Below are 57,671 nucleotides of genomic sequence, written 5' to 3'. Positions count from 1 at the left end.
GAACAGAAGTTTATAAACCATTAATAGAACATGATGCTCTGATTGATGCTTTACGGAATCGTGATTTTGATCAATTCTCAACAATTTTGGCAGAGCATCATCAAGATGTATTGCGTTTGTTAGAGAGAGGCGCAGAGAAGGTCTTTCTTTAAAATGATTAGAGAGGCTGCTTACGTAGCTAAGTAGCGATATATAGCCATAGAAAAGAAAGCCTAAGAGAAAGCCGAAGCGAAGAGAGAAAAGGGGGAGATTGCGAATCGGCAGCTCCCCCTTATGATTTTCTTAATATGCAACATCGAATGTTTTGTATCTGATATCGAATCGATATCTAGCCCAATTGCTTTCTAGTTTTTGTTAGCACGCTTTTATGGATTAAGTGGCTGATCTTCTCTTTGATCATCTTGCTTAGTATGAGAGTTTTTCTCTTTTTTATCACCCTGATCTTCTTGAGATGCATCTCCTTTCTCTTCCTCTTCTTCTTTCTCTTGGTGGATATGAAGACCATCATCATCAAAAGAGCAATCTTGGATCGTAGGCCATTCTACATTGAGCTTGATATTTTGTGCTTTAAGTTCCGTCTGCATTTGGCAGAGTGCTTTATCAAGTTTTTCAATATGGTTGAGCAGGAGATTGATCGCATTAGCTTCTGGATCTTCAATATCATGACTCATGCCATAGGCATTGAAGAGCTTATTCGCAATCTCTTTTTTGAGGTTGGGGCGATCCGGTTTTGAAAGGCGAGCAGGGATGCCGACAGCTGTTGTATTATCGGGAACAGCTTTAATAACGACGGAGTTAGCACCGACACTTGCATTATTTCCTAATGTAATAGGACCTAATATCTTTGCCCCCGCTCCTATCACAACATTATTACCTAAGGTTGGATGGCGCTTCCCTTTTTCAAGGCTTGTTCCGCCAAGAGTGACACCATGATAGAGCGTACAATCATCCCCAATTTCTGCCGTCTCACCAATGACAACCCCCATTCCATGATCGATAAAGAGGCGGTCACCAATTTTTGCGCCAGGATGGATCTCAATACCGGTTAAGAAGCGATTCCATGTGGAGATCCAGCGGGCTACTGTCTTAAAACGTCTACGCCAGAGGGCATGTGCAATCCGATGAATCCAGACAGCCCAAAGACCGGGATAAGCAAGTAGAATCTCTAGAGAGGTCCTTGCTGCCGGATCAAATTTTTTGATGTTGTTAATATCATCTTTTACTCTTTTTATCATAAATCTCTACTCCTCTTTTTCAGCTTCTTCGTCTGTTTTGGGATCTACTTTGGGGTCTACTTTTTTCGCTTGTTTCTCTAAAGCATTTAAGGTTCCACGTAAGATATTGATCTCTTCTTGCGTTAAAGCCGCCTTTTTATAGAGCTTTCGTACCTTGCGCATGAGATGCTTAGGATTATTGGAGTCAAGAAAGTCACTTTCGATCATCACTCGTTCTAGGTGGGAGAAGAGCCCTTCTAATGCTTCGTGAGTTGCAGGAAGTTCACCGGCATAGTGCGGGGCTTTAATGATCGCTTTTGCTTTCTCTTGTGAGAGTAGTCGGCGCAAATCATAAGCAACAATCTGGATTGCTTGAGAGATGTTGAGAGAATTGTAATTATTTTCTGTCGGGATATAGAAGAGTTTATCGCAGATATCGACCTCTTCATTAGTTAACCCCGTTCTCTCTGTACCAAAGAGGATTGCAATCTTTGCATCAGGAGTTTGTGAGAGAATTGAGCGGATCTCTTCAATACCCTCTTCAATAGGGAGCTCTGGCTTACCGATATGGCGACTTCTAGCGCTAGTGCCGAAGATATATTGACAATCGGCAACCGCCTCAGAGAGTGTCTCAGTGACTATGGCATTTTCTAAGACATCAAGAGCACCACTTGCTAGGGCAGTGGCCTCTTTACTTGGGAATTTGTGAGGATTCACTAACGTTAAGTTATATAATCCCATCACCCGCATCGCTCGTGCTGCCGCGCCGATATTTCCGGGATGTGTCGTATTAACCATAACAATTTTAATAGCTTGCAGTGGGGATTCATTGTGCATGAGTTGGCTCGCTTTTATGCTTTTAATGATATATTGACGCCCTAAGTAGGGAGTGGGGATCTAATCGCTGTTAAAATAGAGCGGAAACTCTCTTTATTCCCCTTCATTATTCCCCTTCAAGTTGCTCATTATATTTATTGGTTAAAAAGCATCAGTAAAGTATGCATCAGTAAAATAGAAAAGCAGAAGAGGGGGGGATCTTTGAAGGAGGTATTCGCTCTATTAAAATTATTTATTTTATTTATCCTACACTCTCTGATTTTAATGAAGAGAGCTAGAATGATCTAAGATCAATCTTCAATTCGAATCATGACTTCGAATCATGAACTCGATTAAACGCCGATTTCAAACGCCGATTGAATTTCGAACTCATTTTAATATGGGTTAGGATTATAGCAACTATTAACATAAGAGAGGACAAGATGCCTAAAAACTTTATACAAGATATCGCCGGACGCCTTCATGATGCGCTCCCTGATGGGGTAAAAAATGCCGGTGGCGAAGTGGAGAAATTAGTCAAAGAGGGGGTTGATTCAGCCTTGAGTAATTTTAAATTTGTTCGCTATGAAGAGTTTGAGATTCAAGAGAAGGTTCTATTGAAGACAAGAGAGAAAGTGGAGTTGTTGACGCAGCGCGTGGCAGAGCTAGAAGCGAAACTTGATCAGCTTTTGTTAGATAACGGGCTGGCTGAAAGTGATGATGCTTCTATCTTATTAGCGGACTCTTCAAGGGAATTGCCAGAAGATTAATCGGAGATCGATAAGGGGCAATAAGCGATTTCTCCATGGTGATAAATGGAGATGGGAAAAGTATTAAACGCGCGATGAAAGAGCGATTAATAGCTCATTGGTGAAGAATAAAGTAGAGGTTAAAAGCAGATTGAGCGAAGGAAGATAAAGCAGGATTTAGAAGCTGTGGTGCTATTCAATCGATGCTAAATGAAGTACTATATTCACAAATTTTGTTGAGTCTCAAATCTAATATAAAGGAAGTGTATAGTTATGAGTCAAGCCCCTAAATATAAGCGCATTTTATTGAAGCTCAGTGGCGAGGCATTAATGGGTGACGCCGATTATGGTATCGATCCAGTGACAATTGGACGTATTGCCGATGAGATCAAGGCATTAAACCGTATTGGTGTTGAGGTCGGAGTTGTAATCGGTGGTGGGAATATCTTTCGTGGGGCAGGATTAGCAGAAGCGGGGATGGATCGTGTTGCTGGTGATCATATGGGGATGTTGGCAACTGTGATGAACTCATTAGCGCTTCAAGATGCACTGGAATCTCGGGATGTTTACGTTCGTGTGATGAGCGCTATTCGTATCAATGAAGTGTGTGAAGATTATCTTCGTCGCCGTGCTGTTCGTCACCTTGAAAAAAAGAGAGTGACTATATTTGCCGCAGGTACCGGTAATCCGTTCTTTACAACAGACTCTGCCGCAGCACTTCGTGCGATTGAGATCAATGCTGAAATTATGTTGAAAGCGACAAAAGTAGATGGCGTCTATACTGCAGATCCGATGAAAGATCCTACCGCAACACGATATGACCACATTACTTTTACCGATGCACTCACTCAAAATTTAGGGGTTATGGATGCCACAGCCCTCGTGATGTGCCGTGAAAATAATCTCCCCATTAAGGTCTTTAATATCTTTAATGAAGGCGATCTAATGCGTATTGTAAAGGGTGAGCCGGTAGGAACTTTAGTATCAGAGACCGCTCCTGAATAGGAGTATGGTAAAATTATTCTAGTTTTTTAATAATCTTAAATAGTTTTAAAGTGTGAGATGCTCTGGCTCAGTAGCCCGTAGGCATCTCCTTTTTTAGAAAAATTGAACAACAGTTGAATAAAAATTGGAGAAAATTTAAATGACGCAAAATATCATCAAAGATGCAAAGACTCGTATGGATAAATCAGTTGATGCACTCGCTATTGCCCTTGGGAAGATTCGTACAGGACGTGCTCATATCTCAATTTTAGATCATATTGAAGTTGAATATTACGGCTCTATGGTGCCATTAAGTCAGGTTGCTAACTTAACAGTGCAAGACTCCCGAACTTTAGGTGTTGCACCATGGGAAAAACAGATGGTTGGCCCTATCGAAAAAGCGATTATCAATAGTGATTTAGGATTGAATCCTGCAACGACAGGTACTTTAATTAGAATCCCACTTCCACCATTAACAGAAGAGCGCCGTAAAGAGCTAGTGAAGTTAGTTGGTGGTGAAGCAGAACAAGCGAAAGTAGCAGTGCGTAATATTCGTCGTGATGCTAATAACCAGATCTCTGCTTTAGAGAAAGAGGGTGAGATTTCAGAAGATGTACAGCGCCGTACGGAAGATGAGATTCAGAAGTTAACTGACGCTACGATCAAAAAAATTGATGAAGTACTCGCAGCGAAAGAAGAAGAGTTAATGGAAATTTAAGCTAAGGGTTAAATGTGAGCGAAGGTAAAGAGCGCTGTCAACATGTTGCCATCATTATGGATGGCAATGGCCGTTGGGCTGAAAGAAATCGTTTAGCACGAGCATTAGGGCATCGAGCCGGTGTAAAAGCCGTTAAACGGAGCGTTGAGTGTGCAATTAAAAATGGTATTAAAGTCTTAACCGTTTATGCATTTTCAACGGAGAATTGGAAGAGACCCCAAGAGGAGGTCTCTTACTTAATGGATCTCTTTTACCAAACATTAGAGGGGCAACTCAAAGCACTTCATCGTGCGGGGGTTCGTCTCTCTTTTATTGGTGATCTCTCCCCGCTCTCTGTAAAGTTGCAGGAGAAGTTATTTGCTGCGGTAGAACTTACTCAAGAGAATGATGTGCTAGATTTTGTAGTTGCGATCAATTATGGCGGCCGGCAAGAGATCGTCAATGCTTGTAAGAATTTGGCTGAAGAGGTGGTTGCTGGAACGCTTGAGATCGATGAAATTACAGAGTCTCGATTTGAGAAAGCGCTAACAATGAGTGACCTTCCTCCTGTTGATCTCTTGATCCGTACAAGTGGAGAGCAGCGAATTAGCAACTTCTTAATTTGGCAGTTAGCTTATGCTGAACTCTACTTTATCGATTGCCATTGGCCCGATTTTGGTGAGAAAGAATTTGAGGCCGCCTTGGCTGAATTTTATCGTCGTGAACGACGATTTGGTGGGAGATAAATTATGAAGCAACGCATTATTACCGGCATTATTTTAGGGGTTGCGGCACTACTTGCTATCCTTTTTTTACCAACCTCTCTCTTCTCTCTCCTACTCTTTTTGATCTCGGTTATTGGGCTTTTTGAGTGGAGTAATCTCTTAAAGCTCTCAGGAATGCAGAAGGGAGTCTATATTGGTGTCGGTTCTATTACACTCCTACTTGTTGTTGGTGCGCTTTTATTGGGCAATCGCGAGACAGATCAGATTGTTGGTGGACTTGCGCTCTTTGTGCGCAGTAACCCACTCCTCTTTGGGCTTTTACTGCTGATGTCCCTCTTTTGGCTCATGATGCCTTTTATTCTCTCCATCTATGCGAGAAGGCCTCTCTCCTTTCTAACTAATAGAGAGTTTCTCTTCGTCGTCAGTATCCTTTCACTAGCTGCATTAATGATCACTTTAACGGTATTGCAGCAAGGGCTTATTCTGCTCCTCTACCTTATTTTATTGGTGATTATTGCCGATAGTGGTGCCTATTTTGTTGGACGGAAATTTGGTAAGAGAAAGTTGGCCGTCACCATTAGTCCAGGGAAGAGTGTTGAAGGTGCTATTGGCGGGATTGTTCTTGCAGGGCTCTTTTCTTTAGCGGCAATTCTCTACTTTACAAGTGATGAAACTGCGATCTTTATCGCTCAAGAACGAATGATGTTAATTCTTAATTTCGTCTCTTTGAGTCTTTTGGTAGTGATTATCTCTATCTCTGGCGATCTCTTTGAGAGTGTGGTGAAGCGTCATGCTGGAATGAAGGATAGTGGTAATATTTTGCCCGGCCATGGCGGGGTATTAGATCGTATTGATGCTTTAACGGCAGCAGCGCCGCTCTTCTTTGTAGGGTTAAGTTTTATATGAAAAAACAGATCTCTATTTTAGGTGCAACAGGTTCGATTGGTGATTCAACACTCAAGGTGATTCGCAACAATCGGGCGCTCTATCAAGTTCACTCTCTGGTTGCGAATCAGAGTGTTGATAAGATGATGCAATTCTGTCAGGAGTTTGAGCCTAAGTATGCAGTTTTAGAGAATGAATCTGCAGCTAACAGTCTTAAAAAATTGGTAGAATCCGCTAACTTACCAACGGTGGTGTTAGGGGGTGAGGCAGCTATTATTGAGCTTGTAACAGAGAGGGAAATAGATCTTGTTGTCGCGGCGATCGTGGGGGCAAAAGGGTTTCTCTCTAGTCTGTCAGCTGCTAGAGCAGGTAAGACCATTCTATTGGCGAATAAAGAGACGCTTGTTTTAGGGGGCGCACTCTTTATGGCGGAAGCGAAAGCCCATGGCGCGACGATTTTGCCAATTGATAGTGAGCATAATGCGCTCTTTCAATCCCTTCCTAAAAAAGGTGATGAGTTGAGTTATGAAGGCGTTAAACGTCTAATTCTAACTGCTTCCGGAGGGCCTTTCAGAGGTTATCAGCGACAAGATCTAGAGAAGGTAACATTAGAAGATGCTCTCAAGCACCCTAATTGGTCTATGGGGGCAAAGGTGACGATCGATTCGGCAACCTTGATGAATAAGGGGCTTGAATTGATCGAAGCACATTTTCTCTTCTCCATGCCGGTAGAGAAGTTGAGTGTTGTGGTTCATCCTCAAAGTATGATCCACTCATTGGTTGAGTATATAGATGGCTCTTTGATCTCTCAGATGGGTGCTGCTGATATGGCAATTCCTATCGCCCATGCATTAGCATATCCGCAACGAGTTGTATCGGGGGCATCCTACCTCGATTTAACAAAGATGTCGGCATTAACTTTTGAAGAGCCTGATCTTGTCACTTTTCCTGCACTTCGCCTTGCGCAGGAGTCTCTTATTGCCGGCACACCCTACTTAGTGGCACTCAATGCCGCTAATGAAATTTTTGTGTCGGCATTTTTAGCACAAAAAATCACCTTTGTTGAGATAGCGGATAAGGTGGCTGAAGTTTTAGATCGAGTGGTGATGTCAGCTAATGCATTACAGACAGAAGAGGCTCTTTTAGCGTATGATCAAGAGATTCGTCAGATGGCTAAGGCTCTCTGTTAAGTTGTAAAATTTTACTAAAAAGGCTGATCTTAAATGTCGATGTTGTTTAACTCTATCTTTGGTTTTTTAATTCTGATGGGTGTTTTGGTGACACTCCATGAGTTTGGCCATTTCTATGCAGCAAGAAAGTTAGGGTTTAAAGTCTTAACCTTTAGTATCGGTTTTGGGAAGAAAGTTTGGAGCCGCCGAGGCAAAGATGGTGTGGAGTATCGTATCGGCCTTATTCCGCTAGGTGGATATGTTGCGATGCTAGATGATCGCGTTCATAAAGTCGATCCGGTGGATCAGAGTAAGACTTTCAATGCGCAACCTATTTGGAAGCGTGCAGTTGTGATTGCTGCAGGCCCTCTAGTTAACCTTCTCTTTGCGATTATTCTTCTTTTTGGCCTCTATCTCTATGGAATGCCGGCATTTAAAGCAAAAATTGATACACCTCCGGTTCAATCTGTCTTTGCTGAGGCGGGATTTGAGCGAGGAGATGAGATTATTGCGGTTGAAGGCGCTTCCGTTAGAACCTTTGAAGAGATGATGATGCGTTTTGTAGAACATCTTAATGATGGTAAAGCAGATGTTGATGTTTTGCGAAATGGACGTCTAGAGCAGATAGAGATTAGAATGGATGAGCCCTTAAGGCTTAATGCGAATCAATATATCGATCAGCAATTAGGGATTAATCTCTACATGCCGAGAGTGCCGGCAAAAATTGGTGTTCTGACAGATGGTGGTGCAGGTAAGCTTGCAGGATTACAACTCGATGATGAGATTCTTAAAATCGGTAACCACCGTATCGATTCTTGGCAAGACCTTCTTTTAACAATGGCACAGTTAGAAGCTGCGTCAGATAATAAAGTTTTGCTACCGGTTGAGGTTTTGCGTAAAGGGCAGATTATTGAGGTGCCGGTTGAGTTGAACCGTAATGAGAGTGGTCGGTTTATGTTAGGAGTCGGTATTACGCAGCTCTCGCCGGAGGTTGCCGCTGAATTTGAGCAGATGCAGACATTGCAAAAGTATCCTCTTTTTGAGGCTTTTCAATATGCTATTGCTGATACTTATCAAAATTCCCTTATGATTTTTAAATTTATCGGTAGAATGATAACAGGTGATATTCACCCTAATGTGATGGCAGGCCCTGTAACGATTGCAGATGTTGCCGGCAAGAAACTTGATGCAGGCTGGGTTTACTTTATTCAATTGATGGCGCTCTTTAGCGTCAATCTCGGAATTTTAAACTTACTACCGATTCCGGTTCTAGATGGTGGGCGGTTAGTCGGTTTAGGAATTGAGGCGACGGTAGGTCGAGATAGAATCCCGCAAACACTCTCGATGCGAGTGATGCAGATCGGTGCTCTCTTCCTATTTCTATTTATGGCTTTTGTGATCTTTTATGATATTAGCAAGTGGTTCTAAATAGATAATTAATTGGAATTTTTGAAGTTATTCGGTATATTAACGCAGTTTATAGATGCATTTCTATGCCCTAATTATTAGAGAAAAATATAATGGCTATTGTCGATATAAAGAGAGTTTTTTTAGCTACGAGCTTAATGCTTGGGGCCGCAGCTTTTGCCCAAAAGTATGAAGTGAAAGATATTCGCGTAGAAGGATTAGAGCAGGTTAACCCGGGTGTTGTCTTTACCACTTTAGGTCTCAATCCAGATGCCCCAGTTCAGAAGGGGAATGTTAAAGATATCGTCGAGAAGCTTCATGCTACGGGACTTTTTAAAAATGTCACAGTGAAAACGCCCAATGGAAGAATTTTGGGGCGTACAAGGCCAAAATCGATCACAGTAGCAGTTCCGGTGCAAAAACAACCATCGACAGTGCGTGGTGCCGGCCCATTTGGCAATATCCGTACAGAGCCCGCTGAGCCTGAAATTGAATATATTTATGAAGAGATTCCCTGTACATTTGATGATCCCCGCTGTCAGCCAGTGGAATCCACTGTACGCTCTAATCTTATCGTTGAGGTAGAAGAGTATCCAGTTCTTTCTCGAGTCACCTTTAAAGGTAATCGTGATCTTAAAGATCCGCAGCTCAATCAGATTATTTCTGCAGCAAACCTTAAGGTAGGAGAGAGCCTTAAAGACTCTTCATTAGAAAATGCGAAAAACAATCTTCTTAAAGCTTATGAAACCCGTGGTAAATATGCGGTAAGAATTGAACCAAAGGTGATTGAATTGCCACGTAACCGAGCTGAGATTCAATTTGAGATCTCAGAAGGGCGAACAGGGCAGATTAAGAAAATTAATTTCACGGGTAATGAGAATGTCTCTGACAGTAAATTATTACGTCAGATGCGTGTTCGTGAATCGGGCTTTAGAACGATCTTCTCCTCCGGCGATCGTTACGACCCTTACACTATTCAAGATGAACTCGATCAAGTTCAACAATATTATCGTAATAATGGTTATCTCAAGGCTGAGGTCAACTACTCAAGTGCGACCATTAGCCCGAATCAGGATACGGTCTATCTTGATATCGATATTCATGAAGGGAAGCAATACCACTTTGGCGACTTCACCATTGTTGGAAACTATCCGAGCGTTGATAAAGAGGAGCTACTCTCCTTAATTGATATTAAACCGGGTTCACTCTATCGAGCTAAAACAGTTGAAGCAGCAGTTAAAACGTTGCAAGATCGATTAGGAAATGAGGGGTATGCTCAAGCGCGAGTCAACGCAATTCCTCGAATCAATGAAGAGACCGATACCGTTAGCTTCTCCTTTGCGATCGATCAAGGTGAACGTTACTACGTCAATCGTATCAATATTGAAGGTAATGAGCGAACGCAAGATGAGGTGTTCCGTAGAGAGTTACGACAAATGGAGGGTGGTCCATTTGTAACAAGTGATATCGAGCGCTCACGGGTTCGTATTCAGCGTCTTGCTCATGTGGAAGATGTTGAGGTCTTAACTGAGCCGGTCGAAGAGGGTGTGGTAGATCTTACCTACCGTGTTAAAGAACGTAGTGCCGGATCGATCACTTTCGGTTTAAGTTATGGTATGGATAGTAAGTTTGGTATTAATGCCGGCTTCAATCAACCAAACTTTATGGGAACAGGGCATGAGCTTAATGTTCAGGCTGAGACCAATAAGAGCGGTAGTTACTACGGCATCGATTATATGAATCCCTATTTTACGAAAGATGGATTAAGTGCAGGTGTCTCCTTAAGTTATAGTAAGCAGAAACATGACTATGACGATAGTGGTAACTATATTGCCGATGGACTCTCTCTAATGTTCAATTTCGGTTACCCGCTCTCTGAATATACTGCGATTCGTGCCGGAATTGGTTATGAGCAGTTAAAGCTTCGTACAACTCATGCGTCTCCGCATAAGATTGTTGAAGAGATTGCAAAACTAGATTGTGGAATGGCTTGTGCTAGTAGCCTTACTGAAGGGCGTCTCTATAAGGCCAAACTGAATCTCTATCGAGCGAATGTTGGAATCTATCGCGATACTCGAAATAGAACGATCTTCTCATCAGAGGGATCTCTCAATAGTGCAACGATTACGGGAACATTGCCGGGATCAGACTCTAAATTCTACAAATTACTCTTAAAACATCAGAGCTACTATCCATTGAGTGAGAATGAGGATTATGTATTCTCTCTCCGTGGCGATATCATGATGGGTTGGGGTTACGGGAATGATGGTGATACTTCACTTCCATTCTTTGAAAACTTCTATGCCGGTGGTTTAGGATCGGTTCGTGGTTATCGCGGAAGTTCAATCGGGCCAAAATATGAAAATGGCGACTCGATGGGAGGTTCATTGCGCTATAATGCGACAGCAGAATTGATTATGAAGGTTCCTGGATTCCAAGATAATAATGATGTTCGTTGGAGTCTCTTTGTAGATGCCGGGAATGTCACCTCAAAACCGAGTAAGCCAGAATTTGGAGATGTTAGTTATTCGGCGGGTGCGAGCTTTGTCTGGTTATCCCCACTTGGTCCACTTGCATTCTCCTATGCGAAACCATTTAAGACTCGTGAAGGTGATAGAGAGCAGAAATTTCAGTTCTCAATTGGTATCCCTTACTAAGTAGTGGTGAAAAGATAATGTTTAAAGGCATTTTAAGAAAGGGAGCAGCAGTACTATTAACTGCTGCTTTCATTGTTTTTACTCCTATCTCCTTAGCAAAAGAGCTGAAGATAGGCGTGGTTGATATTAATCTCTTATTAGAGAAATATATTGAACAGAAGGATATCTATTCACTTCTCAATGAGGAGTTCTTTGCAAGAGATCAATATCTTCTCAATAAGCGTGATCAGATTGAAAGTCTACGCCGGGAATTGATGAATGGTAATAATGAAGCCTCAGTTGCGCGTGAGTTAGAGCGCCATATTGTCAATCTTGAACGAGAGTTTGTCCGACTCAGTAATGATACGCGTCAGGAGTTCAATCTTCGTAAAAATGAGGAGCTCTATAAGCTACAAAGAGAGATCAATAACGCAATATTAGAATATGCGCAAGATCACGATTATGATCTGATTTTAGAGTCAGGATTACTCTTTTCTAAAGAGTCACTCTATTTAACAGAGCCGATCTTCCAAACATTAGTGAAGGAAGAGTCGCAAGAGAAAACGGAAGAGAAAAGCGAGAAGTAGATGACATTACAACAGATTTTTGATTACCTTATCTCAAAAGGTGAAGTGGTTGAGCTCCATGGTGATGGTGCAATTAATATTTTAGGACTCTCCACAATCCAACATGGAAAACCTAATACGCTCTCTTTTTTCCATAATCCCCGCTATCGTCAATATTTAGAGAGCACGGAAGCTTCTGCTATCTTAGTCGATGCTCGTAATTTTGAGCATGTTACTCAGCCGGCAATTATCTGTCAAAATACCCATGCCGCATGGGCCTATGTGACTCAGCTTTTTCAGGAAGATTATCGTAATTTTTCAGGAATCGATCCCACTGCGAGAATCGCGCCGACCGCAAAAATTGGTGAAAATGTGACGATCGGTGCTTACAGTGTGATTGGGGAGAATGTGATCATTGGCGATAATAGTTATATCGATGCCCACTGTATGATTGAGCGAGATGTGACGCTTGGTGAATCTTGCTACCTCTTTTCTAGCGTTACGGTCCGCTATGAGTGTCAATTAGGGGATCGAGTTGTTCTGCACCCTAATGCAGTGATCGGTGCTGAAGGTTTCGGTTTTGCCCGAACGAAAGCAGGTTATATTAAGGTTGCACAATTAGGGCGCGTGATCTTAGCGGATGATGTTGATATTGGTGCCGGCAGTTGTATCGATCGCGGTGCGATAGAAGATACGATTATTGGTAGAGGAACAAAGATCGATAACCATGTGCAGTTAGGGCATAACTGTATTGTTGGAGAGAATACTGTTATCGCGGGTTATACCGGTATTGCCGGTTCTACAGATATCGGAAACAATGTTGTTATTGGTGGCGGCGTTGGTATGAATGGTCATATGAAGATTGAGGATAATGTGGTTGTTACCGGTGGAACGCAGGTGAGTCAGCCACTTAAGTCAGGAAAGATCTACTCCTCCATTCCCCCTGTTTTGGAAAATCGCGAGTGGCGCTATAATAGTGCCCGCATTAAACGTTTGGGAGATCTCTTTGATCGGGTCAAAAAGCTAGAGGCTCAGTTAGGGCAGTTAGCAGCATTAGATCAGCCAAATAGAGAGAAGTAGAGAAGGTAAGCGGAGAGTAATAAGGAAGTAAAAAAGCGTTAGATTAAAAGCGTTAAAGTGTCACTAAAAAATTAGTGAATAGTTAGTGAAGAATCAGTGAAGAATTAGTGAAAACATTAAGTTAGATATCAGTTTAGATATTAGTTTAGATATTAAATAGAAGAGAATAGAGAATAATAATTATGAGCGATAACAAAGTAATCGATATCAATGAGATCATGACATATTTACCCCATCGATACCCTTTTTTAATGATTGATCGTGTACTTGACTTTACGCCAAATGAGACGTTACACGCTCGTAAAAATGTCACCTATAATGAGCCCTTCTTCCAAGGCCATTTTCCTGTTAAACCGATTATGCCTGGAGTGCTTATTTTAGAAGCATTAGCGCAAGCGACCGGCATATTGAGTTTTAAATCGGTTGAAGATTATGACTCTACTGATCAATCGATCTATTACTTTGTGGGTATTGATAAAGCTCGATTCCGTAGACCTGTTGAGCCGGGTGATGTATTAGATCTTAAAGTACAATTTCTTCGCGCAAAAAGAGGAATTTGGGCTTTTGAAGGGAAGGCATATGTTGATGGCAAATTAGTATGCCAAGCTGAATTGATGTGTACTCGCCGTGAGGCATTTGAATAATGAAAAAAGTATTAATACATCCAACCGCAGTGATCGATCCTTCTGCAAAATTGCATGAGAGTGTGGAAGTTGGACCTTATTGCGTTATTGGACCTGATGTAACGATTGGTAAAGATACGGTTTTGACTTCTCATGTTGTGATTCAAGGGCCTACAACGATTGGTGAGGGGAATACCTTCTATCAGTTCTGCTCGATTGGTGAAGTGCCACAGGATAAGAAGTTTAAAGCGGGAGATAAGGTCTTTCTAGAGATCGGTGATCGCAATACGATACGGGAATATGTCAGTATCAGTCGCGGAACGATCCAAGATAATGCTGTGACAAAGATCGGTGATGATAACTGGATTATGGCAACATGTCATATTGCTCATGATTGTATTGTGGGAAGTCGTACTATCTTTGCAAATGGCGCCTCTTTAGCAGGCCATGCCGTGATAGAAGATGATGTCATTCTCGGTGGCTATTCGATGATCTATCAACGCTGCCGTATTGGTGAAGGTGCAATTACAGGGTTCTCTTCCGGTATTCATCGGAATGTTCCTCCTTTTGTAACCGCCGCAGGATATCGTGCAGTTCCATCAGGAATTAACTCAGAAGGCTTGCGTCGAAGAGGGTTCTCACCTGAAGCGATTAAGGCAACGAAAGATGCTTATAAGGCGCTTTACCGCCAAGATCTCTCTCTTCAAGATGCGATCTTAAAGATTAAAGAGTTAGCAGTAGATGCCCCTCATCTTGAGAAGATGGTGAAGTTCTTAGAAGAGACGGAAGATCGCGGTATTATCCGTTAGTTGCTGACAAAAGATATCAGTTCAGAGAGTAGATTAAAAGGGGCTTAGTTCTCTTACTTTAATGACCTTTTGGGTACTTAATGAATGATGTTTAATATTTTATAATTAATAATGACACTTAATAGAGGAGAAGCGAAAGAGAGATCTTGTAGCTATTTCGATATCTATTAAGTGTTTTTCTTTTTTTCTTTTTTAATAAGATTGATAGCCGTAAATTTGATAGTTATAAATTTGATAGTGGTAAATAGGATTTTTAGCTATTGTAGATATTTTTAGAGTGTTTGAGGTTTGTAAGATATATCGAGCGTATCGAAGTTGTCGCATAAAATTGTGAAGTAGATAAAGTTGTAAACTATTGCAAGCTATAACGATGAGAATTAGTGATAAGGTATGCCTAAACTGAGAGAAGTAATGAGAGTCGGTAGAGAGATAAATCGAGGAGATAGAGATGAGTAGAGTAGATGATCATGAACCAGAGGTACTTGATCGAACTTCGATAGAAGTTAATTTAGAGGAGCAAACACCTCTGTTTATGCTCGTTGCCGGTGAACTATCAGGAGATCTCTTAGGCGGTGGACTGATAACATCACTCAAAGAGAGCTACCCTAATGCGCGTTTTTTCGGTATTGGGGGACCGATGATGATTGAAGCGGGCTTAGAATCGATCGCTCCTATAGAATCGCTTTCAATCATGGGACTGGTAGAGGTTCTCAAAGAGTTACCTAAACTCCTTAAGATTAAAGCGGAGTTGGTCACTGCGGCAAAAGAGCGTCAACCTCTCTGTTTTATCGGTATCGATGCTCCTGATTTTAATCTTCGTTTGGCAAAGTCTCTCAAAGCGCTTGATATTACTACATTTCAATATGTTTCACCTTCGGTTTGGGTTTGGCGAGAAGGGCGTGTTAAACAGATTCGGAAATATATCGATCGTGTATTAACCCTCTTTCCTTTTGAGGTGGACTTCTATCAAAAACATCAAGTGGATAGTATCTGTGTCGGTCATCGTCTAGGGGGGGAGATTCCTTTGGAGATCGATCGTGCTTCTGCAAAAGTAGCATTAGATCTTCCTCAAGAAAGGGAGTATTTAGCAATATTGCCGGGAAGCCGTCGAGGAGAGATTAATCGATTACTACCCCTCTTTTTAGAGAGTCTCCCCTTAATTTTGCAACGTTTCCCTACATTAGAGTTTCTAATACCGGCAGCTACTCCAAAAATTTATCAGATGATTCAGAGTGCCCTATGGGAGCTTCCCTTCGAATTGCGGGAGAAGGTGCATCTATTTCAGGGGCGTTCACGAGAGATTATGAGTGCTTCAAAGGGAGTTCTATTAGCTTCGGGAACCGCTGCTTTAGAGGCGATGTTGTTGAAGCGATTGATGGTTGTCTGTTATCGGTTTAATGCTATTACTGCATGGTTAGCACCTAAAATCGTAAAAATTTCCCATTTTTCACTTCCCAATATATTAGCAAAAGAGCCCCTTGTAACGGAGCTTTTCCAACAGGAGGTCACACCAGAGAGGATTGCTTTAGAAGTTGGAAAAATCTTGAAAGAGAGCCCTGAAAATAGTGAAAAATTAGCACAATTTAACGAGATGCATCTCTCATTACGCCTCGATTCTGATCAAGTGGCAAAAGAGGCTGTTATCTCCCTTTTAAAAGCGCGAGGGCTTCTCTTATGATAAAGTCAGAAGATCAGCAACTAGGACTCTTTCCGGAAGAGGATTTTGTAGGTTTAGTTGCCGGTGTTGATGAGGCGGGCAGAGGGCCACTCTGTGGTGATGTTTATGCTGCTGCAGTGATATTAGACCCTGATTGTCCTATTAAGGGGCTTGATGATTCTAAGAAGTTGAGTGAGAAGCGCCGGGCTATTTTAGCTTCCGAGATCAAAGAGAAAGCGTTAGCATGGGCCATTGCCAGTAGTTCCGTTGCTGAAATTGATGAGATCAATATTCTACAAGCAACACTATTAGCGATGCGTCGTGCTGTAGCTGCACTCTCTATTCAACCTCAGTTACTTCGAGTTGATGGGAATCAAGATCCGAAAAGTGATGTGCCGGCAATTACGATCATCAAGGGGGATGCTCTCTTTGCAGAGATTAGTGCGGCCTCTATTTTAGCAAAAGATGCGCGTGATCAATCGATGTATGAAGCGGATCAAGACTATCCTCAATATGGGTTTGGTCAACATAAAGGGTATGGGACAAAGGCGCACTTAGCAGCTTTAGCGCAATATGGGGTAACACCGCTCCATCGCACCTCTTTTGCCCCAATTAAACGCTTGATTGAGAAAGCGGAAGTTAGGGATTGATAAAAGACAACCCTTGGAAAACATAGTAGAATAGTGAAGAATTATTGAGATAAAGGTCAAAAATCAAAAATGAAAAACGCTAAATGGATCGATTTTGTGGTAGGACTATTTGTCATAAGTGGAATTGTGGCATTTGCTTGGCTTGCTTTTAATGCCAGTAATGCGACAACAGGGTTAAGAGGGGGTAAACCGATCTATGTTACTGCCTCATTTACCAATATTGGCTCATTAAAGGTGAAAGCACCGGTGATGATCTCAGGTGTTCGTGTGGGGCAGGTAAATGGAATTGCATTGGACCCTCACAATTATGAGGCGGTTGTCACTTTAGCATTAGATAGCTCAGTGCCCATTCCGCAAGATACCATAGCCGCAATTAATACTTCAGGCTTAGTCGGAGAGCAATATATTGCATTAGATCCGGGTGGTTCAGAGAAAGAGCTCACCAATGGTGATCGTATTCGCATGACCCAAGATGCATTTGTTATGGAGCGGTTAATCGGGCAGCTAATGGCCTCTTTTGGTGGAAGTAAAGGAGATGCTTCAGAGGTTACGCCGGAAGAGAGTTCTAATAGCAATAGTGGTAATAGTGGTGGTTTTAAGCCAGGTTCACTTTTAGATTAAGATCTTAAAAATGATTGAATGATTGGAAAGGGCGGGAAAATTATCCCGCCTTTATGCTGATAGTCCGTTGATTATCTACCTAAAAGTGGTGATTTGATCTCCCCATTTCAGTAGGCTTAATGGACTCAATGGACTCAATGGACTCAATAGAGGAAACTCAAGTGATCAAATGTTAGAGAGAAGAGAAGAGTTAGGCAGAACCTTAGCCGTTGTCCTCAATAAGCGCTCATTTAAAGAGTCTGGTTTTTTGGTGGATCTCTTTACCCTTGAGTATGGACGAATTACATTACTCACACGAGGAAGAGCGAATCCAAAGCGCCCTTTGCACCATTTAGAGCTCTTCTCTTATAGCGATTGGCATCTCAAAGAGGGGCGCGTTTTTCATTTTGCGCATGAGGTGGATCTTCTCTATACCTTCTCGTTGAAGGGGCGTGAAATCTGGACTGCTTACTATCTCAATGAGTTACTATTGCGATTGATGCCAAAGCATCAACCTGCGCCGGAGTTATTTCAGGTCTATCAAGAAGTTCTCGCTGCCTTAGCGGAGGATGTTGAGGAGATCTCCCCCTATCTACGCCATTTTGAGCGCTCTCTTTTAGCCTATTTAGGAATCCTCCCCGATCTCTTTTATGATGCTGCCGGCGATCCGATCAATTCTCAGAAAAGCTATTATCTCTCCCATGAGGAGGGGGTATTGCCTATTGAATTTCCTGGAACTTTTAAGATTTCAGGCGAGGTGATTCTGAAGATTGCAGAAGAGGAGGCGTTAGTCGGTGAGGAAGCTCTGATCTATCGTAATATGATGCGCTATCTTTTAGCGCCCCTCATTGGCGATAAGCCCCTGCAATCGCGAATTTGGATGCAGAGGCTCTATCGAAAGCGCTAACTAATATTAATGATTAATAACCCATGACTCATCGTTGTAGCTCATAGGGGCGCTATATTAGTATGAAAATTGATTATGAGAGTGCCTCTTTTGCCGCATTTTTCTCATCTTCTTCTCGCCGTTTAGTGAGATAGAGATTGATGAGTGTTACCAAAAATACAATGGTGGCAACGATGCCTATCATAAGAGTCGAGAGCGCATTAATATTGGGACTAACACCGAGGCGCGCTTTTGAATAGATCCAGATAGGAAGCGTTGTTCCGCCCGGACCTGTTGTAAAGGTAGCAATCACTAAATCATCGAGTGAGAGGGTAAAGGAGAGTAACCATCCCGATATAATTGCGGGAAAGATCATCGGCAGCGTGATATAGAAAAAGGTTCTAATACCATCTGCACCAAGATCCATAGCGGCCTCTTCAATGTGGCGATCAAATCCTGTTAGGCGAGATTGAACAACAACAACGACATAACACATTGTAAAGGTGATATGAGCAATCATCATTGTGAAAAAGCCGGTACTAAATTTAAGTGCGACAAAGGTTAATCCAAGAGAGCTACCCATAATAATTTCAGGCATCACCATAGGGGCATAGGTAATGCCGGAGAAGAGTGTTTTACCCTTAAAGCGTCTAAACTTAACGAGCGCAAAAGCCGCCATCGTTCCAAGTACCACCGCAAAAGTGGAGGTTGATATTGCTAATAATAGGCTCGTTTTAGTCGCGGACCAGATCCCTTCTTGCTCAAAGAGATCGCTATACCATTTTGTCGAAAATCCGGACCAGACGGTGACTAATTTCGATTCATTAAAGCTATAGACGATCACCAAAATAATGGGGGTATAGAGGAATATGAGCCCCAATATGAGTGCAGTCCAGTTCAGGGCAGTCATCTTTTTTCTCATAACAGCTCCTAATTAAATTGTTTCGCTTGAATGCGATTAAAGATATAGATGGGAATAATCACAATGAGTAGCAAAATAACAGAGATTGCAGAGACTAAGGGAAGATTCATCCCTTGGAGATAGGTATCATAAAGCACCTTTCCTATCATTGTGACATTTGAGCCGCCTAAGAGATCGGGAATGACAAACTCGCCGATTGCTGGAATAAAGACTAAGAAACAGCCGGCAAGAACCCCGGGAAGGGAGAGGCGGAAGGTGATCTGCCAAAACGTTTTGAGAGGGGGTGATCCTAGATCAAGCGCCGCCTCCACTAATGTATTATCAATTTTGATGAGTGTAGCAAAGAGTGGAAGAATCATAAAAGGGAGATAGCCATAGACAATTCCGATATAGACCGCTAAATCTGTGTGAAGAATATGGAGAGTCACTGGTGAAGCAGGATCGATAAGTCCAATCCCCATTCCAACCCAATTGATAAAATTATTGAGCACTCCCGTCGGTGATAAGATTGTGATCCAAGCGTAGATACGAATCAAAAAAGAGGTCCAAAAGGGGAGAATTACCAACATTACCAAGAAGAGCTGCCATTTTTTAGAAGCGCGAGACATCGCTAGCGCAATGGGGTAACCAATGAGCAATGTCAGAAGTGTTGAGAAAAAGGCGATCTTCACGCTATTGAGATAGGCGTGAATATAGATCTTATCTTCCCATAATTCGAGATAGTTTTGAAAATTGATGGTAATTTGCAACAAGCCATCATCAATCCACTCCATCAGATCTGAGAAGGGAGGGGAGGCGATCTCTGCTTCTGTAAAGCTGATTCGTAGAATAATCAGAAAGGGAATTAAGAAGAAGAGAATAAGCCATAAAAATGGCGTACCAATTAAGAATCGATGGCTATGACCTAAACCAACGATAAAGCGATAAGGGGGAAAGCGGAGCAAGCGGCGATGGGTAAAATTGAGCCGGGAGACGATCTCCGCCATGATGCCGGTAAAAGTTCCGACCTCTTGTTGACGATGGGGCATTGTCCAACCTCCATAAGTTAAAGATTAAGAGATGAGTACAATTCCTGAATCTTCAGTAAAACTCACATAGACACGATCTTCATGGGTAATTCTCTGTTCAATAATGCGCGTATCATTCATCTGTGAGACAGTGATCATCTTCTCATTATCGAGTTTGACATGATAGATTGAGACATTTCCCATATAACCAATATCCCATACCTCTCCTTGAAGACAGTTATAATGCGCCTTTTCTGGAGGTGTTAATGAGATATCGAGCTTTTCAGGACGAACAGCAACCCATGCTTGAGATCCTACCGTAGCACCCACCCCTTGCGCACAGATAAGCGGGGTTGGAGCTTCAAAGCTCTCAACAGTTGTTTCAGTCGATGAGATCTCTGAGATAACCCCTTCAAAGATATTGACATCCCCAATAAACTCCGCAACATAACGTGAGTTGGGGAATTCGTAGATCTCTGCCGGCGTTGCTACCTGTGCGAGTGATCCTGAGTCCATTACTGCAATACGGCTCGATACCGTCATCGCTTCCTCTTGGTCATGGGTCACTATAATAAAGGTCATTCCTAGCTCTTCCTGTATTGTCATGAGCTCAAACTGAGTCTGCTCTCGTAAGCGTTTATCTAAGGCGCCTAAAGGTTCATCTAAGAGTAGGAGTTTCGGTTTTTTAACGATACTACGAGCAAGTGCAACCCGTTGTCTCTGTCCGCCGGAAAGCTGATGAGGTTTCCGTTTAGCAAAGCGTTCCATCTGTACAAGTTCTAACATCTGTTGTACTCGCTTACGAATCTCGGGTTTTTTAACTTTATCCTGCTTTAAACCAAAAGCGATATTATCTTCCACCGTCATGTGTGGAAAGAGCGCGTAGCTTTGGAACATCATATTAACAGGGCGTTCATAAGGAGGAATTTTAGACATATCCTCGCCTTCTAAGAGAATCTTTCCTGATGTAGGCGTTTCAAAGCCGGCAAGCATCCTCAGAAGCGTTGTCTTCCCACAGCCAGATGGTCCCAATAGGGAGAAAAATTCCCCTTTATAGATATCGAGCGAAATATGATCAACGGCAAGGTGATCATCATAACGTTTAACGATATCGGTAATTTCAACATGGGGAACAGAGTTGGGATCACGCCAAGGTTCATTCTTGTGTAAACGGCTTTGTTGCATAAGCGCCTCCGGCATTTTATTAAAGAGAGATTCCCTTTAAAAATGGTGAATAGGAAAAGGACAATAAAGGCTTCTTATCTCGCGGGGAGCGAAGGCTGAATTCTAGAGCGTTTTATAGAGCGGATCAAGCCTTTTTAAAATTAAAGCGGTCGGAACATTCCGATTCTCTGCTGATCCTGCGCTCTAATCTGCTTAAAGGGATCATTTTAACATGCTTAACAGAGAGTTAGGGGATAAATCCTAAGGAGATGATCAAATTGTTTTTCTACCGCTATTTTCACCTCGATTTCTTCACTACTATCACTTCTATTGTTCTATCTCTATCTTTTACCTATCTACTATTTGTTTATTTTGTTTTTTGATCAGATGGTTTGTTGTTTTATAAAAAAATCTCCCCATTTGGGGAGATTAGTTATACGTAATTTAGTATGAGTTGTGATTTAAAATTTAGAGAATAGTAAATAACTCTTTGAAAGGGAGGCGAGATTTAGGAAGCTTGGCATTGAAATCATCTGGGCTGCGATATCCTAAGGAGGCGATCACGACACTTCTAAACCCTTTCTCTTTTAAGTTGAAGATCTCATCGAGCTTTTTCGGATCAAATCCCTCAATAGGCGTTGAGTCAATTTCGATTGCCGCCGCGGCAAAGAGTAGATTACCTAACGCAATATAGACCTGGCGATCTTGCCACTGATGGAGCATCTCGGCGCTATCACTATTTAAATCAACAAAGTATTGGCGCCCCTTATCATTAGCCTCTTTCATCCCCGCTTCAGGAAATCTCTGATCGCTCTCTTCTTGATCGACGATCTTAGTTAAGTAGTTTCGTGGCATCTCGTTGCGCGCAAGAAAGATCACAACATGAGAAGCATCTTTAACCCGAGGTTGGTTGAACTCAAAAATCGCAGGTAATGCACGCTCTTTCGCCTCATCAGATTCTAGGACTAGAAAGTGCCAAGGTTGGGAGTTAACTGATGAGGGGGAGTTACGAAGCACTGCGTAGAGATGCTCCATTGCCTCTTTAGGAATTTTTTTATGAGGATCGTAAGCTTTACAGGTATAGCGATTTTCAGAAATTTCTGCAACAAACTTCATTTTTGACTCCTTTTAAGTGATATCTGTTATTAAGACTGTCCCGGTGAAGAGGACAACTCAGTCGTAGTGGTAGCAGTGATGGTCACTCTATCTGATTATTGAGTATAGAGGGTACCGAAAAGGTCGTAAGTTGTCGCCTCATCGATTAAGACTTTTACTTTTTGTCCGACTAAATCACTTGAGGCATCATCAATATAGACATGTCCGTCAATCTCGGGAGCATCTGCTTTTGAACGAGCGATTGCGATTCCTTCTTCCTCATCAAAATCATCCACTAATACTTCTAGAACGGTTCCTACTTTCGCTGCCAATTTTTCGGCAGAGATCTCTGCTTGTAAGGCCATAAATCGCTCTAAACGCTCCTCTTGAATCTCAAGGGGAATAGGTTCTGCTATCTCATTAGCCGCGGCACCTTCAACCGGTGAGTAGATAAAGGCACCCACACGATCGAGTCGCGCTTCTCTGATAAAGTCGAGTAGTTCTTGAAATTCTTCTTCTGTTTCGCCGGGGAAGCCGACAATAAAGGTGGATCGGATCGTAATTTCAGGGCAAATTTCACGCCATTTCTGAATTCGTTTTAACATATTTTCGCTATTTGCCGGACGTTTCATCGCTTTGAGAATGCGAGGAGAGGCATGTTGCATCGGTACATCTAAGTAGGGAAGAATTTTTCCTTCCGCCATCAGGGGAATAAGATGATCAACATGGGGGTAGGGGTAGATATAGTGTAATCTTACCCAGACATCAAGTTTTCCTAGCTCTTCACAGAGATTTTGAATATGGCTACGAACCGGTTTTCCATCCCAGAAACCTGTTTGATATTTGACATCAACACCATAAGCGCTTGTATCTTGTGCGACAACTAAAAGTTCTTTAACCCCTGTTTCAACTAACTTTTTCGCTTGTGATAGCACATCACCGACAGGGTAAGATTGATGTTTTCCACGCATTGAGGGGATGATGCAGAATGTACAGCTATGATTACAGCCTTCAGCAATTTTAAGATAGGCGTAGTGACGTGGGGTTAACTTAATGCCGGCAGGAGGTACAAGATCGGTAAAAGGATCGTGAGGACGCGGAAGATGGTGGTGAATTGCGGCCATCACCTCTTGGAACGCATGGGGACCTGTGACACTTAAAACATTAGGATATTGCTCTAAGATCTTATCTGCATTCGCGCCTAAACAACCTGTAACGATCACTTTACCATTCTCATCAAGGGCTTCACCGATCGCATTAAGGCTCTCTTGAATCGCAGAGTCGATAAAGCCACAGGTATTAACTACAACAAGATCTGCTTCATCATATTGGGGGACAATTTCATACCCTTCGGTACGAAGTTGGGTCAAAATATATTCGGAGTCAACTAATGCCTTCGGGCAGCCAAGGGATACAAAACCAATTCTAGGAGTCACAATTTTACCTTCAAATATCTGTTAATAGTGGATCGTTGTGAGGCGATCATTTTCTGTCTTTTGTGAATATTGTAAAAACTTTATGAAGCGCTTGCAGAGATTTATGATTTTAATGCTTGCATAATCTCCTCATGAGCTGCTATATCACGACTATTTGCTCTAATAATGCGGCGACGATGGGAGGATGCTATAAGGTTTGGGGATGCTGGCATACTCTCTTTTTCAGCACCTGTATCTAAATCTTTGCTTGTCTTTAGTTGAGCGGTTTCATCAATACCCCTTTCATCACTCTTATCACGCTTGTCACTCTCTTCATCACTCTTTTGAGCACTCTTTTCTGCTTCAATTCGAACTTGTGGTGCTCGAATCACAGAGTTCACCGGTGGTGGCGGAGCTGTCTCTTCTTCGAGTAGATCGAAGAAGGATTTTTGTCCGCCTGTCATATTGAGATAGACTTGTGCTAAGAGCTCTGAGTCGAGTAATGCGCCATGTAGTTCACGACGGGAGTTATCCACGCCTAAGCGACGACAGAGAGCATCGAGTGTATTTCTTTGGGAGGGATATTTCTCCCGAGCCATTTGAAGGGTATCAATGACGCTAGAGCGTTCCGTGACTTTGGGAAGCCCCATTCGCTCTAGTTCAAAATTGAGGAAGGGAACGTCAAATCCTGCATTGTGGATAATAAGTTCCGCGCCATCAACATAGTCGAGAAAACGTTGACCAATCTCGGCAAAAACGGGTTGAGTTTTAAGAAAATCATCCCCTAATCCATGAACATTAAAGGCCTCAATAGGCATTGATCGCTCAGGATTGATATAGACATGGAAATGATTATCAGTGATCTCTCGGTCAATCAGCTCAATACAGCCGATCTCAACAATACGATCACCTTTTTTAAAGTCAAAACCTGTTGTTTCAGTATCTAATACTATCTGTCTACTCATAATGATTCTGTTGTCTCTTTCGCTTTTTTAATGGCATCGGTTGCTAATTTATCTGCGATCTCATTTTCACGATGGCCGGCATGACCTTTTACCCAGCACCAGTCGATAGAGAGATGGCGATCTCGCTCGATAAGTAGGAGGCGCCAGAGGTCTTGGTTGAGAACGGGTTTATTATTGGCGGTTTTCCAATCGCGCCGAATCCAGCCATCAATCCACTGTGTAACACCCTGTTGCACATAACGGGAATCGGTTGTTAACACAATATGGCAGGGGCGCTTTAGAGCTTGTAGTGCTTTAATTGCCGCAGTCAATTCCATACGGTTATTGGTTGTTTCTGCTTCATATCCGGAGAGCGTCTTCTCATGTCCACGGTAGGAGAGAAGAACTCCCCACCCGCCAGGACCTGGGTTGCCACTGCAGGCCCCATCGGTATAGGCATAGACAAGTTGCTCTTCTGAAGGCGGTGTCATATATGACCTCTCTCTTTTATGTTAGGTAAGCTTTTAAATAAGGCTTTTAAATAAAGTTTTTTAGATAAGACTTTGGTCAATATTTTTAACGTCGGTCTTCAATCCATTCGAGTTCAATTTTATTGTGCTTGGCTTGATACAACTGATACGATTTATGCAGTTTATACTGCGACCACTGCTCGAATCGTCGGATGTGATTGATAATCGATAATCTCAAAGTCATCAAAGTCAAAATCAAAGATACTTTCACGTTGATGACGAATCTTGAGCTGTGGCAATGGTAATGGATCACGGCTCAGTTGTAGATCGGTCTGTTCAAGATGATTGGCATAGAGATGACAATCTCCCCCTGTCCAGATAAAGTCCCCCACTTCTAATTGGCAAACATGAGCGATCATATGGGTTAAGAGTGCATAGCTGGCAATATTGAAGGGAACACCTAAAAAGATATCTGCTGATCTTTGATAGAGTTGGCATGAGAGTTTTCCGTCGCAGACATAAAATTGGAAGAGAAGGTGGCAGGGGGGGAGTGCCATTTTATCCAATTCGCCAACATTCCACGCGCTAACAATCAGGCGACGTGAATCGGGATTCTTTTTGATATCGTTAATAAGTTGGGAGATCTGATCAACCGTTGTGCCATCCTCTTTAGGCCAGCTACGCCACTGCGCCCCATAGACCGGTCCTAAATTCCCGTTTTCATCTGCCCACTCATTCCAGATGCGGACCCCATTTTCTTGAAGATAAGCAATATTGGTATCCCCTTTTAGGAACCAGAGTAATTCATAGATAATGGAACGAAGATGGAGTTTCTTAGTAGTAACAAGCGGAAATCCCTCTTGTAGATTGAAACGCATCTGATGACCAAAGATTGAGTAGGTTCCAGTGCCGGTACGATCTTCCTTAAAGTGACCCTCAGTACGAACCATTTTCATAAGATTGAGGTATTGCTGCATCTATTTGCTCCTACGGTAAGCTGAGATAAGAATAATAAGTCCAATAACGATCATTGGGATACAGAGAAGCATACCCTGCGTTAACCAACCTCCAGCGATATAGCCAAGATGGGCATCAGGCTCCCTAAAGAACTCCACAAAGAAACGAAAAGCCCCATATCCTAGAAGGAAAAGGCCAGATGCTGCCGCTCTTGGGCGTGGTTTAGATGTATAGATCCAGAGGATAATAAAGAGGAGTAATCCCTCGGTAAATGCTTCATAGAGTTGTGATGGATGGCGATAGATATAATCGATTGTGGATGGGGCATGTTGAAAGAGAAAACCCCAAGTCTGATCGGTATATCTGCCCCAAAGTTCACCATTGATAAAGTTACCTATTCGTCCAAAAAAGAGACCTAATGGAATTAAGGGGGCAATAAAATCGGTAAATTCCCAAAAGCTCTTCTTATAACGTTTTGCAACAAAATAGCTGGCGACTAAGACGCCGATCAATCCACCATGGAAGCTCATTCCAGCCCATTCTATGCTTGAACCTGTCCAGCCGATAATTGAGGCGGGATTTTGTATAAAATTCCCAAAATCATAAAAGAGTGTGTAACCAATTCTTCCCCCTAAAATCGCACCAATAAAGAGGTAGAAAGCCATGTCGCTCACTTGGGCAGGCGTCCATCCTGAATTGGGCTTTTTGGCGCGATAGCTACCGAGAAGAACGGCTAGCCCTAAAGCGATAATATACATCAAAGCATACCATCTTAAGGCGACAGGACCGACTGAGAAGATGATAGGATCGATCTGCGGTGAAAAGTAGAGTGACATTTATAAAGCTCCCAATAAGCGCTCGCTATAAGAGGATAGAAAAAAGGGCTACAACAAGTGTGCCCTTTTTAGTAATTAAAGGAGAGAAACAATTCTACTGTTCTTCTGGCTCACGTTCAAGATCATTCTCGGCATTCTCGGCGTTTGACGTTGCTGATGCTTTCTTGGCATCTCTCTCATCTCTTACTTTCTGTACAACCTCATCAATTGTGATAACTAATTTTTCGTAAGGATTTTGATTGCCCGGGCGATTAGCTGCTTCATTAGCGCTTAAGAGATAACGACCATCGATCACAACCGCAGGAGTGAAGGGGATCTTATATTGCTCATTGATTAAGTTTGCACCTCTGTTGAGTGCGCTCACAGTTGAAAAGCTATCCCATGTTTTGAGAAATTGATCCTTATCGATACCTTGTGTCGCCATAAAGTCTGCGATCTGCTCTTTATTGATGAAGCGTTTTCTCTCTTTATGAATCGCATCAAAGAAGGCTTGATGCCCTTTATCGAGGGCATTCATTGAGTCTAAGGTGTAAAAAGCATGAGCGTAAAGCGTCCAAACGCCTTGTCCCGGTGCTGCAAGAGGGATAACGGCAACATCTTCAACGCCTTCTTGCGCTTTTGCCCACTTGGAGAAGTAGGGTTCAAATGTACTACAAGCTGGACAGGCGTAAGAGAAGATCTCTACAACCTCGATCTCCTCTGGATTGTAGATTGCCGGAACAGCTGGAGTGATCTCAGAATAGTAATTTTCAGCTATGGCAAAGCCAAAAGTTGTTGCGAGTAGAAGTGTACTTGTTGCAATAATTTTATTTAACATAGGATAAATTCTCCTTGTGCGGAATGGTTGCCTTGAAATGAAAAAAGTGAGCATGAAGCTCACTTTTATTGAAAATCTTAACCTTATTAAGGTTGAAGACCTTGAATGTAAGAGGAGACCTCTTTGATCTCAGCTTCAGTCATGCGTTGTGCAATATCTCGCATGATTCGAGCTGGGTCATTTTTACGCTCTTCAGTCTTAAAGCGGTTCAATTGCTTTTCAGTATAGTAAGCATGTTGACCTGCTAATGCCGGATAGTTTGCAGCAGCATTACCTTGACCTGTTGGGCTATGGCATGCAGCACATGCAGGAATACCGCGTGCGATATCACCACCACGATAAATCTGCTCACCACGGATTGCTAACTTTTCATCAGCAACCGCATAGCTAGTCTTCTGCTTTGAGAGGTAAAGCGCTACATCAGCTATATCTTGATCACTCAATTTATCTGCTTCAACACTCATCTCCGAGTCAAAACGCAAACCATTATCTGGATCACTATATGAACGTTTCATTTCATAGAGCTGAGTGCGGATATATTTCTGATGCTGTCCTGCGAGTTTTGGATAGAGATCATTTGTACTGATACCATCCTTACCATGACAAGATGCACAGGTTTCAGCGATCGCCTTACCTGCTTCATAATTTGGTGTGATTTCTGTAGCATTAATGTTGGTTAACATCAATGAAACACCAATTCCAATTAGGGCTTTGTAATTAAAACGCACAGCAGTTTACTCTCCTAAATCTGGGTTGTTCTATTATTAGTTGATATGCTCAAGGTCAATAAGCGCTACCGATCTATCTCAGTTTCTGCCAATTTTGATAGTGCTATCGACTAACTCTTTTAAAATCCTTATGTAAATATTTCCTTATTCTATTCTATTTTGAAAAAAATATGTAGTAGAAGAGTGAAAGAAGTTTGCCTAAGTCAAACAACCACCCATTAATTGAACAGAATGGAGGGGACTTAATCCTGCAATAATTTATGATATAGGGGGAAAAGTTAGTCTATAATAGCTCATTTAGATCGATTATATGTTGTTTTTTGAAGGAGTGTAAAAGTCAATGCCCGTGATCACTTTGCCTGATGGCAGTAAAAGAGAGTACCAAGGTGCTGTTACTGGATTTGATATTGTTAATGATATTGGACCAGGGCTTGCTAAGGCAGCAGTCGGAATTGTAGTAGATGGAGAAGAGCGAGACCTTAGCTATACCATCACCAGAGATGTCGACTTTAAGGTGCTAACGATAAAGGATGAAGCTGGGCTTGATATTGCGCGACACACTCTTGCTGCGCAGGTTTTAGCTCGAGCAGTTAAAGATCTCTATCCTGATGCGCTATTAGCTATTGGTCCGACTATTCAAAATGGTTTCTACTATGATGTCGATTTTAAGACGGCAATCGACCCTGAAGCATTACCGGCTATTGATGCTAGAATGCGGGAGATTTTGAAAGAGAATCTCGATGTGACGCGTGAGATGTGGCCTCGTGATAAAGCGATCCAATATTTCTTAGATAAAGGGGAGATCTATAAGGCGGATATTATCAATCGTGCGCCGGAAGATCAGCAGGAGATCTCTCTCTATCGACAGGGTAATAATGGGGAAGATATCTTTATGGATCTCTGTCGCGGTCCTCACACGCCAACGACTAATCGTGGCAAGTTAGCATTTGCATTAACGAATATTGCCGGCGCTTATTGGCGTGGTGACTCCAACAATAAGATGTTAACTCGTATCTATGCTGTTGCCTTTCCAACAGAGAAGGAGTTGCAGGCCCATCTTGAGCGTGTGAAAGAGGCTGAAAAACGCGATCACCGTCGTATTGGGCGGGCGCAAAATCTCTTCCATCTTCAAGAGGAAGCGCCGGGAATGGTCTTCTGGCACCCTAAGGGTTGGACCATCTGGCAAGCTGTTGAGCAATATATGAGGAAGCGTCAGCAGGAAGAGGGATACCAAGAGATTCGTACTCCAATGGTGGTTGATCGTTCTCTTTGGGAGCGTTCAGGGCATTGGGAGAACTACAAAGAGAATATGTTCACAACTGCTTCTGAAAACCGTGATTATGCGGTCAAGCCGATGAACTGTCCTTGCCATATTGAAGTCTTTAATCATGGCTTACACTCTTATCGCGATCTGCCGATGCGTCTTGCAGAATTTGGCTCTTGCCATCGTAATGAGCCATCGGGTGCGCTACATGGCATTATGCGCGTTCGTGGATTTGTTCAAGATGATGCGCATATCTTCTGTCGTCCTGATCAAGTGATCTCAGAGGTAGAGCGATTCCATAAATTTGCAATGAGCGTTTATGATCATTTCGGTTTTAACGATGTCAGTGTGAAACTTTCGTTACGTCCCGATCAGCGTGCCGGCGATGATCATGTTTGGGATATGGCTGAATCGGGACTTCGCACTGCGCTTAATGCTGCAGGTATTGTTTGGGAAGAGCTCCCAGGCGAGGGTGCATTCTATGGTCCTAAAGTGGAATATCATATTAAGGATGCTATCGGTAGATCATGGCAGGTCGGAACAATTCAGTTAGACTTCGTTCTTCCTGAACGCTTAGGGGCTGAATATGTTGATGAGGATAATACGCGTAAGACACCTGTGATGTTGCACCGTGCCATTTTAGGTTCTTTTGAGCGCTTTATTGGGATCTTGATAGAGCATCATGCCGGTTCATTCCCACTTTGGTTGGCGCCAGAGCAGGTTGCGGTATTGACAATCACTGATCAGCAGAGCGAATATGCCGAAAAAGTAGTGCAGAGATTAAGAGCTCACGGAATTCGTACAACGGTAGATCAACGCAATGAGAAGATCGGTTATAAGATCCGTGAAGCGACCATTTCCCGTATCCCCTATATTCTTGTTTTAGGAAAACGAGAGATGGAGATGGGGCTAGTCGCAGTCCGAACTCGAGAAGGTGTTGATATGAGTGTAATGACGCTTGAAGATTTTGTTGAGCTTTTAAAGAAAGAGCTCTAATTGCTGGTACTGTTGCAGTTTAATCTTTTAAGTTTTAACTTTTTAAGTTTTTAACCATTTTTCGTTAAATGAATAAGAAGCTATTTAAGCTTAGATGAGTAACAGCACTAAAATTGGATGAATATCTGTTGCGCGATCTGTATAATAAGAGAGATAGCGCAACTTAAATTTGATTTTTAAATCTATTTTTAAATCTGATCTTTAAGGGAAAATAGAGAAGAATTAAATAGGAATTAAAGAAGAATGAAAGTGAAATTGTGACTCAGCACTTATGAGTCAACTCTTTTAAGAGTTGAATTAAGTGGTGATTAGCGGTTGCATTTTGGATAGAAGATTTATATAAAGAGTAATTAAATCATCATTAAACAAATCATCATTAAACGATCATCAATGTTATTCGTTTACTCGTCAATGTTATTAATCATTAAAACAATTAAAGCATTATTGATTGTGTGATTTAGATGAATAACGATTATTCAGTAAAACAACCCATAAGAAGATTGAATAGGTGGCAGTAAAAATAGTGAATATAGATAGCGAACTTAAATAGTAAGTTTAAAGAGATGCTATTTTGGAAATTATTTATATTTTTGCTAAATTATTTTTTGCTAAGTATTTTTGCGAGATATTGTGATAAATCAATATGGCCAATATGGTAATAGGCAATAAAGCAATAGTCACCTTTCAATACTATTTGACTAATTAACAGTAGGAGATATAACTATTAGTAATCAATATGAGCACCGAATAAATGAGAAGATCTCGGCGAAAGAAGTGCGATTAATTTTAGCGGATGGGGAGCAAAAAGGTGTTGTCCCTCTTGATGAAGCGTTAGAATTAGCATACAATGACTCGCTTGACTTAGTAGAAGTCTCGCCAACAGCTAAACCGCCAGTATGTCGTATCATGAATTACGGTAAATACCGTTATGAATTGCGTAAAAAAGCGGATGAAGCAAAAAAGAGACAGAAACAGGTTCAAGTAAAAGAGATCAAATTTCGTCCGGCAACGGATGAGGGGGATTATCAGGTAAAACTACGCAACCTGATACGTTTCCTTAAAGATGGAGATAAGGGCAAGGTCACACTTCGTTTTAGAGGTCGTGAAATGGCCCATCAAGATCTCGGTATGGATCTACTTCTTCGTGTAGAGCAGGATTTAAAAGAGTATGGTGTTGTCGAACAGCGTCCAAAGATGGAAGGCCGTCAAATGACGATGGTCGTAGCGCCACTTAAAACTGCAACTAAAGAGTAGATTATTTATTAATAAATCATTTAGAAATGCGAGTGGATTAAAATGCCAAAAATGAAAACCCATAGCGGCGCTAAAAAGCGTTTCCGCAAAAGTGCAAGTGGTAGCTTCAAGCGCCAATGTGCATTCCGTAGTCATATTCTTACTAAAAAATCTACTAAGCGTAAAAGACACTTACGTGGTGAGGCTGTGATCTCGAAAGCAGATCATAAGCAAGTAGCTCAATTGTTACCTTACGCATAAGTATATAGATTAGGAGAATTTAGAAATGGCAAGAGTTAAACGTGGGACGATTACAAAAGCGCGTCACAAAAAAATCTTAAAAAAAGCAAAAGGTTACTACGGTGCGCGTTCACGCTCAATCCGTACAGCAACCCAAGCAGTTTATAAAGCGGGTCAATACGCTTATCGTGACCGCCGTCAACGTAAGAGAGATTTCCGCTCTCTTTGGATCGTTCGTATCAACGCAGCTGCACGTGAGTTTGGTCTTTCTTATAGCCGTTTTATCAACGGTTTGAAAAAAGCTGAGATCCAAATTGACCGTAAAGTGCTAGCAGATATGGCAGTTCATGATATTAGTGCGTTTGGCGCATTAGCAGATCGTGCTAAATCAGCATTAGCATAAATATCTCTTAAATAAAAGAGTTTACACAAAAGGAAAAGCAGCTATCGATGCTCTTTTCCTTTTTTTATTTGATAATCAAAAGATATGTAGGTAGATGAACTAATGAGTCTAGAGACAATTCTTCAAACCGCTTTAGAAGCTATTTCTAAGGCTGATAATTTACAGGCTATCGATGATGTACGAGTTGCCTATTTTGGTAAGAAAGGTCAAATTAGTGGCCTAATGGCATCGCTTGGAAAGTTAGATCCTGAAGAGCGTAAAGCGCGAGGCGCGGAAATTAATCAGGTTCGTAGTGAAGTGATGAAGGCGCTTGAAGCAAAGAGAGAGGCGCTAGAGACAGCAGAACTTCATCGCCAATTGATGACTGAAACCGTTGATGTAACGCAACCAGGACGTAACAGCGATATCGGAACACTTCATCCGATTACGAGAACGATGATGCGTATTCATCAACTCTTTGCATCTTTAGGTTTTGATATTGTTGAAGGTCCTGAGATTGAGAGTGATTTTTATAACTTTGAGGCACTCAATATTCCAGAACATCATCCTGCTAGAGCAATGTTTGATACCTTCTATTTTGATGATCATATGTTATTGCGTACCCATACCTCAAATACACAGATCCATGTGATGCAGCAGGAAAAACCGCCGATTCAGATGATTGGTTACGGTCGTGTTTATCGAAGTGACTCTGATGTGACACATAGCCCTATGTTCCATCAAGTGGAAGGTTTAGTGGTCAATGAGAGTGTGACTTTTGCAGATCTGAAGGGAATCCTTACAGAGTTTATGCAAAAATTCTTTGAAAAAGATCTCAAACTTCGTTTCCGGCCTTCATTCTTCCCATTTACAGAGCCTTCCGCAGAGGTAGATATTGAGTGTGTGATCTGTGAAGGTGATGGTTGCCGCGTCTGTAAGAATACCGGTTGGTTAGAGGTTTTAGGCTGCGGAATGGTTCATCCAAATGTATTAAAAGCTGTCAATATTGATCCAGAGAAGTTTCAAGGATATGCGTTTGGAATGGGAGTAGAGCGTTTAGCGATGTTGCGTTACAGCGTCAACGATCTCCGCTTATTCTATGAAAATGATATGAATTTCTTAACGCAATTTAGATAAACAAATACTGGGTAAAAGTTATTATGAAAATTTCAGTTTCTTGGTTAAAAGAGTGGATTGAGAAGATCCCAAGCGATTTAGCAGATCGATTAACGATGGCAGGTCTTGAAGTAGAAGGTGTTGAGCTTGCAGCTCCTCACTTTACCAATGTTGTGGTAGGGGAGGTTGTAGAGCTGACTCCTCATCCTGATGCTGACCGTCTTCGTGTCGCACAGGTTAATGTTGGTGATGACAAATTATTACAGATAGTTTGTGGTGCGCCGAATGTTGCGGTGGGTATCAAAGTTCCTACAGCATTAGTGGGTGCGACATTGCCGGGTAATTTTAAGATTAAAGATGCGAAATTACGCGGTGTTGCTTCTTCGGGTATGCTCTGTTCTGCAAAAGAGTTGGGCGTGAATGAAGATGCATCAGGTTTGATGATTCTTGATCCTCAAACAGAAGTTGGTACTGATTTTAGAACGCTCTTTGATCTCGATGATGAGATTGTTGAGATCGATCTTACGCCTAATCGTGGTGATTGCTTAAGTATTTTAGGCGTTGCTCGTGATCTTGCTGCTATTACCGGTATCGATGCGAAGAGCTTTACTGCAGAGTCGGTCCCTATTCAGAGCAGTATGGTGAAAGGTGTTGAGATTGAAGAGAGCGCAGATTGTCCGAAATATCTCGGTCGCGTTATCTCTGGTGTTAATCCGAAAGCATCAACGCCACTTTGGATGGAGGAGCGTCTTCGTCGAAGCGGCATTCGTCCTCATGGAATTTTAGTCGATATTACAAACTATATCCTTTTAGAGGTTGGGCAGCCACTCCACGCTTTTGATTATGCAAAAGTGGCAGGAGATATTTTAGTCCGTAGAGCGAAAGAGGGAGAGAAGCTCACCCTTATTAATGGTGATACGGTGACTTTAAAGCCTGATACCTTAGTGATTGCAGATCAAGAGAAGGTCTTGGCAATGGCTGGTATTATGGGAGGTGAAGAGAGTGCTTGTGGGGATGATACAACAGATATCTTCTTAGAATCTGCTTGGTTCAATCCTATTACTATTGCAGGAAAAGCGCGAAACTATGGCCTACATACCGATTCTTCACATCGCTATGAGCGTGGTGTTGATTTTGAGTTGGCAGAGCGCGCGCTAGAGTATGCAACGCGTCTCATTTTACAATATGCCGGCGGAGAAGCGGGTGCGATTACAACAAAGGTTGCGCCAGAAAAATTGCCTGAAAGAAATGCTGTAAAAGTCAGATTTTGTAAAATAAATCAAATAATTGGACAAGAATTTACAAGTTGTGCTATAAAAGAGCTCATAGGCCGTATCGGTGATATTCAAGAGGTAAATGACGATTATCTAGTTGTGATCCCACCTTCATACCGTTTTGATCTACAGATTGAAGAAGACTTTATTGAGGAAGTTGTCAGATTAAATGGTTATGACGAAGTGCCTGTCTCCTTTGAAATGCTTTCAAAAGTCTCTATGCCGATAGTGGCAGAGTCTTATGTTTCACTCAATGATTTTAAATCTCTTCTAGTAGGTCGAGGCTATCATGAAGTGATTGAGATGAGCTTTGTTAGCCCAAAATGGCAGGAGATTTTAGATCCCACTAATGTTGCTATTAAGTTGAAGAATCCGTTATCAAGCGATCTTTCAGTAATGCGTACAACATTATTGCCGGGTGTTTTAGGGGCGATGGAGCATAATCTTAAACGTCAGCAGAGTCGTTTACGATTCTTTGAGTCAGGTCGAACCTACAATGGCACTTTAGAGAATGTGGCGCAAGTTCTTCATATTGCAGGTGCTATTTGTGGGACTGCAGAGCCTCTTCAATGGGGTGTTAAAGCACGTAATGTCGATTTTTACGATCTCAAAGGTGATGTTGAGGCGTTACTAAAGAGAACGGGACGTGATGATTTCCGCTTTGTTCCAACAGAGAGAGAGATCCTTCATCCTGGTCAAAGTGCTGATATCAAGCTCTTAAGTGGAGAAGTTATCGGTTACTTAGGTAAGTTGCATCCAACGGTATCGAAAGCATTAGACCTCAACCGTGATGTCTTTGTTTTTGAACTCAATTATGATCTTTTAGCGGGATCGATGACACCGAAATTTAAGGAGTTATCTAGATTCCCTTCATCAAAACGAGACTTAGCGCTAGTAGTTCCTGTTGAGGTGACTACTCAGCAGTTATTGGATGTGATGAAAGCTTCGGGTAAACGTCGTTATTTAACGAAAGTGAACCTCTTTGATATCTATGTTCCAGAAAGAGAGCAGAGTGAAACGGCTACAAAGAATATGGCATTTAGTCTAACTTTCCAAAATCCAGAAGAGAGTCTAAAGGATGTGGAAGTTGAGGCCATTGTAGAAGAGATCTTACAGGATTTAGCTGCCATTGATGTATCATTGCGTCAATAGTTAAAACTTTGTAGATCTAACTTTGCAATAATAATAGTTTAAATTGAGACAATACTAGGGAAAGGAGTTATAGATGTCTACTTTAACTAAAGCAGCGATTACGGAGAATCTGTATCACAGTACAAATATCTCACGTGAGGATACAAAACAATTTGTAGAAGACTTTTTTACAGAGATTAGTGATGCGTTAGCTACAGGTCGCGCGGTCAAGCTTTCAGGCTTTGGTAGTTTTGAATTGCGTGATAAAGCAGAGCGACCCGGAAGAAACCCTAAAACAGGGGAAGAGATTCCGATTAGTGCTCGCCGTGTCGTTACCTTCCGTATTGGTCAAAATTTACGCTTAAGCATGAATGAGCTCAGTGAGAAAGCAGAAGGATAAGTAGAGGGTTAAGTAGGGTCAAGATTAAATCTTGCTGTGATACTTAGCCTTGATACTTAAAGTGTCTTAATTAAACGTTTTAATAAACGTTTTAATAAACGCGTTTCATAAACATGTTTAATAGACGCTTTACTCGAGAGCTACAGTCAAAATCTATAATTGAAATCTATAATCGAGAACTTTGACTCGAATTAGAAAATAAACCCCATATAACTTGATGGTTGTATGGGGTTTTGTTTTATCTATTATTGGGTCGATTTTAGATGTTGAAAAGATGATATTTCCCCTGAGTGAAGAGATTTCAGTATAATTATCTATTCCTTAACAATAGGAGGTGTAGTTGTTGAATGCTATATGCCGATATTTATCGTATCGGTTATTTTGATTCTCTACTCTGTTTCCTATTTTATTACTCATGATTAATCAACCAATACCAACCGCTACCAACCATTAACCATCAATTATTAATCGATCTTAGGATATTATGAAATCATCGCTTTTCCGTTCACTCTTTACAGTAAGTGGATTTACCTTACTCTCAAGAATTATGGGGCTTTTGCGAGACATCGTCTTTGCAAGTTACTTCGGTGCAGGCGCAGCGATGGATGCATTTAGTGTCGCTTTTAGAATCCCTAATCTGTTTCGCCGTTTTTTTGGGGAAGGGGCTTTTAACCAAGCATTTGTGCCTGTTTTTAGTGAGATTCGTTTAGAGCGTAGTCGCGATGAGTTAAAGCGATTTTTAGCAGAAATTAGTGGCACATTAGGTCTTGTTCTGCTCTTAATCACCGTTGTAGGGGTTACTTTTTCATCAGAGATGGTCCTACTCTTTGCCGCTGGGTTTGTAGATGATGCCGGCAAGTTTCTTTTAACAGAAGAGTTACTACAACTGATGTTGCCTTACCTCTTTTTTATCTGTATGACAGCGATGTATAGCAGTGTGATGAATGCACTCAATAAGTTTGCGATTCCTGCTGCCGTGCCGATTCTACTCAATCTCTTTCTGATCGCCGGCGCAGTTATTAGTGTCTATCTTGAAGAGCCAATTAAAGCGTTGGGCTATGCGGTCTTCTTTGCCGGAATTTGTCAAATGATGATTCTATTTTGGGCCGTAAAACGGGAGGGATTAATCGCGAGTCCAACAGTGCAATTCCGCTCTCCTGAAGTTAAGCGGGTGATGTTTTTAATGGTGCCGGCATTGATTGGCTCATCAAGTAGTCAGATCAATATCTTAATTAATACACAATTAGCATCACGATTGGAGACCGGGAGTATTACCTGGCTCTACTATTCAGATCGTTTGGTTGAGTTTGCGATTGGGACATTTGCTGTCGCATTGGGAACGGTCATATTACCGAAATTATCAGAGCTTAATACGAAAGGGGATCGGGTCAATTTGGGTAAGACGATCGATTGGGGAATTGAGTTAGCGCTTATTATTGGTATCCCTTCGATGTTAGGATTGATCTTTTTGGCTGAACCTCTATTAGCGATTCTCTTTATGCGTGGTGAATTCTATGAATCGGATGTCATTATGGCGGCAAAGAGTTTGATGACTTATGCGCTCTCCATTCCAGCCTTTTTTATGATACGTATCTTGGCGCCGGTCTACTTTGCTCGGCAGAATACCAAAACGCCGATGTATTTTAGTCTGATCGCAATTGGCGTCAATATTGTCTTACAGTTTATCTTAGTCAAATATTATCAACATGCCGGACTTGCACTCTCCTCATCACTTGCTGCTTGGGTCAATGCATTACTTTTAGCTTTTGGGCTCATCTTTTTTGATATTCATCACTTTAATAATCTCTTTACTCGGCGGATCTTGGCGCTTGTGCCGGCCAATTTACTCTTAGTTGTCATTCTCTATTGGCTTCAAGGTTTTTCGCTCTTCTGGTTTGAAGGGGCTTTTATCTTCAAGTTCCCGGCAATATTAGCTGCGATTATAGGGGTAGTGATTCTCTATTTTATAACGCTTCATCTATCCGGCTTTTCACTTCGAAGAATGAAAGGTCCATTAGTGGCGATGGAAAATCGTGGAGAATGAGTATAGGCCTATGATCGACTGGTGATGGTATACGACTGTGGGGTGGAGATTGATCGAGCTTACCCTTTCGATTGATAGACTGTTTCTTTACTTATTCTCCTGCGATCTCTCTACTGAATTGTTGTAATCGTCTCTCTTCTGCTTCTTCATGACGTTTTTGTCCATTTTTAGCGCGATGAACTTCACTGCTAATATAGGTAATGACAGAGACCCAGACAATCGTAAAGCCGATGAGGCGAAGTGGTGGGAGTGTCTCATTGAAGAGAAAGAGCCCGGTTAAAAGTTGCAATGTGGGAGAGACATATTGCAATATTCCGACTAGAGAGAGAGGGATATATTTTGCCCCTTTGGCAAAGAGAAGTAGAGGAATCGTTGTTGCTGCTCCCGAGAGAATAAGAAGAGTCAGCGGTAAATTTTCTAATTCTAAGAAGATCAGATCCCCATTTTTATAAACCGCAACTAGGTAGATAATGGTAAAGGGCATCATGAAAAGGGTTTCGAGAAAGAGCCCGGGTAGTGGTGGCAGCGCCACGATTTTTTTCATAGCACTGTAAAAGCCAAAAGAGAAGGCGAGAAGAAGGGCGATGTAGGGGATGGTACCTGCTAATAGTGCAAGCCATAACACACCTATTGCGGCGAGAGTAATCGCAAGATATTGTACTTTTGTTAAAGCTTCTTTAAAGAAGACGCGCCCTAAAAAAATCGACACTAATGGATTGATATAGTAGCCGAGACTCGCTTCGAGTACCTGGTGAGAGGAGATTGCATAGAGATAGATCGACCAATTCATAAAGAGGAAGAAGGAGGATGCCATAAAGGTGACAATAATGCGCCGATTGAAGAAGGCATCTTTGAGGAGCAGTCGATCCTCTTTTCGGAAGCAGAGCAGAATCATAATGAAAGCGAGCGACCAGCCGATTCGTTGTGCCATCAGTTGCAAGGGATCTACGCCTGATAAGGGAAACCAGTAGATCGGAAAAAATCCCCAGATAATGTAGCAGGAGAGAGTAAGAAGCACGCCTTTTTTATAGTTGTTAGCGTAAGATTGTTCCATATGTGTCATCTCAAGTGGTGGGTCATCGATTGATAAGGCGATGAATAGTTGTGAGTCTGTCTTCTTTTAATGATCTTATTCAATGATCTTATTTAAATTTATAGTCTCAAGGTGCTAGATTGCCAGAAGCATCTGTCGAAAATTCTTTAGAGAATCTCTCTATATAAGGGTAGTGTAACAGCATTTTATTGAGAGCTTCCCCCTTTATTTTTGTAAAAAGAGAGTAAGCGTATTGTGGTAGAGGTATTGTGGTAGAGTCCGATCCCTTTTTGTTGAGAAGAGTTGAAAGAGTAAGTGTGAGTAAGCGTGGGTGGGAATTTACAGCAGCTTCTAGTTTAGGTAAAGAGATCAATACAAAGCAGCCTGATTCAGGTAAAATGAAGAGATAGAGTCGAACAAAATCGAGTCGAATAAAATCGAATAAAACAGATGAGATGAGGAAGTGTATTGTGATTAAAATTCAAGATATTGAAGTAGCTAATCGAAAGCCTTTTGTCCTCTTTGGAGGCATTAACGTTTTAGAGTCCCTAGACTCTACATTGAGAGCGTGTGAAGCTTATGTGAAGGCGACAGATCTTTTAGATATTCCACTGGTCTTCAAAGGCTCATTTGATAAGGCCAATCGATCCTCAATTCATTCCTATCGAGGTGTGGGGCTAGAGGAGGGGTTAAAGATCTTCTCTGCAGTGAAAAAAGAGTTTAATGTGCCGGTGATTACCGATATCCATGAGCCTTTTCAAGCAGAACCGGTTGCAGAGGTGGTGGATGTTTTACAGTTGCCGGCCTTTTTAGCAAGACAGACAGATCTTGTGGTCGCGATGGCAAAGACAGGTCGTCCCATCAATGTGAAAAAGCCACAATTTTTAAGCCCTTCACAGATGCTCAATATTGTGGAAAAGTTCCGAGAAGCAGGTAATGATCAGGTTATGCTTTGTGAGCGTGGTAGCTGCTTTGGGTACGACAATCTTGTGGTGGATCTATTAGGATTTGGGGTGATGAAGAAGGTCTGTGATGATGCCCCTATTATTTTTGATGTTACCCACTCTTTACAGCAGAGAAACCCATTGGAAAAAGCTTCAGGGGGACGTCGCGAGCAGGTGTTAGAGCTTGCTTTAGCGGGGATGGCAACGGGTATTGCCGGACTCTTTTTGGAATCGCATGAAGATCCCGATCAAGCAAAATGTGATGGACCAAGCGCCTTGCCACTAGCGCTTCTTAAACCCTTTTTAGAGCGTGTGAAAGCAGTGGATGATTTAGTGAAATCTTTTGAACCATTAGAGATTAAATAGGAGTTATCATGAGTGAAGTGATGACCTATACCGTCCCGGGGAAGAGTCGCTCTAAGTTAGGGTTTATTCTTTCAGCGCTTATTGTTTTAGGGAGTGCATTGGAGATCCTATTGACCAAAACAGCGCCGCTTGGGCTCTTTGTTCTCTTTGGTCTCTTCTTCTATTTTACTTCTATTTCGACAGCAACTTTGACAGATGATCAATTATCGGTAAAGCCGATTTTAGGTCGAGTGCGAACTTTTCCGCTTAAAACAGGGATCTTTACGCTTAAGAAGAGTGAGAGTTGGGCGACGAAGTTATCGACCTTGAAATCATCAGCTGATACTTTGATCTATACTCCTGCGGGAGGAGATCCTGTAATGGTGATCAATGGTCTCTATGATTCAGCCGATATAGAGAAGCTCTATCAAGAGATTGAGAATCGGCAGTCAGCACTGCTCTCTTAAGTTTTCCCTTTTAAGGTTATCTTTTTATTTTTGTTAAATCTTATGTAACCCTCCCTTAAGATCGGAGAGGGTGGGTTAAAGAAGAGAAAAGATAAAAGGAAAAAAGAGGAAAAGAGGAAAGAGAAAAAGGTCTAAGTTGATACTTAGACCTTTTTTATGATGTCAATTTGACTATCGCTGATAGTTTTACTTAAATCGCGGCGGTGCGTGCTTTTAACCACTCTAAAACAGCGGCATCTTCAATGCGAGGAGAGAGTTTTTCATAGACTGTCTTATGATATTGATTCACCCATTCAATCTCCTCAGTAGTGAGAAGTGTTGGCTCCATTAGGCGCGTATCGATAGGAAATAGCGTCAATGTCTCAAACAGCATAAAGTTGCCAAAATCTCGCTCTTTAGGATCTTTGACCGGTTGAGAGGTGACTAAGTTTTCGATACGAACACCCCATTTACCTTCTCGATAGATCCCTGGCTCAATAGAGGTTACCATTCCTTTTTTAACGCGCATTTGCGGATTAGGGGTTGCATGGTATGAGAGCACTTGCGGGCCTTCATGGACATTAAGGAAGTAGCCAACGCCATGACCTGTGCCATGCCCATAATCGAGTTGATGTTGCCAAAGAGGTTTTCGAGCAATGGCATCAAGCAGTGGCATCGCGATATTCTCAGGATAAATAGTACTACTCATCGCAATTAATGATTTAAGAACAAAGGTGAAATCCTGTTTTTGTGCTGTAGATGGCTGTCCAATGGGGATAACACGGGTAATATCGGTAGTACCATTTTTATATTGCGCTCCTGAATCGATAAGAAGTAGACCATCTCCTTCAATCACAGCATGATCTTCTTCAGTTGCGCGATAGTGGGGGAGTGCGCCATTAGGATTAAAACCAGCGATTGTATCGAAACTGAGATCGATAAAGTGGGGACGTTTAGCTCTTTCTGCAGCTAGACCATCGGCAACATCAAGCTCGGTTAATCTCTCACCTTTGGCGAGTTTTGCTTCAAATTGAGTATAGAAGTGTGCCATCGCAACACCATCTTCAATCATAGCTTCTTGGATATGGGAAAGATCATTATCACTCTTTTGCGCTTTAAAGAGAGTGCTTGGATTGGGGAGATAGAGAATCTCACACTCTTCATCAATTGCCTCTAATGCGGCATAAGTTGTTCGTTTCTCATCAAGCATGACGGTTTTATCTGCCGGAATATTTCCCAACTCATCGTAGAAAGCATCGTAAGGAAAGACTGTCACTTTATGTTCTGTGAGATACTTTTTCACTTCAGGTGTCAGTTTCTCTTCATCAATAAAGAGCGTGACTGATGAGGGAGTGATCATTATAAATGCTAAAAAGACCGGGTTATAGGTGACATCTTGACCACGGAGATTGGTGAGCCAAGCGATATCATCGAGTGTGGAGATAATATGAACATCAGCCGCTTCATCTTTCATTACTTGACGGATACGGCGTACCTTTTCACTCAATGATTCAGAGAGAAATTGTGCTTCATGAAGATAGAGTTTTTCCGCAGGAAGCGGTGCGCGATTCTTTATTAATCGATCAAAAGGATCATATTGTGTGGTGAGTGTGATATCAAAATCATCAAGTGCCTCATAGCTTTCAACAAAATTCTCTACTGACATTGTATCGGGGAGTATTGCCACTTCCGCGCCGGGCTTAAGTTGAGATTGAAGATATTGAATATAAGAGGGGGTATTGGGCGCACCAAGTTTCATCAGTTCAACAGTCGTTCCTTGTAACTCTTTCGCCGCCTGAACCCAGTATCGACTATCGGCCCAGATGTAGGCGCTCTTTTGCAGAACAACTAATGTTCCGGCAGAGCCGGTAAAGCCGGAGAACCACTCTCTCAACTTCCAGTGATCAGGAAGATATTCGGAAAGGTGGGGGTCAGCACTCAAAATAATCCAAGCATCGATCTTATCTTTGATCATCTGCTTCTGTAGAGCGGCAATACGTGCATTAATTTCGCTATTTTTACTCATATTTTATCCTTCAGAATGGTTCTATATTGGGAGGCTGATCATTTATTTGATCTCTGTTTCTCTTGTAGCATTCTACCCCTCTTTCAGCGCAATCTCTAAAGATTCTACACCTTCTGATGGGAAAGTTAGCAGTTAAAATCTATCAGTAGGAGAGATTTAGCGAAGGGGTGAGATCTGATTTTTGATGAGGGTGTTTAATATCGATTGGCAATAGAAAAAAGCTGTAGAGAAAACCGTAGAGAAAAGCAGTGGAGAAAAAGATGGAAAAATGAGCGAAAATAGGGGAAATTACCTAATGTTATTCCTAATGCCATCATTTTCTATATATTCTATAGGTCTCTACAGTTTTAGAGTTCTTATTGAGACTCATATAGAGACTCATATCGAGACTTATATAGGGACTTATATAGGGGAGTTTTAGAAAGTGGTTCTTATTCTAAGAGAAAAAGGCTCGGGGATCGGGTATTATTAAGAGAGTATTAACAACCATGTCCATTTCTTTTTTGTAGGCTTGATTAAATAATGAAATATGTGAGTACGCGAGGGGGAGATCTCCCAAAATCTTTTTGTGAGGTTGTATTAGAGGGGTTATGTCGAGATGGGGGTTTATCGATGCCGGAATCGATCCCTAAGGTTTCAAAAGAGACTTTAGATGCATGGCGAAAACTACCGAGATATAGTGATTTAGCGCTAGAAGTAATGTCTCTCTATGCAACAGATATTCCGAGGGAAGATCTCAAAAAGTTAGTAGAAGGCGCTTACAATAGCGATAATTTTGCCGTTGAATCAATTATCTCTGAGCGTACGATTAATGATCAGGTGAAGGTGCTAGGTCTCTCTGAAGGTCCTACTTACGCTTTTAAAGATATGGCGATGCAGTTTCTTGGCGAGCTCTTTCCTTACGTATTAGAGAAGCAGGATAAGAAGCTCAATATCGTCGGAGCAACATCGGGAGATACGGGATCGAGTGCTATTCATGCAATGAAGGGAAAACCTCGAATCAAGGTGGTGATGTTAAGTCCCCATAACCGTATGAGTGCTTTCCAGACAGCACAGATGTATTCGGTGCAAGATGATAATATTCACAATATCGCTATTGAAGGGGTTTTTGATGATTGCCAAGATCTCGTTAAAGCACTCAATAATGATATTGAATTTAAAGAGAAGCACCATCTTGGTGCTGTCAACTCCATTAACTTTGCGCGTATTTTGGCACAAGTCGTCTACTACTTTAAGGGTTACTTTATGACGACAGAGAGCAATGATGAAAAGATTGATGTCGTGATTCCCTCTGGTAACTTTGGGAATATTTTTGCCGGCATTATCGCCCGTGAGATGGGATTGCCTATTCATAAGTTGATCTTAGCAACGAATGAGAACAATGTACTTGATGAGTTCTTTAAAACAGGGATCTACCGTCCTCGTGCGTCAAAAGATGTTTATCTCACTTCTAGTCCTTCGATGGATATCGCTAAAGCGAGTAATTTTGAGCGCTTTATCTACCTCATTGCCGGCAGTGAGAAGACAAAAGCACTCTGGGAGCAGATTGAAGAGCAAGGATATTTTGATCTGACAGGTGATCCTCTCTGGAAAGAGCGAGCAAGTTGGAATATTGAATCTGGTGAAAGCTCTCATCAGAATCGATTAGAGACGATTGAGAAGGTCTACCGTGAGTCAGGGGAGTTGATCGACCCTCATACTGCTGATGGGGTCTTTGTGGGAAGCCAATATCTTGATGGCGATCTACAGCTCTGTTTAGAAACTGCCAAACCGATCAAATTCTATGAGACAATTAAGCAAGCGGTGAGTGACGCACCGTTTGATTTAACTGAGGTAGAGGCTATTGAGGCCTTACCACAGAAGAGAGAGGTGATGGCGAATGATGTCACCTTATTACGTCAATTTATTGAATCCGCTTTAAACTAAGGAACACTGTAATACCATGAAAAAAACATCATTTCCAAAAGATGAGATGAAAGTTCTCCTCCTAGAGGGTATTCATCAGGATGCGATCGATTACTTTAAACGTGCGGGCTATAACAATCTTGAGATCCATTCGACGGCTCTCGAGGGGGAAGCTCTTATTGAAGCTCTTAAGGATGCTCACATTGTGGGGATCCGCTCCCGTACGCAATTAACTGAAGAGGTATTGAGTCAAGCCTCGAGATTGATGGCAATTGGATGTTTCTGTATTGGGACAAATCAGGTTGATTTAGAAGCGGCAAAAGCGCGTGCAATCCCAGTCTTTAATGCACCTTATTCTAACACCCGATCGGTGGCAGAGTTGGTCATTGCCGAGATGATTATGCTAAAACGTGGTATCGCTTATAAAAACTATGTTTGTCATCAAGGTGGTTGGGTGAAGTCTGCTGCAGGCTCTTATGAGGTGAGAGGTAAGACTTTAGGAATTATCGGTTATGGTCATATCGGTACTCAAGTAGGTATCTTAGCTGAGAGTTTGGGGATGCGCGTTATCTTCTATGATATTGAAAATAAGCTTGTCTTAGGAAATGCGCAACAAGTTGAGACGATTGATGAGCTTTTAGCAGCATCTGATGTGGTAACACTCCATGTGCCGGAAGATGATTCTACAAAGAATCTTATGAGTCGCGAGCGTATTGAGTCGATGAAGCAGGGATCGGTCTTGATCAATGCTGCACGTGGAACAATTGTGGATCTCGATGCACTTGCGGATAATATTAAAAATGAACATCTTTTAGGTGCCGCAATTGATGTTTTCCCTGTAGAGCCAAAATCGAATAAAGAAGAGTTTAAATCGCCACTTCGTGAATTGCAGAATGTGATCTTAACTCCTCATATTGGTGGTTCAACGATGGAAGCGCAACAAAACATTGGGGTTGAGGTTGCTTCTAAATTGGTGCTCTATTCAGATAATGGTTCTACGATTTCTGCGGTTAACTTCCCAGAGGTGATGCTACCGAAGCAGCCAGGAAGTCATCGTATTCTCCATATTCATGAGAATACCCCGGGTATCTTACGTGCGGTGAATGAGATGGTTTCTGATCTAGATCTCAATATTAATGCGCAATATCTTCAAACTTTAGGGGATATCGGCTATGTAGTGCTTGATGTCTCTGGTAAAGAGGAGAATGCCGTTAAATTGCAACATGATATGAAAGAGATCAAAGGGACACTTAAGTGTCGTATTCTCTATTAAGCTCTATTGGCCTCTATTAATCTCAATTAACTTTAATAAACTTTAATTAATTGAGTGATAGAAGAGTGATCAATTATTAAATATAATGGACCTATGGGATAACCTATCGGTCCATTTTTTTAATTCTGCAGGATCATTTTGTCGGCATAATCCTGTATCATTAACCCTATATTAGTTTTTTATCAAATATTAAAAAAATATAAGAGAGAAAAAATGTCATTAAGAGATCAATTGGTCAAAGCGGGTTTAGTCTCAAAAGATCGTGCTAAGAAGGTACAAAAAGAGAAGGCTAAGAAGCTACATCAAGCGCATCGTGATAAGAATCTCAAGAGTGAGCTCGAAGCAGAAAAGTTACGTAAGGAAGCAGAGAGACGTGCTTTTGATGAAGCTAAGAAAGCGATGGATTTAGAGAAGAATCAGGAGATTATTGCGGCGCAAGAGAAGAATCGTGCCCGTAGTGAGATGCGAGATCTTATTGATCGTGAGAGAGTTAATAAAGAGAAGGGCGAGACCCGCTTTAACTTTAGTCATGATGGCAAAAAGATTCGTTCGGTATTTGTCACTGATAAGCAGCATAAAGATCTCAGTGATGGGAAGTTGATGATTTGTCGCAATGATCGTGATGGTTTTGATTACCCTATATTGCCGGTGACTTTTAAAGAGCGTATTCATCACTTAGAGGAGAAGTTAGGTGAGAAGATCTTCTACTATCTCTCTGAGGCGATGACAGAGGGGGATGCAGAGGATGAGTGGGCAGCTTGGGATGCCTATGAAGCATCGCTTAAAGCTGAGAAGAAGTCTGGTGGATCTCATAACTAGGAGATAAGTGGAATCTGGTGCTGATGAGTTGTTTATCAATAGAGGAATCGAGAGGTCTCGTTGATCGTGGCAAACTCTTATAAAAGAGTTGTAAGAGCAGTATAAAATAGTGAAAGAGCAGCAACAGAGTTGTGGCAGAGTCGCAGTAGAGTAGTAATAGAATGGTGAATGGTAAAAAAAGAGCCCTTGATAAAGGGCTCTTTTCTATTGATAGGTTGTAGTTGATATCGACTCTTTCATAATTATTTTAGAACGAGATGATGAGTCGTGTTGATGAGTAAATTACGCTTGTTTGTCTCTATTTTCTCTCTCTTCTTTCGCTTTCTTCATAAAGAACCATGTCAACCAACTTAGCATGATAATCATAAAAACAACACCAAACCCAACGATACCAACAAAATAGGGATCTGCGCCAAGTAACTTCATCATAGAACCTTCTCCTTAACAAGGTAGAAATTTAAATCTATTCAATAAGATCTATCTAATATGATCTATCTAATATATATAATGATACTATCCCACAAAAATGGGGAGGAATCCACGAACTGTAAAGAAGTATCAAGTTTGCTTGATAGATATCAATATTTGAGCTTATAGGGGCTATTTTGGCGCTTTAATGTAGATGAAATGTTGTGAGAGATAGGGCTAGAAGAGGAGAGTAATAGAAGGTTATAAGAGAGATGAATATTAGATGAAATGAGGGGGGAGGTGAAGGGCACTCTGTGTGAATAAGAAGCATAAAATAAGAAGCATAAAAAACCACTCAATTGATTGAGTGGTCTCTTAATATGGTGGCTCGAGGCAGAATCGAACTGCCGACACGCGGATTTTCAATCCGCTGCTCTACCAACTGAGCTATCAAGCCATGTCGTGCTAACGAAGTGACATTAAACAGGATTTCGATTCTTTCGTCAAGTATTAATTGAGATTAGCCTGAAAATAGCGCAGGTGTCGATTTTTTGGTTAATTTCGACGCTTTTCTCAGGTGAATTAGGGGTATAAAGGTAAAAGAATGGGAAAGGTAAGCCTACGGGAGAGGTTAGAGAAATTGAGAATTAGAAGAATTAATTAGAAGAGTTAATTAGAAGAGTTAAAATTAGAAGAGTTAATTAGAAGAGTTAATTAGAAGAGTTAAAATTAGAAGATTTAAAATTAGAAGATTTAAAATTAGAAGAGTTAAAATTAGAGGAATTAAAAAACCCTACTTCAAAAAGTAGGGTTTTAAAGATGGTGGCTCGAGGCAGAATCGAACTGCCGACACGCGGATTTTCAATCCGCTGCTCTACCAACTGAGCTATCAAGCCGTCTTGATAAGGTGGTATTAAACAGCATTCTCCCAAAAGAGTCAAGAAACTTTTCTGCTATATTATTGCTCATAATCTGTTGGGCTATGATATTGGCGGTAATATAACGAATCTTTCATCTATCTTTGGAGTACTTTTGGTAAATACTTTGAGTGAGTATGTATTAAGAGTTTATCACTCGAGCTTTACTGTTGAAGTGTAGAGAGAATAGCAGGTAATGAGTAATGAGTAATGAGTAGTAGACAGTGGGCAGTGGGCAGAGGATAAAGGATAATAGGTTTGGAAAGATCGAAATGGATAGGAGGCGGAGATGGGAAGCGTTACAGATCTTATTGAACAATCGTTAGAGAGAGGATTTCCCGGTGGGCAGCTTCTCGTTGAGTATCAAGGGGAGGTAATATATGACTTTGCCTTTGGATCAACCCTATTGCATCAAGTTATCCTCGATTCTGGTGAGATGAAAGTGACGCGTGGCGAAGCTGTGACTAAAAAGACCCTTTTTGATATCGCCTCATTAACAAAGATCTTTGCAACGACCTATCTTTTTCAATACTACTATCAACAGATGCCAGATCTCTTAGAGCGTCGAGTTGCGGATTTTTTTCCTTATTCCCAATCAGCTGCTTCAGAAATAACCTATCCTGCGCTTGTTGGTGAAATTCCGTTAAAGGCACTACTCTCACATCATGCCGGTTTTGAACCTAATCCTCTCTTCTATGATCCACGTTATAGTGAAACACTCTATTCTCAAGATCGTACTCAATTTGTGCAAAAGTTATTGCAAGCCCCTCTTGTGAATATGCCGGAGCAGCAGGGGCTCTATTCCGATGTTGATTTTATGTTACTCACCTTTATTTTAGAAAAAATAGGTGGGAAGTTGATCGATAAGCAGTTAGAGACACTTTTTTGGAATCCATTAGATCTTTCTTATATTGGATTTAACCCAAGAGAGAGGGGAGTATCACAAGCAGAGATTGCCGCGACAGAGCGTTATGGGAATAGCCGGGATCATACTATTGATTTTCCCAATATACGCCGTTATATGCTTCAAGGAGAGGTACAAGATGAGAAGGCATTTCATTGTATGGCAGGGGTTTCAGGTCATGCCGGGCTCTTTAGTAATAGTCATGATCTCTACCAACTCTTTCGATTGATGAGAGAAGATAATGAGGTTTTCAGTGCGGAAACACAGCAATATTTTTTAACGCCTCCCTATGAGGATGCTACCTTTGCTTTGGGGTATCGTTTAAATGGAGATGGGATGGATTATATGTTTAGTGATTATGCCGGGAAAACCTCGAAGCCAGCCTTTGGACATACAGGGTGGACAGGTGCGTTAGCCACCTATGATCCGATGCATGAAGTGATGATAATCTACCTTACGAATCGTAAAAATACACCTGTTATCGATCCTTTGCATAATCCTCATCGTTTTTACGGAGATCGATTGCCGGCAGGACGCTATCGCGATCTGATTGGTGCGATCTATAGCGATTTAGGAATAAGAGGATAGAAGTATGCGTCAAAATAGTCGCGTCGAAAAATAGGAAAACGATAGGAAAAGGATAGGGAAATGATAAGGAAACTAACGAATAAAAAGGTTAAGAGAATGAGTGATTCATTAGAGAAGGGCAGTGGTGGAGTATGGTAGATAATAGGCTTAAAAAAGAGTATAGAACCGCAAAGAGTAAACATTTTATGAGTAAGAGCGCACTCTATTTATGGGGTTCGATCATCATTGCGATTCTTTTAGGGAGCTTAATGCCTTTAAGTTTTTCCCCTTTTGGTTATGGCTTTTTAGCGCCTATTCTATTAGCTTTTTGGCTACTACTCATATTGCCGGGAAGTTGCAAGCGAGCTTTTTGGTTAAGTCTTCTCTTTGGCGTTTCATTTTTTACTATAGGTGTCTGGTGGATTCGTATTAGTCTATTGGAGTTTGGCGGGGCTCCTCTGTTACTAGGCGTTTTTTTAACGCTACTTTTAGCACTCTATTTAGGGCTCTATTATGCGCTATTAGGCTATTTTACATTGAAGACTCAGCTCTCACTGCCATTTCGATTAGGCATTCTCTTTCCTGTTATGGGGGTGCTTTTTGAATATATTCGCGCTCAACTCTTAACAGGTTTTCCTTGGCTCTCGCTGGGTTATACTTTGACTGATTATCCCTTAGCGCTCTGGCTTTTTCCTGAGATGGGTGCATTGATGGCAAGTTTTTGGGTCTATTTATCTGGAGGCGTAGGAGGGTTGTTACTCCTTCAGATCATCGCTTTGAGTGGCGGGAAGAGAAGAGTGAAAGAGTGTGATGCTTCTGATGCTCCTTCTTTAGTAGAGGTTGCTCAAAATCTGTCTCTAAAAAGTGTAAAAATCTATTTCCCCGCGCTCTTTATGGTAGGGATGGTGATATCGGTTGTTTTAGGGAGTAGCGCTTTGATGGCTGATAAGATCTCTCCTAAGGGTGAGCCGCTTAAAGTGGCCTTGATTCAGGGAAATATTGCACAGGAGTTAAAGTTTAGTGAGGCACAATATTACGAAATTTTAGCAACCTATTACCAATTGACTGCGCAAGTAGCTCCGAATGTTGATCTGATTATTTGGCCAGAGACGGCAATTCCTGCGCTCTATGAGCAGGAGGTTACACTGGGTGAGGCATTACGTAAGATCTCGCAAGAGGAGAGGGCGACGGTGATGACGGGGATCTTTTCAGGGCAAGGATCAGTGATACGAAATTCAGTCGTGGCTTATAGTGATCAGTTGAGAAGTCGTGATCAGCGTTACGATAAAGTTCATCTTGTTCCTTTTGGGGAGTTTCTGCCTTTTCGTTCTCTTTTAGATCTATTCAGTGGCATGATTGAGATCCCCTTTTCAGATCTTACCGCTGGTAGAGAGGAGCAAGCGCCTTTCCTTATCCATTATGAGGTAGATGGCGCACCTGCGATAACGCAACTCTCTACCTTTATCTGTTACGAGGCTGTTTTTGGTGATGAATTACGCTATCTAGGGAAGCAATCAGATTTTTTAGTGAATGTGAGTAATGATGCTTGGTTTGGAGATTCAATTGGACCTTGGCAACATTTTCAAATTACGCGAGCACGCGCGATTGAGCTACAAAGAGAGATGGTTCGCGCTACTAATAATGGGATTACAGCGCTTATCGATAGACGGGGAGAGGTAAAGGCGATCCTACCTCAATTTGAACAAGGTGTTCTAGAAGTTGAGGTCATGCCTTATGAAGGAACGACGACCTATAGCCGCGTAGGAGATCTCTCCTGGCTATTGTTCTTGTGGGTTGTTGCTGGGCTTGGAGCGCTCTTTTTTAGAAAGGAATTAAAGAAGTAAGTAGAAAGGCGTGAGTAGAAAGAAGCGAGTAGACTCTGCCGGCATTTTTGGCCATCTCTACTCACCTCTACTTAATGTTCAATGCTTGCTATTTCTACTCTTTTGTCCTTTTTTATGCTGCTTCAGGATACTAGTTCAGGTTCTTTTCGGGGTGATTTTTATTCTCTGAAAGGGAGCGGACTATAGCGAGCGTAGAGAATTGTGCTGACAAAGAGAATAATGGTTAAAAGAAAATAGATACTGCCAATGCCGGGATATCCTGATACCCAAATATCGGTTGCAGCGATCAGATAGAAGAGGGAGAGGAAACTTGTCCAGGCATGTGTAAATCGCTTTGCACGAAGCAATCCTCGCGCAGGGAACACGAGGGGCATTAGAAGTCCGATAATCAGAAATATTCTCGGTTGTTCTGGGTAGATTGCATTGGTCACAATACAGAAGATAGTAAAGAAGAAGAGTGCCAGATAGGAAGCAAGTGTACTGATTCTTGAAATTGAGACAATCGGACGCATATTGAGATAGAGCTCCTTTTTTAATTGAGCAGAAGAAAGTGATCAAGCCGAAATAGCGCGATAAACTTATCGAAGTTTAGATAAGCTCAATATTCATGCTATAAAAATGGAGTCTATTTTATCATGAAACAGAAGAGTTAAAAGTATATGCCTGAATTACCAGAAGTTGAGACCGTCCGTGCAGGAATAGCGCCCCATATTGAAGGAGCAACAATTCGTGGTGTTGAGGTCTACCATCGCCAGTTACGTTATCCGATTCCTGAGGCGATTGAGACACTCTACAATGCAACAATTGAGAAGGTGGAGAGGCGAGCGAAGTATCTGATCCTGACCACGACTCATGGGAGAGTTTTAATCCATTTAGGAATGTCCGGCGCCATTCGAATTTTGCCTGATGATTTTGAGCATAAAAAGCATGATCATTTTGTCTTACGGCTCTCAGGTAATCAGGCGTTGATCTACAATGACCCTCGCCGTTTTGGCTTTATTCTCCTCTATGGTAAGGATGAAGCGATCCCCTTCTTAGAGAAATTAGCACCAGAACCACTCACGGATCAATTTACGGCAGCCTATCTCCATCCTAAGTTGAAAGGAAGAACGCGGCCGATTAAATCGATCTTAATGGATCAAGCCTTTGTTGTAGGTGCCGGCAATATCTATGCGAATGAGTCACTCTTTATGGCGGGGATAGATCCGCAGCGCCCGGCGAATAATCTCTCATTGAAAGAGGTTGAACGCCTTGTTCAGGAGGTTAAGAAAGTATTAGCGCGAGCAATCGAGCAGGGTGGAACGACCCTAAAAGATTTTACGACACCCGATGGTAGTCCCGGCTATTTTGCCCAAGAGCTCTTAGTGTATGGACAAAAAGGTCAACCTTGTCCTCTTTGTGGGCAAGAGATCGAGCGTATTGTCATAGGGAATCGGGCAACTTACTTCTGTCCTCAATGTCAGAAATAGCGATAAAAGTCACTTTTCTCTATTTTTTAGTTCACTTTTCTGCTTTTTGCTATCGCTTCTTGAGGAAAAATGGTAGTGTGAAAGTATGTCAATAAGAATCAATAAAGTTTCAATAAATTTTCAACAAAGCTTCAATAAAGCTTCAATAAAAGCTTGGAAATAGCGATAAATAACGATGAGTAGCGATGATAGGTATCTAGATCTGTGTCTAAATCTAGTGTTGAAATAGCTCTATAAAATTATTTTTTTAATGACTCACCACTTTAGTATCTACATTTAGTATCTATAATTTAGTATCGATAAAGAAGGAGATAAGTATGAATCTTAATTTAACAGGTCAAGGCTTAGAGTTAACAGATGGACTTCGTAGCAGAGTAGAAGAGAAATTCTCACGTTTAGATCGTTATAGTGAGCATATTACAAGTGCGCATGTGGTATTAACCATTAAAGATAAGCGCCAAATTGCCGAGATCACTGTGACTGTTGCAAAGGGAAAAGATCTTCATGCAGAAGCCACCACAGAAGATATGTACCTCTCGATTGATGAGTTGTCTGGAAAAATTGAGCGTCAACTTCTCAAGCAGAAAGATAAAGCGATAACCGCAGAGCGAAAACAAGGACATGAGATTCGCCATGAAGAGGGAAAAGAGTAATATTCCCTATAGATGTTCGATATTGATGATATTTTTTTAGAAAGGCCCCGTTTAAGCGGGGCTTTTTCTTTGCTCAACTATTTTTTATCTAAGGTAGAAAGCGTATGATAGGGGAGAAATTATCGTGAAATTGTCATGATATTAAAGGATCGCTTTATCACTAGTTTTTAGATCTTTTAGATCATTCTTTTTAGATAAATTAAAAGAGCCGATTGCGCTATAATCAATTGTTATTATTTGCTGTCATTTGTCGTTTTTTGTTATGAGGGGTGGTTTTGTTGATCTTTTTTGACATAGCTTGCTCTCCGCACCTTCAATCTTGACTTCAGGTAGTGGTAAATAGTGCCTTACGGATATTGATGCTTATTTCAGAGCTTATTTTTTGATAGTTAGAAGGTTTTCTCCATGTTTGCAACAGACTCAAAGCACTTAATTGTCGGTTTTGGTATTACAGGGCTCTCCATTGCAAAAGCCCTTACTCGTTTAGGGGTGGAGAAGATCTGCGCTATCGATTCGAGGGATAAGCCACCGCATGAAGCGGAGATGGCGCAACTTTGTCAAAAGGTGGCAATCGGTAGCTTTAAAGATAGCACTACAAGTGATCTATTAGAGAGTTGTGATTATCTCTGGATCAGCCCCGGAGTTCCCCTTGCAACGCCAGAGTTGGCGCCTACTATTGCACGATTGCCGGCAGAGCATGTTGGGGGAGATATCGAGCTCTTTGCCCGCCTAGTTAAAGAGAATATTATTGCTATCACCGGCACAAATGGGAAGAGTACTGTCACGACCCTTTTAGGTTCGATTTTTGCTCAACTGCCTTATGATCTCTATGTCGGCGGTAATTTAGGGCAGCCAGCTTTAGAGCTTTGGTTAGCTTCAGAGGATCGAAAAGAGAAGGTGCAAGAGCCCCTTTTTATCCTTGAACTCTCCAGTTTTCAGTTAGAGACCACCTACTCATTACAGGCTGATATTGGGGCGTTACTCAATCTTTCGCGAGATCATCTCGATCGATATCGAGATTATGAGCATTATGTTGCGGCGAAATTAGCACTGATTAAACAATCATCTGAGATTATTATTCCCGCAGATGAACCGCTGATAGAGACCTTTTTAGCAGCGGAACTTCCGCGTCGTGGCGAGCAGGAGATTGTGCGTTTCTCTCTCTTTGATAATGCGAAGACTGATTATTATGCCTCATTAGAGCGACAAGAGGTGGTAAGTCGTACCGGGGAGCAGGTCAGTTATGCAAAGACACTCTTAAGAGGACAGCATAATCTTCTCAATATTGTTGCAGCTGTAGCAATTGCAGAACGATTTGGTGTTTCATTAAGAGCGATAGAGGCGGGCATTGCTAATTATCAGCCATTATCACATCGTTCTGTCAAGGTCCGGGAAATTGATGGAGTGACCTACTATAACGACTCAAAGGCGACAAATCTCTCTTCAACAGAAGCGGCTATTTTGGGTTTCCCCGAGCGAAAATGGTTGATTTTAGGGGGCGTTACTAAAGAGCAAGATTTTTCACCGCTTAGAGAACTTCTACAAAAAAATATCGCAGGAGTTGCGCTGATTGGAAAGGATTATTCCGCGATACTGCCTCACATTCCAGAGAGCATTCCCTATTTTGAGTGTGGGACTCTTGAAACCGCATTGGTTCAATTAAAAGCGTTAGCTTTGCCAGGGGAGATTGTTCTTTTTTCTCCTGCTTGTGCAAGTTTTGATCAATTTAAGGGGTTTGAAGAGCGAGGTCGTATCTTTGAGACATTAGTTCATGCGCTATAAGCGTGATTGAATGCTCAATATTGAGCCTGTTTGTGGTACAATTTTTTCTCTTTAACGAATAGATTAGGTGTAATTTGAAGAATATGTCTAAACGCATTCCTCGTGGTGTTCATCTTGATCCTTGGTTGCTGATCACTTCTTCGCTCTTTCTACTGATTGGGCTCTTGATGGTGACCACGGCATCGGGATATGTTGCAGAGTATTATGGTCTCTCTCCTTACCACTATGGGATTAGACAAGGACTCTATATTGCTATCGGGCTCACTTTTGCCATATTTGCTTTTAAGATTAAACTTAATATCTGGTATAAGCTGACACCGATATTGATGCTCTTCTCTTTTGTTGCACTTGTATTGGTGTTGATTCCCGGCATCGGTCGAGAAGTTAATGGTGCTTTGCGTTGGATCCCCATCTCATTTTTTAACTTTCAGCCAGCCGAGATGGCAAAGTTTGCGGCACTAACCTATATCGCCTCCTATCTCCATCGACAGAAAGATCGGATTGGGTCTAAGATTTCAGCACTGATTATTCCGCTCTTTGTGATGGGTGTTTTAGGTGTTCTGCTCCTTTTAGAGCCTGATTTTGGTTCTACGGCTATCATCTTTGTGGTTGGTTTGGGGTTGCTCTTTATTGCCGGCGTCTGTCTTTGGCGCTTTGCGATTGTGCTGGCGCCGACGTTAATTGTAATGGCCGTTATCCTCTATACTTCCCCCTATCGTCGTGCCCGGTTATCAGGCTTTTTACGCCCATGGGAAGATGCTTATAATCAGGGGTATCAGCTAGTTAACTCCCTGATCGCAATTGGTCGAGGGAAGCTCTCTGGGGTTGGAATTGGTGAGAGTATGTCCAAGCTAGGTTATCTGCCTGAGGCGCATACCGACTTTATTTTTGCGATCTATGCGGAAGAGTTTGGCTTTTTTGGTGTGATTTTCCTCGTTCTCATCTATATGATCTTCCTCTATCGTACTTTCAATATTGGAAGAAGAGCAGAACAGCTCGATCTCAATTTTGCAGCTTATATCTCTTATGGCATCGGTTTATGGTTAGGAACGCAAGCATTGATTCATATGTGTGTTGCTTCAGGGTTATTGCCAACAAAGGGCTTAACATTACCACTGATGAGTTATGGGGGATCGAGTATTATCACGATGATGGTGGGCTTAGGGCTGCTCTTTCGGGTTGATCGAGTTGTGCAGTTACGAGAGTTGCAAAACTATCAAGATGAGCAAGAGCTAGCTGCTCAGCGGGAGATTGCAGAGAGCAAGATAAGGGTGGCGATGAAATGAGTAGCATGCGTGGAACGATTGTTATTATGGCCGGCGGTACGGGAGGGCATATCTTCCCCGGGATTGCTGTTGCCGAGGCGCTGCAAGAGCAGGGTTATAAAATTGAGTGGCTAGGTGCCAATGGGTTGGAACTTAAACTTGTACCGCAGCATGGCTTTCCCCTCTATTCATTAGAGATTGCCGGCATTCGAGGTAATGGCTTGAAGGGGTGGTTAAGGCTTCCGTGGCGTTTAACAAAAGCGGTCTTAGATGCGCGTCGCTTCTTTAAGAGAGTCTCACCTCTTTGTGTTGTGGGATTTGGAGGCTTCGCTGCAGGTCCTGGAGGATTAGCTGCCAAATCGTTAGGGATTCCTATTATTATTCATGAGCAAAATGCCGTGCCCGGTTTGGTTAATAGAGTCTTATCGCGACTCAGTCGTGTTAATTTAGCGGCATTTAATGCCGAGTTACCTCATGCGAAAG

53 protein-coding genes, 2 tRNA genes and 1 pseudogene (2 of these 56 cut by a window edge) are annotated in these 57,671 nt (G+C 41.9%); 37 read left to right on the top strand and 19 right to left on the bottom strand.

Annotated elements, in window-relative coordinates:
- Positions 1 to 152: the final stretch of a GntR family transcriptional regulator gene (locus AC0SAP_RS04140; RefSeq protein WP_473383083.1), read on the top strand. Its footprint begins 541 nt before the window's first position; 152 of the gene's 693 nt are visible here — the last part of the coding sequence; its start codon lies beyond the left edge, outside the window; its stop codon occupies positions 150 to 152.
- 213 nt (positions 153 to 365) lie between these two features.
- On the opposite strand, the gene epsC is transcribed toward AC0SAP_RS04140, so the two are convergent.
- Both epsC and AC0SAP_RS04130 read right to left on the bottom strand, forming a co-directional pair.
- Positions 366 to 1,235 carry a serine O-acetyltransferase EpsC gene (epsC, locus tag AC0SAP_RS04135; RefSeq protein WP_473383081.1) on the bottom strand — a complete coding sequence of 290 codons (870 nt, stop codon included), beginning with the start codon at positions 1,233 to 1,235 and terminating at the stop codon, positions 366 to 368.
- A gap of 6 nt (positions 1,236 to 1,241) precedes the next feature.
- Positions 1,242 to 2,051 (bottom strand): RNA methyltransferase, encoded by an 810-nt coding sequence (locus tag AC0SAP_RS04130; protein ID WP_473383080.1) that lies wholly within the window; start codon positions 2,049 to 2,051, stop codon positions 1,242 to 1,244.
- 422 nt (positions 2,052 to 2,473) lie between these two features.
- Between AC0SAP_RS04130 and AC0SAP_RS04125 the strand changes: the two genes are divergently transcribed.
- The 16 genes from AC0SAP_RS04125 to recO all read left to right on the top strand — a co-directional run bounded on the left by AC0SAP_RS04125 (position 2,474) and on the right by recO (position 18,174).
- A complete protein-coding gene (locus AC0SAP_RS04125; protein ID WP_473383079.1) occupies positions 2,474 to 2,800 on the top strand; it encodes an accessory factor UbiK family protein in 327 nt (108 codons plus the stop codon).
- Between the two features lie 252 nt (positions 2,801 to 3,052).
- On the top strand, positions 3,053 to 3,784 hold the full coding sequence (pyrH, locus tag AC0SAP_RS04120; protein ID WP_094566838.1) for a UMP kinase: 732 nt from the start codon (positions 3,053 to 3,055) through the stop codon (positions 3,782 to 3,784).
- 139 nt (positions 3,785 to 3,923) lie between these two features.
- A complete protein-coding gene (gene frr / locus AC0SAP_RS04115) occupies positions 3,924 to 4,481 on the top strand; it encodes a ribosome recycling factor (protein WP_286481198.1) in 558 nt (185 codons plus the stop codon).
- Positions 4,482 to 4,495: 14 nt separating this feature from the next.
- On the top strand, positions 4,496 to 5,206 hold the full coding sequence (gene uppS, locus AC0SAP_RS04110) for a polyprenyl diphosphate synthase (RefSeq protein WP_286481197.1): 711 nt from the start codon (positions 4,496 to 4,498) through the stop codon (positions 5,204 to 5,206).
- 3 nt (positions 5,207 to 5,209) lie between these two features.
- A complete protein-coding gene (locus AC0SAP_RS04105) occupies positions 5,210 to 6,091 on the top strand; it encodes a phosphatidate cytidylyltransferase (protein ID WP_109235937.1) in 882 nt (293 codons plus the stop codon).
- Positions 6,088 to 7,260 carry a 1-deoxy-D-xylulose-5-phosphate reductoisomerase gene (dxr, locus tag AC0SAP_RS04100; RefSeq protein ID WP_473383077.1) on the top strand — a complete coding sequence of 391 codons (1,173 nt, stop codon included), beginning with the start codon at positions 6,088 to 6,090 and terminating at the stop codon, positions 7,258 to 7,260. The genes AC0SAP_RS04105 and dxr overlap by 4 nt, the downstream gene beginning before the upstream one ends.
- A gap of 39 nt (positions 7,261 to 7,299) precedes the next feature.
- Entirely contained in the window at positions 7,300 to 8,667 is a 1,368-nt protein-coding gene (gene rseP, locus AC0SAP_RS04095) for an RIP metalloprotease RseP (RefSeq protein WP_473383075.1), read from the top strand.
- Positions 8,668 to 8,759: 92 nt separating this feature from the next.
- A complete protein-coding gene (gene bamA, locus AC0SAP_RS04090) occupies positions 8,760 to 11,303 on the top strand; it encodes an outer membrane protein assembly factor BamA (RefSeq protein ID WP_473383074.1) in 2,544 nt (847 codons plus the stop codon).
- A 17-nt stretch (positions 11,304 to 11,320) separates the two neighbouring features.
- Complete coding sequence (locus AC0SAP_RS04085) at positions 11,321 to 11,869, top strand: OmpH/Skp family outer membrane protein (RefSeq protein WP_094566844.1); 549 nt, start codon at positions 11,321 to 11,323, stop codon at positions 11,867 to 11,869.
- Entirely contained in the window at positions 11,870 to 12,928 is a 1,059-nt protein-coding gene (gene lpxD / locus AC0SAP_RS04080) for a UDP-3-O-(3-hydroxymyristoyl)glucosamine N-acyltransferase (RefSeq protein WP_094566845.1), read from the top strand.
- A gap of 179 nt (positions 12,929 to 13,107) precedes the next feature.
- Positions 13,108 to 13,572 (top strand): 3-hydroxyacyl-ACP dehydratase FabZ, encoded by a 465-nt coding sequence (gene fabZ / locus AC0SAP_RS04075; protein ID WP_369828055.1) that lies wholly within the window; start codon positions 13,108 to 13,110, stop codon positions 13,570 to 13,572.
- A complete protein-coding gene (lpxA, locus tag AC0SAP_RS04070; RefSeq protein ID WP_094566847.1) occupies positions 13,572 to 14,360 on the top strand; it encodes an acyl-ACP--UDP-N-acetylglucosamine O-acyltransferase in 789 nt (262 codons plus the stop codon). The genes fabZ and lpxA overlap by 1 nt, the downstream gene beginning before the upstream one ends.
- Before the next feature lie 448 nt (positions 14,361 to 14,808).
- On the top strand, positions 14,809 to 16,038 hold the full coding sequence (gene lpxB / locus AC0SAP_RS04065) for a lipid-A-disaccharide synthase (RefSeq protein WP_473383072.1): 1,230 nt from the start codon (positions 14,809 to 14,811) through the stop codon (positions 16,036 to 16,038).
- Positions 16,035 to 16,667 (top strand): ribonuclease HII, encoded by a 633-nt coding sequence (gene rnhB, locus AC0SAP_RS04060; protein WP_286481187.1) that lies wholly within the window; start codon positions 16,035 to 16,037, stop codon positions 16,665 to 16,667. The genes lpxB and rnhB overlap by 4 nt, the downstream gene beginning before the upstream one ends.
- Positions 16,668 to 16,736: 69 nt before the next feature.
- Entirely contained in the window at positions 16,737 to 17,288 is a 552-nt protein-coding gene (gene mlaD, locus AC0SAP_RS04055; RefSeq protein ID WP_286481186.1) for an outer membrane lipid asymmetry maintenance protein MlaD, read from the top strand.
- 169 nt (positions 17,289 to 17,457) lie between these two features.
- Positions 17,458 to 18,174: a DNA repair protein RecO gene (gene recO, locus AC0SAP_RS04050; RefSeq protein ID WP_473383071.1), complete on the top strand. Its 717-nt coding sequence runs from the start codon at positions 17,458 to 17,460 to the stop codon at positions 18,172 to 18,174.
- 73 nt (positions 18,175 to 18,247) lie between these two features.
- Here recO and AC0SAP_RS04045 read toward each other — a convergent pair whose 3' ends face one another.
- From AC0SAP_RS04045 to AC0SAP_RS03995, 11 genes and pseudogenes are all read right to left on the bottom strand, one after another.
- On the bottom strand, positions 18,248 to 19,075 hold the full coding sequence (locus tag AC0SAP_RS04045; protein WP_473383070.1) for an ABC transporter permease: 828 nt from the start codon (positions 19,073 to 19,075) through the stop codon (positions 18,248 to 18,250).
- 8 nt (positions 19,076 to 19,083) lie between these two features.
- Positions 19,084 to 20,103 (bottom strand): ABC transporter permease subunit, encoded by a 1,020-nt coding sequence (locus AC0SAP_RS04040; protein WP_286481184.1) that lies wholly within the window; start codon positions 20,101 to 20,103, stop codon positions 19,084 to 19,086.
- A gap of 24 nt (positions 20,104 to 20,127) precedes the next feature.
- Positions 20,128 to 21,267, bottom strand: a complete 1,140-nt coding sequence (locus AC0SAP_RS04035; protein WP_109236194.1) for an ABC transporter ATP-binding protein — start codon at positions 21,265 to 21,267, stop codon at positions 20,128 to 20,130.
- A 447-nt stretch (positions 21,268 to 21,714) separates the two neighbouring features.
- Positions 21,715 to 22,362, bottom strand: coding sequence for an oxygen-insensitive NAD(P)H nitroreductase (gene nfsB, locus AC0SAP_RS04030; RefSeq protein ID WP_473383068.1), 648 nt, complete (start codon positions 22,360 to 22,362; stop codon positions 21,715 to 21,717).
- A 95-nt stretch (positions 22,363 to 22,457) separates the two neighbouring features.
- Positions 22,458 to 23,780 carry a 30S ribosomal protein S12 methylthiotransferase RimO gene (gene rimO, locus AC0SAP_RS04025; protein WP_109235926.1) on the bottom strand — a complete coding sequence of 441 codons (1,323 nt, stop codon included), beginning with the start codon at positions 23,778 to 23,780 and terminating at the stop codon, positions 22,458 to 22,460.
- 308 nt (positions 23,781 to 24,088) lie between these two features.
- Positions 24,089 to 24,724 (bottom strand): annotated as a pseudogene (gene dnaQ / locus AC0SAP_RS04020) (DNA polymerase III subunit epsilon); the annotation flags it as partial.
- Entirely contained in the window at positions 24,718 to 25,191 is a 474-nt protein-coding gene (gene rnhA, locus AC0SAP_RS04015) for a ribonuclease HI (RefSeq protein WP_286481179.1), read from the bottom strand. The pseudogene dnaQ and the gene rnhA, both read right to left, overlap by 7 nt.
- Before the next feature lie 161 nt (positions 25,192 to 25,352).
- Entirely contained in the window at positions 25,353 to 26,147 is a 795-nt protein-coding gene (locus AC0SAP_RS04010) for a thymidylate synthase (protein ID WP_286481177.1), read from the bottom strand.
- Complete coding sequence (lgt, locus tag AC0SAP_RS04005) at positions 26,148 to 26,963, bottom strand: prolipoprotein diacylglyceryl transferase (RefSeq protein WP_473383066.1); 816 nt, start codon at positions 26,961 to 26,963, stop codon at positions 26,148 to 26,150.
- Between the two features lie 94 nt (positions 26,964 to 27,057).
- Positions 27,058 to 27,780 (bottom strand): thiol:disulfide interchange protein DsbA/DsbL, encoded by a 723-nt coding sequence (locus tag AC0SAP_RS04000; protein WP_473383065.1) that lies wholly within the window; start codon positions 27,778 to 27,780, stop codon positions 27,058 to 27,060.
- Between the two features lie 86 nt (positions 27,781 to 27,866).
- Positions 27,867 to 28,508 (bottom strand): c-type cytochrome, encoded by a 642-nt coding sequence (locus AC0SAP_RS03995; RefSeq protein ID WP_473383064.1) that lies wholly within the window; start codon positions 28,506 to 28,508, stop codon positions 27,867 to 27,869.
- Positions 28,509 to 28,848: 340 nt separating this feature from the next.
- Between AC0SAP_RS03995 and thrS the strand changes: the two genes are divergently transcribed.
- From thrS to murJ, 8 genes are all read left to right on the top strand, one after another.
- Complete coding sequence (thrS, locus tag AC0SAP_RS03990) at positions 28,849 to 30,768, top strand: threonine--tRNA ligase (RefSeq protein WP_473383062.1); 1,920 nt, start codon at positions 28,849 to 28,851, stop codon at positions 30,766 to 30,768.
- 717 nt (positions 30,769 to 31,485) lie between these two features.
- Positions 31,486 to 32,022 (top strand): translation initiation factor IF-3, encoded by a 537-nt coding sequence (infC, locus tag AC0SAP_RS03985; RefSeq protein WP_094566863.1) that lies wholly within the window; start codon positions 31,486 to 31,488, stop codon positions 32,020 to 32,022.
- Between the two features lie 42 nt (positions 32,023 to 32,064).
- On the top strand, positions 32,065 to 32,262 hold the full coding sequence (rpmI, locus tag AC0SAP_RS03980; RefSeq protein WP_094566864.1) for a 50S ribosomal protein L35: 198 nt from the start codon (positions 32,065 to 32,067) through the stop codon (positions 32,260 to 32,262).
- Positions 32,263 to 32,287: 25 nt separating this feature from the next.
- Positions 32,288 to 32,644, top strand: a complete 357-nt coding sequence (rplT, locus tag AC0SAP_RS03975) for a 50S ribosomal protein L20 (protein ID WP_094566865.1) — start codon at positions 32,288 to 32,290, stop codon at positions 32,642 to 32,644.
- A 102-nt stretch (positions 32,645 to 32,746) separates the two neighbouring features.
- The gene (gene pheS, locus AC0SAP_RS03970) at positions 32,747 to 33,760 is read left to right on the top strand and encodes a phenylalanine--tRNA ligase subunit alpha (RefSeq protein WP_094566866.1); all 1,014 of its coding nucleotides are present in this window, start codon (positions 32,747 to 32,749) and stop codon (positions 33,758 to 33,760) included.
- A 23-nt stretch (positions 33,761 to 33,783) separates the two neighbouring features.
- Positions 33,784 to 36,165 carry a phenylalanine--tRNA ligase subunit beta gene (pheT, locus tag AC0SAP_RS03965; RefSeq protein WP_473383059.1) on the top strand — a complete coding sequence of 794 codons (2,382 nt, stop codon included), beginning with the start codon at positions 33,784 to 33,786 and terminating at the stop codon, positions 36,163 to 36,165.
- 73 nt (positions 36,166 to 36,238) lie between these two features.
- Positions 36,239 to 36,544: an integration host factor subunit alpha gene (locus AC0SAP_RS03960; RefSeq protein ID WP_094566868.1), complete on the top strand. Its 306-nt coding sequence runs from the start codon at positions 36,239 to 36,241 to the stop codon at positions 36,542 to 36,544.
- Between the two features lie 484 nt (positions 36,545 to 37,028).
- Positions 37,029 to 38,588 (top strand): murein biosynthesis integral membrane protein MurJ, encoded by a 1,560-nt coding sequence (murJ, locus tag AC0SAP_RS03955; protein ID WP_473383058.1) that lies wholly within the window; start codon positions 37,029 to 37,031, stop codon positions 38,586 to 38,588.
- A 91-nt stretch (positions 38,589 to 38,679) separates the two neighbouring features.
- On the opposite strand, the gene rarD is transcribed toward murJ, so the two are convergent.
- Entirely contained in the window at positions 38,680 to 39,642 is a 963-nt protein-coding gene (gene rarD, locus AC0SAP_RS03950) for an EamA family transporter RarD (protein ID WP_473383056.1), read from the bottom strand.
- A 434-nt stretch (positions 39,643 to 40,076) separates the two neighbouring features.
- Between rarD and kdsA the strand changes: the two genes are divergently transcribed.
- Together kdsA and AC0SAP_RS03940 are read left to right on the top strand one after the other, a co-directional pair.
- Positions 40,077 to 40,931 (top strand): 3-deoxy-8-phosphooctulonate synthase, encoded by an 855-nt coding sequence (gene kdsA / locus AC0SAP_RS03945; RefSeq protein ID WP_435659246.1) that lies wholly within the window; start codon positions 40,077 to 40,079, stop codon positions 40,929 to 40,931.
- 8 nt (positions 40,932 to 40,939) lie between these two features.
- On the top strand, positions 40,940 to 41,377 hold the full coding sequence (locus tag AC0SAP_RS03940) for a hypothetical protein (RefSeq protein WP_094566872.1): 438 nt from the start codon (positions 40,940 to 40,942) through the stop codon (positions 41,375 to 41,377).
- 190 nt (positions 41,378 to 41,567) lie between these two features.
- Here the strand turns inward: AC0SAP_RS03940 and AC0SAP_RS03935 are convergent, their stop codons facing one another.
- Positions 41,568 to 43,382 carry an aminopeptidase P family protein gene (locus AC0SAP_RS03935; protein WP_473383054.1) on the bottom strand — a complete coding sequence of 605 codons (1,815 nt, stop codon included), beginning with the start codon at positions 43,380 to 43,382 and terminating at the stop codon, positions 41,568 to 41,570.
- A gap of 522 nt (positions 43,383 to 43,904) precedes the next feature.
- Here AC0SAP_RS03935 and thrC point away from each other — a divergent pair.
- The 3 genes from thrC (at position 43,905) to AC0SAP_RS03920 (ending at position 47,379) form a co-directional block, all read left to right on the top strand.
- On the top strand, positions 43,905 to 45,308 hold the full coding sequence (gene thrC, locus AC0SAP_RS03930; RefSeq protein WP_473383053.1) for a threonine synthase: 1,404 nt from the start codon (positions 43,905 to 43,907) through the stop codon (positions 45,306 to 45,308).
- A 16-nt stretch (positions 45,309 to 45,324) separates the two neighbouring features.
- Positions 45,325 to 46,560, top strand: a complete 1,236-nt coding sequence (gene serA, locus AC0SAP_RS03925) for a phosphoglycerate dehydrogenase (protein WP_473383051.1) — start codon at positions 45,325 to 45,327, stop codon at positions 46,558 to 46,560.
- 213 nt (positions 46,561 to 46,773) lie between these two features.
- Complete coding sequence (locus AC0SAP_RS03920; protein ID WP_473383050.1) at positions 46,774 to 47,379, top strand: DUF2058 family protein; 606 nt, start codon at positions 46,774 to 46,776, stop codon at positions 47,377 to 47,379.
- Positions 47,380 to 47,661: 282 nt separating this feature from the next.
- Here AC0SAP_RS03920 and AC0SAP_RS03915 read toward each other — a convergent pair whose 3' ends face one another.
- The 3 genes from AC0SAP_RS03915 to AC0SAP_RS03905 form a co-directional block, all read right to left on the bottom strand.
- Positions 47,662 to 47,808, bottom strand: coding sequence for a hypothetical protein (locus tag AC0SAP_RS03915; protein ID WP_286481154.1), 147 nt, complete (start codon positions 47,806 to 47,808; stop codon positions 47,662 to 47,664).
- A 360-nt stretch (positions 47,809 to 48,168) separates the two neighbouring features.
- Positions 48,169 to 48,244: transfer RNA gene (locus tag AC0SAP_RS03910), tRNA-Phe, on the bottom strand.
- Between the two features lie 363 nt (positions 48,245 to 48,607).
- Positions 48,608 to 48,683, bottom strand: a tRNA-Phe gene (locus tag AC0SAP_RS03905).
- A gap of 310 nt (positions 48,684 to 48,993) precedes the next feature.
- Here AC0SAP_RS03905 and AC0SAP_RS03900 point away from each other — a divergent pair.
- Together AC0SAP_RS03900 and lnt are read left to right on the top strand one after the other, a co-directional pair.
- The gene (locus tag AC0SAP_RS03900) at positions 48,994 to 50,196 is read left to right on the top strand and encodes a serine hydrolase (RefSeq protein ID WP_473383049.1); all 1,203 of its coding nucleotides are present in this window, start codon (positions 48,994 to 48,996) and stop codon (positions 50,194 to 50,196) included.
- A 185-nt stretch (positions 50,197 to 50,381) separates the two neighbouring features.
- On the top strand, positions 50,382 to 52,019 hold the full coding sequence (gene lnt / locus AC0SAP_RS03895) for an apolipoprotein N-acyltransferase (RefSeq protein ID WP_473383047.1): 1,638 nt from the start codon (positions 50,382 to 50,384) through the stop codon (positions 52,017 to 52,019).
- Positions 52,020 to 52,177: 158 nt separating this feature from the next.
- Here the strand turns inward: lnt and AC0SAP_RS03890 are convergent, their stop codons facing one another.
- On the bottom strand, positions 52,178 to 52,531 hold the full coding sequence (locus AC0SAP_RS03890; protein WP_473383046.1) for a DUF2069 domain-containing protein: 354 nt from the start codon (positions 52,529 to 52,531) through the stop codon (positions 52,178 to 52,180).
- Between the two features lie 147 nt (positions 52,532 to 52,678).
- Between AC0SAP_RS03890 and mutM the strand changes: the two genes are divergently transcribed.
- The 5 genes from mutM to murG all read left to right on the top strand — a co-directional run.
- Positions 52,679 to 53,488 (top strand): bifunctional DNA-formamidopyrimidine glycosylase/DNA-(apurinic or apyrimidinic site) lyase, encoded by an 810-nt coding sequence (gene mutM, locus AC0SAP_RS03885; protein WP_473383045.1) that lies wholly within the window; start codon positions 52,679 to 52,681, stop codon positions 53,486 to 53,488.
- A gap of 317 nt (positions 53,489 to 53,805) precedes the next feature.
- Positions 53,806 to 54,141 (top strand): ribosome hibernation-promoting factor, HPF/YfiA family, encoded by a 336-nt coding sequence (gene hpf, locus AC0SAP_RS03880; RefSeq protein ID WP_094566881.1) that lies wholly within the window; start codon positions 53,806 to 53,808, stop codon positions 54,139 to 54,141.
- 405 nt (positions 54,142 to 54,546) lie between these two features.
- A complete protein-coding gene (gene murD, locus AC0SAP_RS03875) occupies positions 54,547 to 55,923 on the top strand; it encodes a UDP-N-acetylmuramoyl-L-alanine--D-glutamate ligase (RefSeq protein ID WP_473383043.1) in 1,377 nt (458 codons plus the stop codon).
- An 83-nt stretch (positions 55,924 to 56,006) separates the two neighbouring features.
- Complete coding sequence (ftsW, locus tag AC0SAP_RS03870) at positions 56,007 to 57,209, top strand: putative lipid II flippase FtsW (protein WP_229821575.1); 1,203 nt, start codon at positions 56,007 to 56,009, stop codon at positions 57,207 to 57,209.
- On the top strand, positions 57,206 to 57,671 hold the 5' portion of the coding sequence (murG, locus tag AC0SAP_RS03865) for an undecaprenyldiphospho-muramoylpentapeptide beta-N-acetylglucosaminyltransferase (protein WP_473383042.1). 605 nt of this gene lie beyond the right edge of the window; 466 of the gene's 1,071 nt are visible here — the first part of the coding sequence; it begins with the start codon at positions 57,206 to 57,208; its stop codon lies off the right edge, out of view. Before ftsW ends, murG begins: the two co-directional genes overlap by 4 nt.

The sequence above is a fragment of the Ignatzschineria sp. PL_is040 genome (genome assembly GCF_055813795.1).
This window is presented reverse-complemented; position numbering and strand designations above follow the sequence as displayed.

Coding starts and splice junctions, on each gene's coding strand:
- AC0SAP_RS04010 (WP_286481177.1), bottom strand. CDS start 26,147: ATGCAGCAATACCTCAATCTTATGAAAATGGTTCGTACTGAGGGTCAC.
- epsC (WP_473383081.1), bottom strand. CDS start 1,235: ATGATAAAAAGAGTAAAAGATGATATTAACAACATCAAAAAATTTGAT.
- AC0SAP_RS04045 (WP_473383070.1), bottom strand. CDS start 19,075: ATGAGAAAAAAGATGACTGCCCTGAACTGGACTGCACTCATATTGGGG.
- AC0SAP_RS03960 (WP_094566868.1), top strand. CDS start 36,239: ATGTCTACTTTAACTAAAGCAGCGATTACGGAGAATCTGTATCACAGT.
- mutM (WP_473383045.1), top strand. CDS start 52,679: ATGCCTGAATTACCAGAAGTTGAGACCGTCCGTGCAGGAATAGCGCCC.
- rseP (WP_473383075.1), top strand. CDS start 7,300: ATGTTGTTTAACTCTATCTTTGGTTTTTTAATTCTGATGGGTGTTTTG.
- rnhA (WP_286481179.1), bottom strand. CDS start 25,191: ATGACACCGCCTTCAGAAGAGCAACTTGTCTATGCCTATACCGATGGG.
- pheS (WP_094566866.1), top strand. CDS start 32,747: ATGAGTCTAGAGACAATTCTTCAAACCGCTTTAGAAGCTATTTCTAAG.
- lpxB (WP_473383072.1), top strand. CDS start 14,809: ATGAGTAGAGTAGATGATCATGAACCAGAGGTACTTGATCGAACTTCG.
- nfsB (WP_473383068.1), bottom strand. CDS start 22,362: ATGAAGTTTGTTGCAGAAATTTCTGAAAATCGCTATACCTGTAAAGCT.
- AC0SAP_RS03915 (WP_286481154.1), bottom strand. CDS start 47,808: ATGATGAAGTTACTTGGCGCAGATCCCTATTTTGTTGGTATCGTTGGG.
- bamA (WP_473383074.1), top strand. CDS start 8,760: ATGGCTATTGTCGATATAAAGAGAGTTTTTTTAGCTACGAGCTTAATG.
- AC0SAP_RS03890 (WP_473383046.1), bottom strand. CDS start 52,531: ATGCGTCCGATTGTCTCAATTTCAAGAATCAGTACACTTGCTTCCTAT.
- AC0SAP_RS04000 (WP_473383065.1), bottom strand. CDS start 27,780: ATGTTAAATAAAATTATTGCAACAAGTACACTTCTACTCGCAACAACT.
- lpxD (WP_094566845.1), top strand. CDS start 11,870: ATGACATTACAACAGATTTTTGATTACCTTATCTCAAAAGGTGAAGTG.
- frr (WP_286481198.1), top strand. CDS start 3,924: ATGACGCAAAATATCATCAAAGATGCAAAGACTCGTATGGATAAATCA.
- AC0SAP_RS03900 (WP_473383049.1), top strand. CDS start 48,994: ATGGGAAGCGTTACAGATCTTATTGAACAATCGTTAGAGAGAGGATTT.
- thrS (WP_473383062.1), top strand. CDS start 28,849: ATGCCCGTGATCACTTTGCCTGATGGCAGTAAAAGAGAGTACCAAGGT.
- thrC (WP_473383053.1), top strand. CDS start 43,905: ATGAAATATGTGAGTACGCGAGGGGGAGATCTCCCAAAATCTTTTTGT.
- lgt (WP_473383066.1), bottom strand. CDS start 26,963: ATGTCACTCTACTTTTCACCGCAGATCGATCCTATCATCTTCTCAGTC.
- pheT (WP_473383059.1), top strand. CDS start 33,784: ATGAAAATTTCAGTTTCTTGGTTAAAAGAGTGGATTGAGAAGATCCCA.
- serA (WP_473383051.1), top strand. CDS start 45,325: ATGAAAAAAACATCATTTCCAAAAGATGAGATGAAAGTTCTCCTCCTA.
- lnt (WP_473383047.1), top strand. CDS start 50,382: ATGAGTAAGAGCGCACTCTATTTATGGGGTTCGATCATCATTGCGATT.
- kdsA (WP_435659246.1), top strand. CDS start 40,077: ATGAGGAAGTGTATTGTGATTAAAATTCAAGATATTGAAGTAGCTAAT.
- AC0SAP_RS03940 (WP_094566872.1), top strand. CDS start 40,940: ATGAGTGAAGTGATGACCTATACCGTCCCGGGGAAGAGTCGCTCTAAG.
- hpf (WP_094566881.1), top strand. CDS start 53,806: ATGAATCTTAATTTAACAGGTCAAGGCTTAGAGTTAACAGATGGACTT.
- rplT (WP_094566865.1), top strand. CDS start 32,288: ATGGCAAGAGTTAAACGTGGGACGATTACAAAAGCGCGTCACAAAAAA.
- murJ (WP_473383058.1), top strand. CDS start 37,029: ATGAAATCATCGCTTTTCCGTTCACTCTTTACAGTAAGTGGATTTACC.
- AC0SAP_RS04130 (WP_473383080.1), bottom strand. CDS start 2,051: ATGCACAATGAATCCCCACTGCAAGCTATTAAAATTGTTATGGTTAAT.
- ftsW (WP_229821575.1), top strand. CDS start 56,007: ATGTCTAAACGCATTCCTCGTGGTGTTCATCTTGATCCTTGGTTGCTG.
- rarD (WP_473383056.1), bottom strand. CDS start 39,642: ATGGAACAATCTTACGCTAACAACTATAAAAAAGGCGTGCTTCTTACT.
- AC0SAP_RS03920 (WP_473383050.1), top strand. CDS start 46,774: ATGTCATTAAGAGATCAATTGGTCAAAGCGGGTTTAGTCTCAAAAGAT.
- rpmI (WP_094566864.1), top strand. CDS start 32,065: ATGCCAAAAATGAAAACCCATAGCGGCGCTAAAAAGCGTTTCCGCAAA.
- AC0SAP_RS04085 (WP_094566844.1), top strand. CDS start 11,321: ATGTTTAAAGGCATTTTAAGAAAGGGAGCAGCAGTACTATTAACTGCT.
- recO (WP_473383071.1), top strand. CDS start 17,458: ATGTTAGAGAGAAGAGAAGAGTTAGGCAGAACCTTAGCCGTTGTCCTC.
- dxr (WP_473383077.1), top strand. CDS start 6,088: ATGAAAAAACAGATCTCTATTTTAGGTGCAACAGGTTCGATTGGTGAT.
- AC0SAP_RS04035 (WP_109236194.1), bottom strand. CDS start 21,267: ATGCAACAAAGCCGTTTACACAAGAATGAACCTTGGCGTGATCCCAAC.
- AC0SAP_RS04040 (WP_286481184.1), bottom strand. CDS start 20,103: ATGCCCCATCGTCAACAAGAGGTCGGAACTTTTACCGGCATCATGGCG.
- lpxA (WP_094566847.1), top strand. CDS start 13,572: ATGAAAAAAGTATTAATACATCCAACCGCAGTGATCGATCCTTCTGCA.
- rnhB (WP_286481187.1), top strand. CDS start 16,035: ATGATAAAGTCAGAAGATCAGCAACTAGGACTCTTTCCGGAAGAGGAT.
- AC0SAP_RS04125 (WP_473383079.1), top strand. CDS start 2,474: ATGCCTAAAAACTTTATACAAGATATCGCCGGACGCCTTCATGATGCG.
- AC0SAP_RS03935 (WP_473383054.1), bottom strand. CDS start 43,382: ATGAGTAAAAATAGCGAAATTAATGCACGTATTGCCGCTCTACAGAAG.
- murD (WP_473383043.1), top strand. CDS start 54,547: ATGTTTGCAACAGACTCAAAGCACTTAATTGTCGGTTTTGGTATTACA.
- pyrH (WP_094566838.1), top strand. CDS start 3,053: ATGAGTCAAGCCCCTAAATATAAGCGCATTTTATTGAAGCTCAGTGGC.
- AC0SAP_RS04105 (WP_109235937.1), top strand. CDS start 5,210: ATGAAGCAACGCATTATTACCGGCATTATTTTAGGGGTTGCGGCACTA.
- mlaD (WP_286481186.1), top strand. CDS start 16,737: ATGAAAAACGCTAAATGGATCGATTTTGTGGTAGGACTATTTGTCATA.